This is a genomic window from Streptomyces sp. NPDC028289, assembly GCF_055565975.1.
Genome location: NZ_JBVHTI010000005.1, coordinates 213,909 through 271,579, shown reverse-complemented (window position 1 = coordinate 271,579; position 57,671 = coordinate 213,909). Strand labels below are relative to the sequence as shown.

The 57,671-nt window shown below is 69.0% G+C and carries 47 protein-coding genes and 1 tRNA gene (1 of these 48 only partly in view); 22 read left to right on the top strand and 26 right to left on the bottom strand.

What is annotated here, in order from left to right; translation table 11 throughout:
• Positions 1-82 precede the first annotated feature (82 nt).
• The 3 genes from ACZ4UV_RS26000 (at position 83) to ACZ4UV_RS25990 (ending at position 5,726) form a co-directional block, all read left to right on the top strand.
• Positions 83-532, top strand: a complete 450-nt coding sequence (locus tag ACZ4UV_RS26000) for a DoxX family protein (protein WP_390043933.1) — start codon at positions 83-85, stop codon at positions 530-532.
• Positions 533-722: 190 nt separating this feature from the next.
• Positions 723-1,226, top strand: coding sequence for a hypothetical protein (locus tag ACZ4UV_RS25995; protein ID WP_451023309.1), 504 nt, complete (start codon positions 723-725; stop codon positions 1,224-1,226).
• A 369-nt stretch (positions 1,227-1,595) separates the two neighbouring features.
• A complete protein-coding gene (locus ACZ4UV_RS25990) occupies positions 1,596-5,726 on the top strand; it encodes an nSTAND1 domain-containing NTPase (protein ID WP_467841018.1) in 4,131 nt (1,376 codons plus the stop codon).
• Between the two features lie 198 nt (positions 5,727-5,924).
• Here ACZ4UV_RS25990 and ACZ4UV_RS25985 read toward each other — a convergent pair whose 3' ends face one another.
• The 10 genes from ACZ4UV_RS25985 to dnaA all read right to left on the bottom strand — a co-directional run bounded on the left by ACZ4UV_RS25985 (position 5,925) and on the right by dnaA (position 19,393).
• The gene (locus ACZ4UV_RS25985; RefSeq protein ID WP_451022884.1) at positions 5,925-6,098 is read right to left on the bottom strand and encodes a hypothetical protein; all 174 of its coding nucleotides are present in this window, start codon (positions 6,096-6,098) and stop codon (positions 5,925-5,927) included.
• A gap of 420 nt (positions 6,099-6,518) precedes the next feature.
• Positions 6,519-6,595, bottom strand: a tRNA-Ile gene (locus ACZ4UV_RS25980).
• Between the two features lie 111 nt (positions 6,596-6,706).
• Positions 6,707-7,489: a DUF3566 domain-containing protein gene (locus ACZ4UV_RS25975; RefSeq protein ID WP_451022883.1), complete on the bottom strand. Its 783-nt coding sequence runs from the start codon at positions 7,487-7,489 to the stop codon at positions 6,707-6,709.
• Between the two features lie 19 nt (positions 7,490-7,508).
• Positions 7,509-10,103: a DNA gyrase subunit A gene (gyrA, locus tag ACZ4UV_RS25970; protein ID WP_390043923.1), complete on the bottom strand. Its 2,595-nt coding sequence runs from the start codon at positions 10,101-10,103 to the stop codon at positions 7,509-7,511.
• Between the two features lie 42 nt (positions 10,104-10,145).
• A complete protein-coding gene (gene gyrB, locus ACZ4UV_RS25965) occupies positions 10,146-12,215 on the bottom strand; it encodes a DNA topoisomerase (ATP-hydrolyzing) subunit B (RefSeq protein WP_390043921.1) in 2,070 nt (689 codons plus the stop codon).
• Positions 12,216-12,589: 374 nt separating this feature from the next.
• Positions 12,590-13,117 (bottom strand): DciA family protein, encoded by a 528-nt coding sequence (locus tag ACZ4UV_RS25960; protein WP_390043920.1) that lies wholly within the window; start codon positions 13,115-13,117, stop codon positions 12,590-12,592.
• A complete protein-coding gene (recF, locus tag ACZ4UV_RS25955; RefSeq protein ID WP_390043918.1) occupies positions 13,114-14,235 on the bottom strand; it encodes a DNA replication/repair protein RecF in 1,122 nt (373 codons plus the stop codon). The genes ACZ4UV_RS25960 and recF overlap by 4 nt, the downstream gene beginning before the upstream one ends.
• Positions 14,236-14,297: 62 nt before the next feature.
• On the bottom strand, positions 14,298-15,173 hold the full coding sequence (gene gnd / locus ACZ4UV_RS25950; RefSeq protein WP_467841013.1) for a phosphogluconate dehydrogenase (NAD(+)-dependent, decarboxylating): 876 nt from the start codon (positions 15,171-15,173) through the stop codon (positions 14,298-14,300).
• A 177-nt stretch (positions 15,174-15,350) separates the two neighbouring features.
• A complete protein-coding gene (gene dnaN / locus ACZ4UV_RS25945) occupies positions 15,351-16,481 on the bottom strand; it encodes a DNA polymerase III subunit beta (protein ID WP_467841010.1) in 1,131 nt (376 codons plus the stop codon).
• A 944-nt stretch (positions 16,482-17,425) separates the two neighbouring features.
• Positions 17,426-19,393, bottom strand: a complete 1,968-nt coding sequence (dnaA, locus tag ACZ4UV_RS25940) for a chromosomal replication initiator protein DnaA (protein WP_451016192.1) — start codon at positions 19,391-19,393, stop codon at positions 17,426-17,428.
• Positions 19,394-19,767: 374 nt separating this feature from the next.
• Between dnaA and rpmH the strand changes: the two genes are divergently transcribed.
• From rpmH to ACZ4UV_RS25895, 9 genes are all read left to right on the top strand, one after another.
• Positions 19,768-19,905 (top strand): 50S ribosomal protein L34, encoded by a 138-nt coding sequence (gene rpmH / locus ACZ4UV_RS25935; RefSeq protein WP_015659252.1) that lies wholly within the window; start codon positions 19,768-19,770, stop codon positions 19,903-19,905.
• 21 nt (positions 19,906-19,926) lie between these two features.
• On the top strand, positions 19,927-20,298 hold the full coding sequence (gene rnpA, locus ACZ4UV_RS25930) for a ribonuclease P protein component (RefSeq protein ID WP_294011405.1): 372 nt from the start codon (positions 19,927-19,929) through the stop codon (positions 20,296-20,298).
• Positions 20,295-20,660: a membrane protein insertion efficiency factor YidD gene (gene yidD / locus ACZ4UV_RS25925; protein ID WP_451016191.1), complete on the top strand. Its 366-nt coding sequence runs from the start codon at positions 20,295-20,297 to the stop codon at positions 20,658-20,660. Before rnpA ends, yidD begins: the two co-directional genes overlap by 4 nt.
• Before the next feature lie 3 nt (positions 20,661-20,663).
• On the top strand, positions 20,664-21,965 hold the full coding sequence (yidC, locus tag ACZ4UV_RS25920) for a membrane protein insertase YidC (protein WP_451016190.1): 1,302 nt from the start codon (positions 20,664-20,666) through the stop codon (positions 21,963-21,965).
• A 15-nt stretch (positions 21,966-21,980) separates the two neighbouring features.
• Positions 21,981-22,493, top strand: a complete 513-nt coding sequence (locus ACZ4UV_RS25915) for a Jag family protein (protein WP_294009301.1) — start codon at positions 21,981-21,983, stop codon at positions 22,491-22,493.
• A gap of 117 nt (positions 22,494-22,610) precedes the next feature.
• Positions 22,611-23,327, top strand: a complete 717-nt coding sequence (gene rsmG, locus ACZ4UV_RS25910) for a 16S rRNA (guanine(527)-N(7))-methyltransferase RsmG (RefSeq protein ID WP_390043908.1) — start codon at positions 22,611-22,613, stop codon at positions 23,325-23,327.
• Between the two features lie 298 nt (positions 23,328-23,625).
• Positions 23,626-24,699, top strand: coding sequence for a ParA family protein (locus tag ACZ4UV_RS25905; RefSeq protein WP_390043988.1), 1,074 nt, complete (start codon positions 23,626-23,628; stop codon positions 24,697-24,699).
• Entirely contained in the window at positions 24,696-25,814 is a 1,119-nt protein-coding gene (locus tag ACZ4UV_RS25900; protein ID WP_451016189.1) for a ParB/RepB/Spo0J family partition protein, read from the top strand. Before ACZ4UV_RS25905 ends, ACZ4UV_RS25900 begins: the two co-directional genes overlap by 4 nt.
• 334 nt (positions 25,815-26,148) lie before the next feature.
• Positions 26,149-26,766, top strand: a complete 618-nt coding sequence (locus tag ACZ4UV_RS25895; RefSeq protein ID WP_467841002.1) for a GNAT family N-acetyltransferase — start codon at positions 26,149-26,151, stop codon at positions 26,764-26,766.
• Positions 26,767-26,818: 52 nt separating this feature from the next.
• Here the strand turns inward: ACZ4UV_RS25895 and trxA are convergent, their stop codons facing one another.
• The 7 genes from trxA to ACZ4UV_RS25860 all read right to left on the bottom strand — a co-directional run bounded on the left by trxA (position 26,819) and on the right by ACZ4UV_RS25860 (position 36,676).
• Positions 26,819-27,151, bottom strand: coding sequence for a thioredoxin (gene trxA, locus ACZ4UV_RS25890; protein WP_089100462.1), 333 nt, complete (start codon positions 27,149-27,151; stop codon positions 26,819-26,821).
• Between the two features lie 45 nt (positions 27,152-27,196).
• A complete protein-coding gene (trxB, locus tag ACZ4UV_RS25885) occupies positions 27,197-28,165 on the bottom strand; it encodes a thioredoxin-disulfide reductase (protein ID WP_390043903.1) in 969 nt (322 codons plus the stop codon).
• A 195-nt stretch (positions 28,166-28,360) separates the two neighbouring features.
• Entirely contained in the window at positions 28,361-29,254 is an 894-nt protein-coding gene (locus ACZ4UV_RS25880) for an anti-sigma factor family protein (RefSeq protein ID WP_467840998.1), read from the bottom strand.
• The gene (gene sigM, locus ACZ4UV_RS25875; protein WP_451016187.1) at positions 29,251-29,976 is read right to left on the bottom strand and encodes an RNA polymerase sigma factor SigM; all 726 of its coding nucleotides are present in this window, start codon (positions 29,974-29,976) and stop codon (positions 29,251-29,253) included. Before sigM ends, ACZ4UV_RS25880 begins: the two co-directional genes overlap by 4 nt.
• Positions 29,977-30,011: 35 nt before the next feature.
• On the bottom strand, positions 30,012-31,736 hold the full coding sequence (locus tag ACZ4UV_RS25870) for a protein kinase family protein (protein WP_390043897.1): 1,725 nt from the start codon (positions 31,734-31,736) through the stop codon (positions 30,012-30,014).
• Positions 31,737-31,854: 118 nt separating this feature from the next.
• Complete coding sequence (gene murJ, locus ACZ4UV_RS25865; RefSeq protein ID WP_451016186.1) at positions 31,855-34,176, bottom strand: murein biosynthesis integral membrane protein MurJ; 2,322 nt, start codon at positions 34,174-34,176, stop codon at positions 31,855-31,857.
• Between the two features lie 46 nt (positions 34,177-34,222).
• Complete coding sequence (locus ACZ4UV_RS25860) at positions 34,223-36,676, bottom strand: DUF6049 family protein (RefSeq protein WP_451016185.1); 2,454 nt, start codon at positions 36,674-36,676, stop codon at positions 34,223-34,225.
• A gap of 288 nt (positions 36,677-36,964) precedes the next feature.
• On the opposite strand from ACZ4UV_RS25860, the gene ACZ4UV_RS25855 reads away from it, so the two are divergent.
• Positions 36,965-38,407 (top strand): CCA tRNA nucleotidyltransferase, encoded by a 1,443-nt coding sequence (locus ACZ4UV_RS25855; protein ID WP_451016184.1) that lies wholly within the window; start codon positions 36,965-36,967, stop codon positions 38,405-38,407.
• An 89-nt stretch (positions 38,408-38,496) separates the two neighbouring features.
• Here the strand turns inward: ACZ4UV_RS25855 and ACZ4UV_RS25850 are convergent, their stop codons facing one another.
• From ACZ4UV_RS25850 to ACZ4UV_RS25840, 3 genes are all read right to left on the bottom strand, one after another.
• The gene (locus tag ACZ4UV_RS25850) at positions 38,497-39,798 is read right to left on the bottom strand and encodes an MFS transporter (protein WP_451016183.1); all 1,302 of its coding nucleotides are present in this window, start codon (positions 39,796-39,798) and stop codon (positions 38,497-38,499) included.
• A 138-nt stretch (positions 39,799-39,936) separates the two neighbouring features.
• Complete coding sequence (locus tag ACZ4UV_RS25845) at positions 39,937-41,019, bottom strand: inositol-3-phosphate synthase (protein ID WP_351491805.1); 1,083 nt, start codon at positions 41,017-41,019, stop codon at positions 39,937-39,939.
• A gap of 43 nt (positions 41,020-41,062) precedes the next feature.
• Positions 41,063-41,746: a PadR family transcriptional regulator gene (locus tag ACZ4UV_RS25840; RefSeq protein WP_351491802.1), complete on the bottom strand. Its 684-nt coding sequence runs from the start codon at positions 41,744-41,746 to the stop codon at positions 41,063-41,065.
• A gap of 362 nt (positions 41,747-42,108) precedes the next feature.
• Here ACZ4UV_RS25840 and ACZ4UV_RS25835 point away from each other — a divergent pair, with 362 nt between their 5' ends.
• Together ACZ4UV_RS25835 and ACZ4UV_RS25830 are read left to right on the top strand one after the other, a co-directional pair.
• The gene (locus tag ACZ4UV_RS25835) at positions 42,109-44,754 is read left to right on the top strand and encodes a transglycosylase domain-containing protein (protein ID WP_467840989.1); all 2,646 of its coding nucleotides are present in this window, start codon (positions 42,109-42,111) and stop codon (positions 44,752-44,754) included.
• A 131-nt stretch (positions 44,755-44,885) separates the two neighbouring features.
• Positions 44,886-46,385 (top strand): glycosyltransferase family 87 protein, encoded by a 1,500-nt coding sequence (locus ACZ4UV_RS25830; protein ID WP_451016181.1) that lies wholly within the window; start codon positions 44,886-44,888, stop codon positions 46,383-46,385.
• Positions 46,386-46,527: 142 nt separating this feature from the next.
• Here ACZ4UV_RS25830 and ACZ4UV_RS25825 read toward each other — a convergent pair whose 3' ends face one another.
• The 3 genes from ACZ4UV_RS25825 to ACZ4UV_RS25815 all read right to left on the bottom strand — a co-directional run bounded on the left by ACZ4UV_RS25825 (position 46,528) and on the right by ACZ4UV_RS25815 (position 49,231).
• Entirely contained in the window at positions 46,528-47,559 is a 1,032-nt protein-coding gene (locus tag ACZ4UV_RS25825; RefSeq protein WP_351491796.1) for an alanine racemase, read from the bottom strand.
• An 84-nt stretch (positions 47,560-47,643) separates the two neighbouring features.
• Positions 47,644-48,765, bottom strand: coding sequence for a peptidoglycan bridge formation glycyltransferase FemX (femX, locus tag ACZ4UV_RS25820; RefSeq protein ID WP_351491794.1), 1,122 nt, complete (start codon positions 48,763-48,765; stop codon positions 47,644-47,646).
• Positions 48,766-48,928: 163 nt separating this feature from the next.
• A complete protein-coding gene (locus tag ACZ4UV_RS25815; protein ID WP_294009347.1) occupies positions 48,929-49,231 on the bottom strand; it encodes a hypothetical protein in 303 nt (100 codons plus the stop codon).
• Between the two features lie 262 nt (positions 49,232-49,493).
• Here ACZ4UV_RS25815 and rpsF point away from each other — a divergent pair, with 262 nt between their 5' ends.
• The 4 genes from rpsF to rplI all read left to right on the top strand — a co-directional run bounded on the left by rpsF (position 49,494) and on the right by rplI (position 51,199).
• Positions 49,494-49,784 carry a 30S ribosomal protein S6 gene (gene rpsF, locus ACZ4UV_RS25810; RefSeq protein ID WP_093500872.1) on the top strand — a complete coding sequence of 97 codons (291 nt, stop codon included), beginning with the start codon at positions 49,494-49,496 and terminating at the stop codon, positions 49,782-49,784.
• Between the two features lie 77 nt (positions 49,785-49,861).
• Entirely contained in the window at positions 49,862-50,449 is a 588-nt protein-coding gene (locus ACZ4UV_RS25805) for a single-stranded DNA-binding protein (protein WP_451016180.1), read from the top strand.
• A gap of 48 nt (positions 50,450-50,497) precedes the next feature.
• Positions 50,498-50,734, top strand: coding sequence for a 30S ribosomal protein S18 (gene rpsR / locus ACZ4UV_RS25800; protein ID WP_003949403.1), 237 nt, complete (start codon positions 50,498-50,500; stop codon positions 50,732-50,734).
• Between the two features lie 18 nt (positions 50,735-50,752).
• Positions 50,753-51,199, top strand: coding sequence for a 50S ribosomal protein L9 (gene rplI, locus ACZ4UV_RS25795; RefSeq protein ID WP_351491787.1), 447 nt, complete (start codon positions 50,753-50,755; stop codon positions 51,197-51,199).
• A gap of 167 nt (positions 51,200-51,366) precedes the next feature.
• Here the strand turns inward: rplI and ACZ4UV_RS25790 are convergent, their stop codons facing one another.
• Entirely contained in the window at positions 51,367-52,704 is a 1,338-nt protein-coding gene (locus ACZ4UV_RS25790; protein ID WP_467840981.1) for an MATE family efflux transporter, read from the bottom strand.
• A 459-nt stretch (positions 52,705-53,163) separates the two neighbouring features.
• Here ACZ4UV_RS25790 and dnaB point away from each other — a divergent pair, with 459 nt between their 5' ends.
• Both dnaB and ACZ4UV_RS25780 read left to right on the top strand, forming a co-directional pair.
• Positions 53,164-54,639: a replicative DNA helicase gene (gene dnaB, locus ACZ4UV_RS25785; RefSeq protein ID WP_467840978.1), complete on the top strand. Its 1,476-nt coding sequence runs from the start codon at positions 53,164-53,166 to the stop codon at positions 54,637-54,639.
• Between the two features lie 81 nt (positions 54,640-54,720).
• The gene (locus ACZ4UV_RS25780) at positions 54,721-56,106 is read left to right on the top strand and encodes a serine hydrolase domain-containing protein (protein WP_451016177.1); all 1,386 of its coding nucleotides are present in this window, start codon (positions 54,721-54,723) and stop codon (positions 56,104-56,106) included.
• A gap of 80 nt (positions 56,107-56,186) precedes the next feature.
• Here ACZ4UV_RS25780 and ACZ4UV_RS25775 read toward each other — a convergent pair whose 3' ends face one another.
• Both ACZ4UV_RS25775 and ACZ4UV_RS25770 read right to left on the bottom strand, forming a co-directional pair.
• Positions 56,187-56,639 (bottom strand): GNAT family N-acetyltransferase, encoded by a 453-nt coding sequence (locus ACZ4UV_RS25775; protein ID WP_390043874.1) that lies wholly within the window; start codon positions 56,637-56,639, stop codon positions 56,187-56,189.
• A 9-nt stretch (positions 56,640-56,648) separates the two neighbouring features.
• Complete coding sequence (locus tag ACZ4UV_RS25770) at positions 56,649-57,107, bottom strand: MarR family winged helix-turn-helix transcriptional regulator (protein ID WP_351491775.1); 459 nt, start codon at positions 57,105-57,107, stop codon at positions 56,649-56,651.
• A gap of 142 nt (positions 57,108-57,249) precedes the next feature.
• Here ACZ4UV_RS25770 and ACZ4UV_RS25765 point away from each other — a divergent pair, with 142 nt between their 5' ends.
• Positions 57,250-57,671, top strand: the 5' portion of a protein-coding gene (locus tag ACZ4UV_RS25765; RefSeq protein WP_390043872.1) for an MFS transporter. Its footprint extends 787 nt past the window's final position; 422 of the gene's 1,209 nt are visible here — the first part of the coding sequence; its start codon is at positions 57,250-57,252; the stop codon falls past the right edge of the window.

Here is a 57,671-nt window from a genome sequence, read left to right as displayed (position 1 = left end):
CCTTCCGCTGAACTGACGAACCGTCAGATAGATGGTTCGGGCAGTCGGACAGATGGTCATGGGGATCCAGGGAGGGTGCGGGATGCGATCAGCCTTGCTGAACGGTGCCGAGTGGTTCGCGGTGCTCCGCATCGGGCTCGGTCTGTGGTGGCTGGAGAGCTGGCGGCACAAGGACAAGAAGCAGTGGTTCGGCGGCGGAGGCATCCGGTGGGCGGCCGGTGTCGCGGAGAAGCACCGCTGGCCGGTGGTCCGGCGGGGCTTCGACACCGTCGTCGCACCGCGCCCCCGGCTGATGGCCTACGTCGTGGCCTACGCGGAGCTCGCCCTGGGCCTCGGACTGGTCGCCGGCTTCCTCACCCCGGTCGCGCTGGTGGCCGGGTTCCTGCTCAACCTGATCTACCTGGTCCTCATGATCCACGACTGGGCGGAACAGGGCCAGAACCTGATGATGGCCCTGATCTCCCTGGTCGGCCTGTTCGCGATCAGCTGGCAGAGCTGGTCGGTGGACTCGGCACTGGGTCTGTTCGGCTAGCCGGACGCCCTTCGGGGTCGGGCCCCATGGGAGCGCCCGCGACGAGGTGCCCTCTGATCGGCGGCGCAGCCGCCGTTCTGGGGGCGCGGGGAACTGCGCGACCAGCCACGACGAGCCCGCAGCGTCCCTCCGCCCCCATCACCCCATCACCCCATCACGGCATCACGGCACCCGCGGCGAGGAGGCACAGATGACGACCGACCCCTCGAAGTCCCCCTCCGGCTCTCCCCCGAAGTCCCCCTCCGATTCCCCTTCGGCCGACACCCTGAGAAAGCTGCACTCGGCCCGCGCCCGCAGCGCGTACGAGCGCGCGGTGGCCGCCTGCCGCGACGCGGGGATCACTCCGGACGCGGCGCAGACCGTCCCGACGAGTCCGGCGGGACGGGCCGCGAACGCGCTGCGGCTGTCGGCCCAGTCGCTCGCCGCGCTGGCCGGTACCGCCCCCGACCCGGCGGCGGACGCCCGCTGCGCCCGCAACGCCGCCGCCACCGCGGCCCTGGCCGCACAGGTGGCCGCCGCCCTGGACGACCGCACCGAGACGGCTTCCGCCCTGCGCGCGGCCCTCACCGCCTCCCAGGCGGCGGCGACGGCGGCCGGCGGTACGGCGGCGGGACGGGACTCGGCCCTGACCGCGAAGGCCGACGACACTGAGGAACGCGCGGTCGAGGCGGCTCGTACGGCGGGCTGGATGTGATCACGTACGGCGGGCGGGATGTGATCCCGTGCCGTTCGGCACCGGTCCCTCCCCACGTGGGGACCGGTGCCGAACGGCGCGGGAGGTGGAGGACCCCCGACTGAGACCGGAGGCCGGCTCAGTGGGCGGGAGCAGTTCGCGTCCGACGGCCACTCCGGCGGAGGACCACCAGTCGAAGGTGACCGAGAACGTGCGGTGCCTTGAGCTGTCTCTGGGAATGCTGAGCTGGTCGGCCGGTCGGGGCGACCCCCGATCACCGCGTTGCTGAGGCGAAATCCTGCCAGCCGAGGGGCCCGTATGAGGAGGGCAGGACGTCCGGTCCAGGGCTTCGCCGCAGGTCAGCCGTATAAAGTGGGTTTTCCGGTCCGGATGGCCAGCAGCGGGGGAAGTAAGGGGTGGAGATCCTTGGGTCCCGACGCAGGGGCACGCACAGCCTTCGCGGAACGTCTCGCGTTGCTGTACAGAGAGGCCGGTAATCCTCCGCTCAAGCGAGTCGCCGAGGCGGTCGACCGACTGCACCGCGTCGACGAGCGGGGTCGGCCCGTGCGGGTCTCCGCCCAGCGGATCAGCGACTGGCGGCGGGCGAAGAACGTTCCCGCACAGTTCGTCGCCCTCTCCGCCGTCCTGCAGGTCCTGATCCCGCAGGCCCGTCGCGCCCAGCCGACACCGGTGTCCGGCGGGCTCTACGACCTGGTCCAGTGGCAGAAGCTGTGGGAGCGGGCCGTGGCCGATCCGGTCGGCGAACTGCCCACACCGGAAACGGCCGAGGAGACGGAAAAGCCGCCGCCGGTCGACAGCGTCTGCCCCTACCGGGGTCTGGCCTCCTACCGCCGTGAGGACGCCCGCTGGTTCTTCGGACGGGAACGCAGTACCGACGCACTGGTCGCCCAGCTCCGTTCCGCGGAGTCGGGCGGCGGTCTGGTGATGCTGGTCGGCGCCTCGGGCGCGGGAAAGTCCTCGCTGCTGAACGCCGGCCTGGTCACCGCGGTCCAGAGCGGCGCCCTGGCCGACGACGAGGACCGCGACCGCCCGCGCCACATATTTCAGCTCGTCCCTGGCGCGGACCCCGTGAAGGAGCTGACCCGCCGCATACCCGAGCTGGCCGAGCCGGCAGACCTGGACGACCCGGACGCCGTACGGAAAGCGCTCACGGCCTGGGCCCGCCGGGAAACATCGGCCACGCGGACGGCGGCCGGGCGGACCACGCCCGAACCGACCGACGCCGTACCTGCCGTACCGACCGCAGCCGGATCAACCGTCGATGTTTCACGTGAAACACGACCGCCCTCGCGGCCCCATCCAGCCCGTCCGGTCGTGATCGTCGACCAGTTCGAGGAGACCTTCACCCTCTGCACCGACGAGGCGGACCGGCGCACCTTCGTCCAGCTCCTACACACGGCCAGCACCCCCGCCGCCCCCGGTGAACCGGCCCCCGCCCTGGTGGTCCTGGGTATCCGTGCCGACTTCTACGAGCAGTGCCTCGGATACCCGGAGCTGGCCGACGCGCTCCAGCACCGGCACATGGTGCTCGGCCCGCTGACCACCGCGGAACTGCGCGAGGCCGTGACTGCTCCCGCCAAGGCCGTGGGCCTGGAACTGGAGCCCGGGCTCGCCGAACTGATCGTCCGTGAGGTGAGCGCGGACGGCCCGCGCGGCGCCCATGACGCCGGCGTCCTCCCGCTCCTCTCCCACGCCCTGCTCGCCACCTGGCAGCGGCGCAAGGCGGGTCGGCTGACGCTGGCCGGCTACCGGGCGGCCGGCGGTATCCAGGGCGCTGTCGCGGCGACCGCCGAACGCGCCTGGTCGAGCCTGGACCCGGCCGCCCGCACCGCCGCCCGGCTGCTTTTGCTCCGGCTGGTACGGCTCGGCGAGGACACCCAGGCGACCCGCAGACGCGGCACCAGACGCCAGCTGGCCGCGGAATCCACCGACCCGGGCAAGACGGAGGAGTCGCTCGAAGCCCTGGTCCGGGCCCGGCTGGTGACCCTCGACGCCGACACCGTGGAGATCACCCACGAGGCGCTGCTGCACGCCTGGCCCCGGCTGCGCGAGTGGCTCGACGAGGACCGCAACGGCAATCTGCTGCGCCAGCGCCTGGAGGAGGACGGCCGGGCCTGGGAAGAGTCGTCCCAGGACTCCTCGCTTCTCTACCGGGGCTCACGCCTGGAACAGGCCCACACCTGGGCGAAGTCGGCCGGTGACACCTTCCTGACCCGCAGCGCGGTGGAGTTCCTGGCGGCCTCGGTACGGCTGCGCCGCCGTACCGTGTGGCTCAGCCGGGCCGCCGTGTCGGCGCTGGTCGTGCTCGCGCTGCTGGCGGCCGGCTCCGCCGTGATCGCCCGCCAGCAGCGGGACGACGCGGTGTTCGAGCAGGTGGTGGCGGAGGCCGACCGTTTCCAGTACTCCGACCCGTCGCTCTCCGCCCAGCTCGACCTGGTCGCCCACGACCTGCGCCAGGACGACGAGGGCGCCAACAACCGTCTGATCTCCATCGTCAACGCCCCACTGGCCACCCCGCTGCTCGGCCACACCGGCGCCGTCTACCTCACCACCTTCAGCCCCGACGGCAAGGTCCTGGCCACCGCCGCCTACGACCGCACGGTCCGGCTGTGGGACGTGAGCGACCCGACCCGGCCGAAGGCCCTGGGCAAGCCCCTGCTCGGCCACACGAGCTGGGTCTCCAGCGCGGTCTTCAGCCCGGACGGCAGGACCCTGGCCAGCGCCGGCGACGACGGCACCGTACGCCTGTGGGACGTCTCCGACCCGCGGCACCCGACCTCCCTGGGCTCACCGCTGGCCGGCCACGACGGCACCGTCTACCTGGTCGCCTTCAGCCCGGACGGCAAGACCCTGGCCGCCGCCGACGAGGACCACACCGTCCGCCTGTGGGACGTGCACGACCCGCGCCACCCCGGCTCGCTGGGCACCCTCACCGGCCACACCGAGGCCGTGCGCTCCATCGCATTCAGCCCCGACGGCCGCACCCTCGCGGCCGGCAGCGACGACAACTCGATCCTCCTGTACGACGTCTCCGACCCGCGCCGCCCCGAGCGCGTCGGCGCTCCGCTCACCGGACACACGGCGACCGTGCACTCGGTGGCCTTCAGCCCGGACGGCCGGACCCTCGCCAGCGGCAGCAAGGACGACACCGTACGGCTGTGGGACGTCAGCGACCGGGCCCACCCCAAGACCCTCGGCGCGCCGCTCACCGGCCACACCGGGCCTGTCTGGTCGGTGGCCTTCAGCCCCGACGGCTCCATGCTCGCCGCGGGCAGCGCGGACTCCACGGCCAGCCTGTGGAACGTCGACAACCCGGCCTTCCCCTCCCAGGTGGGCGAGCCGCTCGCGGGCAGCAGCGGCGAGATGTACGCCGTCGGCTGGAGCCCCGACGGGCACACCCTCGCCACCGGCAGCGGTGACGGCAAGGTGCGGCTGTGGTCGATCCCGGGCTCGGACATGATCGGCGCGGCGGGGGCGTTCAGCCCCGACGGCAGGGTCCTGGCCACCGGCGGCGGCGACAGCCGGATGCGGCTGTGGAACATCACGGATCCGGCCCGGCCCACCGCGCTCGGCGAGCCGTTCACGACCGGGTCACGGGACCTGCGCTCGATGGTGTTCACCCGGGACGGGCGCACCCTGATCATCCTGACCAGTGAGAACAACCTCAGCTGGGTGCAGCTGTGGAACGTGTCGGACCCCGCGCACCCCGCCCAGTACGGTGCGCCGGTCCGGCTGAACACCCGGTACGCGGGCTCCGAGGCGCTGACCCTGAGTCCCGACGGGCGGACCGTGGCCGCCGACTACGACGACCGCACGGTCCAGCTCCTGGACATCAGCGACCCGGCCCGTCCCCAGCGCCTCGGTGAGCCCCTCAAGGGCCACACCGGTTACGTCAACGCGCTCGTCTTCAGCCCGGACGGCCGCACCCTGGCCAGCGGCAGCGCGGACGGCACGGTCCGCCTCTGGAACGTCTCCGACCGGACCCGGGCCACGCCCCTCGGCGCCCCGCTGAAGGGCCACCTGGGCCCCATCAACACCCTCGCCTACAGCCCCGACGGCCGCACCCTGGCCAGCGGCAGCGACGACGACACGGTCCGCCTCTGGAACGTCTCCGATCCCGGCCACGCGACCCGTCTCGGCTCGGCCCTCACCGGCCACACCGAGGCGGTGGTCTCCCTGACCTTCAGCCGGGACGGCAGGACCCTGGCCAGCGGCGGCAACGACAACACGGTCCGCCTCTGGAACGTGTCGTCCCCGTCCTCGGCGCACCCCATCGGCCAGTCCATGAGCCCCAACGCCAAGACGGGCAACTTCCTCTCCTTCAGCCCGCGGAGCAACATGCTGGGCGTCTCCAGCGGCGCCGACACGGTCCGGCTGTGGAGCCTCGACGTCGACCAGGCGGTCAACCGCATCTGCGCGGTCACCCGCAACGTCCTGACACCCGCCAAGTGGCGCGAATACCTCCCCCGCCTCGCCTACAACCCGCCCTGCGAGGCCTGATCCGCCCCTGCCTCCGACCGCGTTTGAGTGATCCCGATCACAACTGCTCAAGACGGCTGAGAAGTTGACTCCCGCCGCACAGGCCACCTTGTTAGGCTGGCCGCAACCCGGTCGCTGGTGCATCCCCCGTCGCCAGCGACCGGGCCTTTTCATGCCCGCTCCCGGCCGAGCCCGCACCGCCGCGACCACCGTCCCGGCTCAGTCCCCGGCGTCGGTCCAACGAGCCCCGGCGAACACTCCGGTCCGGATCTGCAGCACCGCACCGAGCACGATGAACCCCAGGGCAACGCCGGAGACAACCAGCCCCACCCCGGACGAGACGCCGAGAACCCTGGCCCCGCCGTCCAGGACGAAGCCGCCCCCCATCGCCACCCGACCCCACCCATCCCTGCGCGACCGCGCGTGCGGCGCGGCTCCCCGACCGATCAAGGCCAGCACGCCCACGACCACGACAAAGCAGCCGGCTCCCAAGGTGACCCACCCAGACATGGCACCCCCTCCGCGGGAAGGCTACGCCCGCGGGCCTGGCGGTGCCGTAGAGCACCGCCGGTCGACAGTTCCGCTATGCCTGGCTGATCAGCACGCCGACAGCACACAGGGCGCACGCGAGCCCGATCAGACTCTTCTTCACGCCACGGCCGGCAGCCTGCCGCTGGAGTTCCCGCGTACCGAGCAGGGCCCCACAGAGCAGGAGAGCGCCGGCGACGACGCGTCTGACCACCTGCACGGGCGCCCTCTCGGCCGTAGATGCCGAAGACCCCCGGGGACCAGATGGCCCGGGGGTCTTCGTGCTGGTGGGGCTAACAGGATTTGAACCTGTGGCCTCATCCTTATCAGGGATGCGCTCTAACCAACTGAGCTATAGCCCCGCCGCGCTCTGCGGTGTATGTCCCGCGCGCTGACTCCTGAAGATTAGCGCACGACCGGGGCAGTCCCAAAATCGGTTGTCGGGGGACCGTCAGGAGAGGTTTGGACCGCGGTTACTCGTCCTCGGCCAAGGTCAGCTCGACGCCGCCGACGAAGCCCGCGGAGAGGTTGTAGATGAACGCGCCGAGGGTCGCCAGCGCCGTCGCGAGGACGACGTCGATGACCGCGATGATCGACGTGAACATCAGGACGTGCGGGAGGGACAGGAACGCCTGGAGGTCGAAGCCGTTCGACTCGTTCGAACCGGTCGCCTCCGAGATCGTGCCGCCGACCGTCGAGAACACGCCCATCGCGTCCAGGACCATCCACAGCACCGCCGCCGCCACGATGGAGCAGATGCCCAGCGCGATGGAGAGCAGGAAGCTGACCTTCATCACCGACCAGGGATCGGCCTTGGCGACCCGCAGCCGGGCCTTACGGGTGCGCGGCGCGGTGCGCGCTCCGGCGGCGCCCGTGCGCGGCCGTCGTACGCCCCCCGCGGGCGCCTGGGCGGCCTGCGCCGCCGGGTAGGCCTGCGGCGGGTGGTAGGGCGCGGCGGGCTGCTCGGCACGCCGCTCCCCGGGCAGCGGGGAAGCCCCCTGCTGCGGCTGTGCGGGCGCCGGCCGGTCGCCCGGCGCGGCCGGCCCTCGGGTGTCGGTCACAGTTCCCCCCTGCGATCCCTGTGCGTCGGACGCGGGCGCCTTCGCGGGCGCCTTGATCGCCTTCAGCTGGGTCGTGTGCGTGTCCGCCTGCTGCGGCGCACCGCCCCCGTCGGACGCGGCGGAGCCACGGCCGCCGCCGTCCGCATCCGTACCCGTCGAGGTACCGGCCGATCCGGCGCCCGTGGCTCCGCTCACGATGACTCACTCCTCGTGCCTACTCGGCCGAGGGCGCCTCACCCTCGTCCGTGCCGCTGGTCGCGACACCCTCGGCGGTCTCGTCCACGGCGTCCTCGCCGTCGACTTCCTCCGCCTCGCTGCCGGCCTCGGCGTTACGTGCGATACCCACGACGGCATCGCGCTTGCCCAGGTTGATCAGTTGGACGCCCATGGTGTCACGGCCCGTCTCCCTGACCCCGCTGACTCGCGTGCGAATCACACCGCCGGACAGGGTGATGGCGAGGATCTCGTCGTTCTCCTCGACGATCAGCGCGCCGACCAGTGAACCGCGGTCCTCCACGATCTTGGCGGCCTTGATACCGAGGCCGCCGCGGCCCTGGACGCGGTACTCGTCGACACGGGTCCGCTTCGCGTACCCCCCGTCGGTGGCAGTGAACACGAACGTACCGGGTCGAACAACATTCATCGACAGAAGTTCATCCCCCTCACGGAAACTCATGCCCTTGACACCGGAGGTGGCCCGGCCCATGGGTCGCAGAGTGTCGTCGGAGGCGGTGAACCTGATCGACTGTGCCTTCTTGCTGATCAGAAGCAGATCGTCCTCCGCCGAAACCAGTTCGGCACCGATCAGTTCGTCGTCGGAACCGTCCTCGCGCTCGCGCAGGTTGATCGCGATGACACCGCCGGAGCGGGGCGAATCGTAATCCTTCAGAGGCGTCTTCTTGACCAGACCGGCCTTGGTGGCGAGCACCAGGTACTCCGCCGCGTCGTAGTCCCGGATCGCGAGGATCTCGGCGATCGCCTCGTCCGGCTGGAAGGCCAGCAGGTTCGCCACGTGCTGCCCGCGCGCGTCCCGGCCGGCGTCGGGCAGCTCGTAGGCCTTCGCCCGGTACACCCGGCCCTTGTTCGTGAAGAACAGCAGCCAGTGGTGCGTGGTCGAGACGAAGAAGTGGTCGACGATGTCGTCTTCCTTCAGCTTCGTACCGCGCACGCCCTTGCCGCCGCGCTTCTGCGCCCGGTAGTCGTCCGTCTTGGTCCGCTTCACGTAGCCGCCGCGCGAGACGGTGACCACGATGTCCTCCTCGGCGATCAGGTCCTCGATGGACATGTCACCGTCGTAGGGCACCAGCATGGTCTTGCGGTCGTCGCCGTACTTCTCGACGATCGCGGCCAGCTCCTCGCTGACGATGCCGCGCTGGCGGACCGGCGAGGCCAGGATCGCGTTGTACTCGGTGATCTTCGCCTGGAGCTCGTCGTGCTCCTGGATGATCTTCTGGCGCTCCAGGGCGGCCAGTCGGCGCAGCTGCATCTCGAGGATGGCGTTGGCCTGGATCTCGTCGATCTCCAGGAGCTCCATCAGGCCCGTACGCGCGATCTCGACCGTGTCACTGGCCCGGATCAGCGCGATGACCTCGTCGATCGCGTCCAGCGCCTTCAGCAGACCGCGCAGGATGTGCGCCCGCTCCTCGGCCTTGCGCAGCCGGAAGCGCGTACGGCGGACGATGACCTCGATCTGGTGCGTCACCCAGTGCCGGATGAACGCGTCCAGGGAGAGGGTGCGCGGCACGCCGTCGACAAGGGCCAGCATGTTGGCGCCGAAGTTGGTCTGCAGGTCGGTGTGCTTGTACAGGTTGTTCAGGACGACCTTGGCGACCGCGTCCCGCTTCAGCACGATGACCAGGCGCTGGCCCGTCCGCGACGAGGTCTCGTCACGGACGTCCGCGATGCCGCCGACCTTGCCGTCCTTCACCAGGTCGGCGATCTTCTGCGCGAGGTTGTCGGGGTTCACCTGGTACGGCAGCTCCGTGACCACCAGGCACTGGCGGTTCTGGATCTCCTCGACCTCGACGACCGCCCGCATGGTGATCGAGCCGCGACCCGTGCGGTACGCCTCCTCGATGCCCTTGCGGCCGACGACCAGGGCGCCGGTCGGGAAGTCCGGGCCCTTGATCCGCTCGATCAGCGCGTCCAGGAGCTCCTCGTGCGAGGCCTCCGGGTTCTCCAGGCACCACTGGGCACCGGCGGCGACCTCGCGCAGGTTGTGCGGCGGGATGTTGGTCGCCATGCCGACCGCGATACCGGCGGAGCCGTTGATCAGCAGGTTCGGGAAGCGGGCGGGCAGGACGGTCGGCTCCTGGGAGCGGCCGTCGTAGTTGTCCGTGAAGTCGACGGTCTCCTCGTCGATGTCGCGGACCATCTCCATCGACAGCGGCGCCATCTTGCACTCGGTGTACCGCATGGCGGCCGCCGGGTCGTTGCCCGGGGAACCGAAGTTGCCGTTGGAGTCGACGAGCGGCATCCGCATCGACCAGGGCTGGGCCAGGCGGACCAGGGCGTCGTAGATGGAGGAGTCGCCGTGGGGGTGGTAGTTGCCCATGACGTCACCGACGACACGGGCGCACTTGTAGAAGCCGCGCTCGGGGCGGTAACCGCCGTCGTACATCGCGTACAGGACGCGTCGGTGGACGGGCTTGAGACCGTCCCGGACGTCGGGCAGCGCGCGGGACACGATGACGGACATCGCGTAGTCGAGGTACGAGCGCTGCATCTCCGTCTCGAGCCCGACGGGCTCGATGCGCAGGGTGTCGCCGCCTTCTGCCTCAGGCGTGACTGGGGTGTTCTCGTCGGCCATAGCTGGTGGGGATCCTTCCTGGTGCGGTCAGCTGAGACCGACTCAGATGTCGAGGAAGCGGACGTCCTTGGCGTTGCGCTGGATGAACTGGCGGCGGGCCTCGACGTCCTCGCCCATCAGGACCGAGAACAGGTCGTCGGCCTGGGCGGCGTCGTCGAGGGTGACCTGCCCGAGGACCCGGTGGTCGACGTCCATGGTGGTCACGCGCAGCTCCTCGGCGTTCATCTCGCCGAGACCCTTGAAGCGCTGGATCGAGTCCTCCTTGACCCGCTTGCCGCGCTGGCGGCCCAGCTCGAGGAGGGCGTCGCGCTCGCGGTCGGAGTAGGCGTACTCGACCTCGTCCCGGCCCCACTTGATCTTGTAGAGCGGGGGACGGGACAGGTACACGTGCCCCTGCTCCACCAGGTCGCGCATGAAGCGGAACAGGAAGGTCAGCAGCAGGGTGTTGATGTGCTGGCCGTCGACGTCGGCGTCCGCCATCAGGATGATCTTGTGATAGCGGAGCTTCTCGATGTCGAAGTCCTCGTGCACACCGGTGCCGAAGGCCGAGATCAGCGCCTGGATCTCCTGGTTCTGCAGGATCTTGTCGATCCGCGCCTTCTCGACGTTGAGGATCTTGCCGCGGATCGGGAGGATCGCCTGGTACTGCGGGTTGCGGCCGGACTTGGCCGAGCCGCCGGCGGAGTCACCCTCGACGATGAAGATCTCGCACTTGGTGGGGTCGTTCGACTGGCAGTCGGAGAGCTTGCCCGGCAGCGACGCGCTCTCCAGCAGGCCCTTGCGCCGAGTCAGGTCACGCGCCTTGCGGGCCGCCACGCGCGCGGTGGCCGCCTGGATGCCCTTGCGGATGATGTCCGCGGCCTCCACCGGGTTGCGGTCCAGCCAGTCGTTCAGGTGCTCGTAGACCGCCTTCTGCACGAAGGTCTTGGCCTCCGTGTTGCCCAGCTTGGTCTTCGTCTGACCCTCGAACTGCGGCTCGCTGAGCTTGACCGAGATGATCGCGGTCAGACCCTCACGGATGTCGTCACCGGTGAGGTTGTCGTCCTTCTCCCGGAGCAGCTTCTTGTCGCGCGCGTACTTGTTGATCAGCGAGGTGAGCGCCGCGCGGAAGCCCTCCTCGTGGGTGCCGCCCTCGTGCGTGTGGATGATGTTGGCGAACGAGTAGACGCCCTCGCTGTAGCCGCTGTTCCACTGCATGGCGACCTCGAGGGACAGGCTCTTGTCCTTGTCCTCGGCCTCCAGGTCGATGATCGTCGGGTGCACCACGTCTCCCTTGCGGGAGTTGAGGTACTTCACGAAGTCGACGATGCCGCCCTCGTAGTGGTACGTGACGGTCTTGACCTCGGCCTTCTCGTCCGCACCCGCCTCGTCCGCACCGGCGACGGCCTTCGCCGACTCGCGCTCGTCGGTGAGCCGGATCGTCAGGCCCTTGTTGAGGAACGCCATCTCCTGGAAGCGCCGCGACAGCGTCTCGAAGGAGTACTCGGTGGTCTCGAAGATGTCCGGGTCGGCCCAGAACGTCACCGAGGTGCCCGTCTCGCCGGTCTCCTCGTGCTTGGCCAGCGGAGCCGTGGGGACGCCCAGCTTGTAGTCCTGCGTCCAGCGGTGGCCGTCGGTCCTGATCTCGACGGACACCCTGCTCGACAGCGCGTTCACGACGGACACACCCACACCGTGCAGACCGCCGGAGACGGCGTAGCCGCCGCCGCCGAACTTGCCGCCCGCGTGCAGCACGGTCAGCACGACCTCGACGGCCGGCTTGCCCTCGGACGCCACGATGCCGACGGGGATGCCACGGCCGTTGTCGACGACGCGCACGCCACCGTCGGCCAGGACCGTCACGTCGATGGTGTCCGCGTAGCCGGCCAGGGCCTCGTCGACGGAGTTGTCCACAACCTCGTACACCAGGTGGTGCAGGCCGCGCTCACCGGTCGAGCCGATGTACATACCGGGTCGCTTGCGGACCGCGTCCAGCCCTTCGAGCACGGTGATGGCACTGGCGTCGTACGAAGCGGAGGCGGTGGCCTCACCGTGCGCGCCGGCGTCGGTGGACGGGATGTTCTCGTTGGGGTTGCCGGAATCGGCCACGAAGCGCCCTTTCTGGCACAGCACGAGCCAGGCTCGTCGGCGGGTTGCCGGAGCGGCTGCGGCATGTTGCGTTGGTAAGCCTTGATCAGCGTTGCTCAGCTTTTCCCGGACGGTCCCCACGGTCGGGGCGGGATTGTCTCCCAGTCTACCGGTAGCGCCGACAGTGATGGGGGTTTGCCGGTACCTGAGTCCGCATGTGCCGCCCTGAACCGGCCTCTGCCGACTCCCGATATACGGATGGGGGCTCCAAGAGGCTCACGGAGGCACTCAGCGCTTCCGGCTGTCAACCCTTGGCTACTCCGGCGTCAGGTCGCTATTCGCAACCGCGTGCGGTCGTACGACGATCAGCCGGGCCGACCGTGGAACGGCCCCGCACCCGGCTGCGATCGTGACGTAAGTCACCCGTAGGTGTCCCCGGGACCCGTGCTCCCAGGGGCCCGCAGCGGACCGTAGCGGCGGGCCGGACCGCCGGGATTGAGCACCTTGATCAGCCGTACGGTGCCGTGCCCCAGGTCCTCGTTCAGGCGGGCGACCAGCGCGGGCGCGAGGTGGCGCAGCTGGGTCGCCCAGGCCGTGGAGTCGCACTGGACGACCAGCACCCGCTCGTCCTCGTCGTACCGCTGCGGCACACAGTGCTTGGCCAGGTCCTCACCGACGATCTCCGGCCAGCGCCCCATCACCCCGCCCACCGCGGCCGGTGTCTCCCAGCCGCGTTCGGTGATCAGCCGGTTGATCGCGGAACCCAGCGCCATGGGGTCGCGGCCGTCCGCGCGCGCGCCGGAGCGCAGGCCACCGCGCCGCACCTGCTTCTTCTGCTGCGCCGCGTCGCCACGTGCGCGTGCCGCCTCCTTGGCCGCCCTGAGCGCCACGCGCGCGAGGTCGACACCGGAGGGTTCCTCCTTGGGTGCGGGTCCGTCGGTGCTCATGCCCGCTCCACCGTCCCGTCGGCCACCGCGTACCGCGTACCGGCCAGGATGTGCGGCACGTCGTCGTCCACGGCGGCGGTGACCAGCACCTGCTCACCGGGCGCGACCAGCTCCGCCAGCCGCTCCCGGCGCCGTGCGTCCAGCTCGGCGAACACGTCGTCGAGCACCAGCACCGGCTCGTTGCCCTCGGCCCGCAGCAGGTCGTACGAGGCGAGGCGCAGCGCCAGCGCGTACGACCAGGACTCGCCGTGCGAGGCGTACCCCTTGGCGGGCAGCTGCCCCAGCTTGAGGACCAGGTCGTCGCGGTGCGGGCCGACCAGCGTCACGCCCCGCTCGATCTCCTGCTTGCGGGCATCGGCCAGAGCCGCCATCAGCTGGCCGTACAGATCCTCGCGCGTGTGCGCCTCGCCGGGCGCCGACGGCTTGTACTCCAGCGCGACGGGACCACCGCCCGGCGCCAGCTGCTCGTACGCCTTGTCCGCGAGGGGCTGGATCGCGGCGACCAGGTCGACCCGCTGGGCGAGCAGCTCGGCGCCGGCCCGCGCCAGGTGCTGGTCCCACACGTCGAGCGTGGACAGGTCCATGGAGCGGCCGCCATGGCGCCGGGCGAGAGCGGCGGTCTTCAACAGGGTGTTCCGCTGCTTGAGCACCCGCTCGTAGTCGGACCGCACACCGGCCATCCGTGGCGAACGGGCCGTGATCAGCTCGTCCAGGAAACGCCGCCGCTCGCCGGGATCGCCCTTCACCAGCGCGAGGTCCTCGGGCGCGAACAGCACGGTCCGTACGATCCCCAGCACGTCCCGCGGCCTGACCTGCGAGGACCTGTTGATGCGGGCGCGGTTGGCCTTGCCGGGGTTCAGCTCCAGCTCGACCAGCTGCTGCCGGTCGCCCTGCCGGACCTGCGCCCGGATGATCGCCCGGTCGGCGCCCATGCGGACCAGGGGGGCGTCGGAGGCGACCCGGTGGCTGCCGAGGGTGGCGAGATAGCCGACGGCCTCGACGAGGTTGGTCTTGCCCTGGCCGTTGGGGCCGACGAAGGCGGTGACGCCCGGGTCGAGCGGGACCTCGACCCGGGCGTAGGAGCGGAAGTCGGCCAGCGACAGATGCGTGACGTGCATGGGTGTTTCGCCGACCTCCCCGTGACCTGCTGTTCGTCTCTGCTCGGTACTGCTTCTCGGTGCTACTTCGCCTCTACGGCGTGGCCGCCGAACTGGTTGCGCAGCGCGGCGATCATCTTCATCTGCGGCGAGTCGTCCTGCCGGGAGGCGAACCGCGCGAACAGCGAGGCGGTGATCGCGGGCAGCGGCACCGCGTTGTCTATGGCGGCCTCCACAGTCCACCGGCCCTCGCCGGAGTCCTGTGCAAAACCCTTCAGCCTGTCCAGGTGCTCGTCCTCGTCGAGGGCGTTCACCGCGAGGTCGAGCAGCCAGGAACGGATGACCGTCCCTTCCTGCCAGGAGCGGAAGACCTCGCGCACATCCGTGACGGAGTCGACCTTCTCCAGGAGCTCCCAGCCCTCAGCGTAGGCCTGCATCATCGCGTACTCGATGCCGTTGTGGACCATCTTCGCGAAGTGGCCCGCGCCGACCTTGCCGGCGTGCACCGAACCGAAGTCGCCCTCGGGCTTGAGCCCGTCGAAGACCGGCCGGACCTTCTCGACGTGCTCGGCGGCGCCGCCGTACATCAGCGCGTAGCCGTTCTCCAGGCCCCAGACGCCGCCGGAGACCCCGCAGTCGACGAAGCCGATGCCCTTGGCGGCCAGCTCCTCCGCGTGCCTCTCGTCGTCCGTCCAGCGGGAGTTGCCGCCGTCGACGACCACGTCACCGGGCTCCAGCAGCTCGGCCAGCTCGTCGATCGTGGACTGGGTCGGCGCCCCGGCCGGGACCATCACCCACACCACGCGCGGCCCGCTGAGCTTGCCCACAAGCTCTTCCAGGCTGTGGACATCGGCGAGGTCCGGGTTGCGGTCGTATCCGACGACGGTGTGGCCCGCGCGGCGGATCCGCTCGCGCATGTTGCCGCCCATCTTGCCGAGGCCGACGAGACCGAGCTCCATCAGTTGGTTCCTTAGGTTGCGGTGTGGCAGGAGAGGCACGTGCGTGCCCGCGTCCGAGCCTAATCCCGGCCCTTTGCGCACAGTTGTGGGCATAGCCGCTCACCTGGGGAAACCCACCCCGCGACGGTGCCGGATACCCACAGGGGGCGGCCGGCACCGTGCACAGCTGTGGACAACTCAGCCGCTGAGGCGCACCGGCATGATCAGGTACTTGTAGGCCTCGTCCGCCTCCGCGTCCAGCGCCGGCTTGCCGCTGAGCAGCGCCGGCTTGGTGGACGTCGTGAACGACAGCTGGGCGACCGGCGAGTCGATCGCGCTCAGGCCGTCGAGCAGGAAGGTCGGGTTGAAGGCGATCGAGATGTCGTCGCCCTCCAGCTGCGCGTCGACCCTTTCCACAGCCTGTGCGTCGTCGCTGGAACCGGCCTCCAGGATCAGCACTCCCTGCTCGAAGCTGAGCCGCACCGGCGTGTTCCGCTCGGCGACCAGGGCGACGCGCTTGACGGCCTCCACGAAGGGGGCGGTCTCGATCACGGCGACGGAGTTGAACTCGGTCGGGAACAGCGTGCGGTACTTCGGCAGGTCGCCTTCGAGCAGCCGCGTGGTGGTACGGCGGCCGGCACCCTCGAAACCGATGAGCCCCTCGCCCGCGCCCGAGCCGGAGAGCGCCAGGATGACGCTGTCGCCGCTCGTGAGCGCCTTGGCGGTGTCCAGGAGCGTCTTGGCGGGCACCAGGGCGACCGCGGAGGCCTCCGGGTTCTCCGGCTTCCACAGGAACTCGCGGACCGCGAAGCGGTAGCGGTCGGTGGAGGCGAGGGTGACCGTGTCGCCCTCGATCTCGATCCGCACACCGGTGAGCACCGGGAGGGTGTCGTCACGGCCGGCGGCGATGGCCACCTGGGAGACGGCGGAGGCGAAGACCTCGCCGGGGACCGTGCCCGTCGCGTTCGGCATCTGCGGCAGGGAGGGGTACTCCTCCACAGGCAGGGTGTGCAGCGTGAACCGGGAGGATCCACAGATCACCGTCGCCCGTACACCGTCTGTGGAAATCTCCACCGGCCGGTTGGGGAGCGCCCGGCAGATGTCGGCGAGCAGCCGGCCGGAGACCAGGACCGTGCCCTCTTCCTCGACCTCGGTCTCGACGCTCACCCGCGCGGAGACCTCGTAGTCGAAGCTGGACAGGCTCAGCTGGCCGTCCTCGGCCTTCAGGAGCAGGCCGGCGAGGACCGGCGCCGGCGGACGGGCCGGGAGGCTGCGTGCCGCCCAGGCCACTGCCTCCGCGAGTACGTCGCGTTCCACCCGGATCTTCACCGTAAGCCCGCCTCCTGCTGTTGCCGGGGCTTCTCGCCCTGCTGCGTCTTCGTCGTCTGTCCCGGTGTCGTCGGCCCCGGGGAGGGGAAGAACACCGGGGACCAGTCTGACGCACCGCACTGACAGCTGGTGCCTCTCGGGGTCAAGTCGTGACGAGGCGCGGTCAGAGGCCGGAGAGCGAGTTGTGCACAGGGCCCTCTTCGAAACGGATTCCCAGCTCTCTCTAGTTGTCAGTAGTAGTAGGGGCTGTGGATACCGTGGATAACCTCGTTTGCCCAGCTCAGGGGCGAGATTTTGTCCACCGCCCCTGTGGGTGGAGCCGGTGGACAACTGGGCGTCTCTGTGGAGAACAGAAAGTTCTGCACACACCGTGCACAGCCCGAGGGCAGTTCTCCCCAACGCCGTCCCCAGCTTTACCCACCTTTCCCACAGCCCAACCCGGCACCTTCGTGTGACGCCTTTCACTCGACTCGGTGAGGAGGCGCGTCGCGTTGCCGAACAGTGGACAGCGGTGTGGAGAAGCTGGGGATCGCTGGGGACAACCGCCCCTCAGCCTGTGGGGTACCGGTGGACAACTTCGTCCACAGTCTGTGGATCCCGTCTTCGTCCACAGACTGTGGAGATCCGTCGTCCACGATTCCACAGCCACCTGAGCTGCCCTGATGCCGTTTCAACCCCCAGCCTGTGGACGACGCTCGGGACAACTTCACAGTCCCCAGGGTGTGGACGCAAGAAAGTCGGCAAATCTGTGGAGGACGCCCGTAACCGGGCCGGTAATCGAACAGCGGACCTTGTTTGAACGCCCCCTGGGGGCGCGGGGAACTGCGCGACCAGCCCCCATGGACCGGCACCAGACCCCCTCCGAACCACCCCAGGACGCCAGAAGGGCGCCCCCGGATCTCTCCCAAGGGCGCCCTGAACGCCGTAGAACGTCGGACGGACCGCTACCCGTTCTTGATGCGGTTGGTCAGCTCGGTGACCTGGTTGTAGATCGACCGCCGCTCCGCCATCAACGCCCGGATCTTCCGGTCGGCGTGCATCACGGTCGTATGGTCCCGGTTCCCGAACTGCGCCCCGATCTTCGGCAGCGACAGATCCGTCAGCTCCCGGCACAGGTACATCGCGATCTGCCGCGCCGTGACCAGCTGCCGCCCGCGCGAGCTCCCGCACAGGTCCTCGACGGTGAGCCCGAAGTAGTCCGCGGTCGCCGCCATGATCGCCGTGGCACTGATCTCCGGCGTGGAGTCCTGTCCCCCGGGGATCAGATCCTTCAGCACGATCTCGGTCAGCCCGAGATCGACCGGCTGCCGGTTGAGCGACGCGAACGCCGTCACCCGGATCAGCGCGCCCTCCAGCTCACGGATGTTGCGCGAGATGCGGGAGGCGATGAACTCCAGCACCTCCGGCGGCGCGTTCAGCTGCTCCTGCACCGCCTTCTTGCGGAGGATCGCGATCCGCGTCTCCAGTTCCGGCGGCTGGACGTCGGTGATCAGACCCCACTCGAACCGGTTCCGCAGCCGGTCCTCCAGCGTGACCAGCTGCTTGGGCGGCCGGTCGCTGGAGAGCACGATCTGCTTGTTCGCGTTGTGGAGCGTGTTGAAGGTGTGGAAGAACTCCTCCTGCGTCGACTCCTTGTCCGCGAGGAACTGGATGTCGTCGACGAGCAGGATGTCCATCTCGCGGTAGCGCTTGCGGAAGCTGTCGCCCTTGCCGTCGCGGATGGAGTTGATGAACTCGTTGGTGAACTCCTCCGAGCTCACGTACCGCACCCGCGTGCCCGGGTAGAGGCTCCGCGCGTAGTGCCCGATCGCGTGCAGCAGGTGCGTCTTGCCGAGTCCCGACTCCCCGTAGATGAAGAGGGGGTTGTACGCCTTGGCGGGCGCCTCGGCGACGGCGACCGCGGCCGCGTGCGCGAAGCGGTTGGACGCGCCGATGACGAACGTGTCGAAGAGGTACTTGGGGTTCAGGCGGGCGGTCGGCTCACCGGGGCCGCCGGACGGCGCGGGCTTCGCGCCCAGCGGCCCGGGGCCGCCGGCGCTCGGCATGTTCGGCAGGTCCGGCCGTCCCGGACCGCCCCGGTGTCCCTGGCCCGGCCCGCCCGGGGACTCGGACAGCTCACGGCGCCCGGAGTCCCGGTCGTAGTCGGACCGGTCGTGGGGAGCAGGCCGGTCGTGCGTGGGCCGCTCGTAGTCGGAGCGGTCGTAGTCGGGCCGGTCGTAGTCGGGCCGGTCGTAGTCGGGGCGCGGCGGTTCGTACTCCGCGCGCTGCTGCTCGTACGACGGCCGGTCCAGCGGCTGCTGCGGGCGGTACTCCTGGGCGTACGAGTCCCCGTAACCGTCCGAGCGGTACGCGTCCTGGGACGGCGAGGCGTAGGGATCGCGCTCCGGGAAACCCAGCCGCGGCTGCTGCCAGCTGTACTCGTCCTGTCCGGGGCGCGGCCAGGCACCGGGCTCGGGGCGCTGGTACTCGGAGGGGTAGGCGGGGCGGGCCGTGGGCAGCTGGTCGCGGCCGCCCTGGTCCGGCAGCTGCTCGGCGCGGTGCCGGCCGTACCCTCCGTCGTACGGCGAGGACGGGTGCTCGGGCTCGTCGTAACGCTGCTTCTGTACGGGGGGCGCCGGCGGGGCCGGGGGCTCACCCGCGGACTCGTCCACGGTGATCGCGATCCGGATCGGGCGCCCGCACTCGCGGCTCAGGGTCTCGCTGACGATCGGTGCGAGACGGCCCTCCAGTACGTTCTTCGCGAATTCGTTCGGTACGGCGAGGAGAGCGGTGTCCGCGACCAGCGCGAGCGGCTGGCAGCGCCTGATCCAGTGTTCGTCCTTCGCCTCCACACCCTGACCGCGGCCCTCACCGAGGAGCTGCTCCAGTACTCGTGGCCACACTGCGGCAAGATCGGCAGGTACGTCAGCCACAGGGCACGCTCTCTCACAGGTCCCACGAACGTGTGGTTCGAGGACGGGTCGGGATGAAAATCAGGTCGGGCGGGGATAAAGGAACGAATCGGAGTTCAGCCACGGTAGTCAGCGTGGCGGCTGCGGTTCAAGTTGTTGTCCCCAGCCTGTGGATAGTGTCTCTCGGTCACTGCTGGTTTGACCGAATGGCGTAGCCCCGCGTACCGTAACCAGGTCGAGTTGTCGATGGCTGCTGCCGCCTGCCTCCGATGGGCACAGATCGCTGAAGGTGATCGGGAAGCGGTGCACTCGGGCGTGATGCGAGCTACTCGTGGGCGCACGGTGACAGCCAGGACGGCACCCGCCACCACCGATTTGATTTCTGGAGCCCCCGAGTGAGCAAGCGCACCTTCCAGCCGAACAACCGTCGTCGCGCGAAGACCCACGGCTTCCGTCTGCGGATGCGTACCCGTGCCGGCCGCGCGATTCTCGCGAACCGTCGTGCCAAGGGTCGCGCCAGCCTGTCCGCCTGATCCCGATCAGGTCATGACGTCGTGCTGCCCACCGAGAACCGGCTGAGGCGGCGCGAGGACTTCGCGACCGCGGTACGACGAGGGCGCCGGGCAGGCCGCCCGTCCCTCGTCGTCCACCTTCGAAGCGGTGCCACGGACCCGCACGCGCCTGGGGAGAGCGCTCCCCCGACGCGTGCGGGTTTCGTCGTGAGCAAGGCCGTGGGTGGTGCGGTTGTGCGCAACACAGTGAAGCGCAGACTGCGTCATCTGATGCGTGAGCGAGTCACCCTGTTTCCCCCCGGTAGCCTGGTAGTCGTACGAGCGCTGCCCGGAGCGGGCGACGCCGACCATGCACAGCTGGCCCGAGACCTGGATGCCGCCATCGAGCGGCTGCTGGGAGGGGGCGCGCGATGAAGTACCCGCTGCTGGCTCTGATCAAGCTCTACCAGTGGACGATCAGTCCGCTGCTGGGGCCGGTATGCAAGTACTACCCGTCGTGCTCCCACTACGGCTACACGGCCATCGACCGGCACGGTGCGATCAAGGGCACGGCACTCACGGCCTGGCGCATCCTGCGGTGCAATCCGTGGTCGCTCGGCGGTGTGGACCATGTTCCGCCGCGCAAGCGCCCGCGGTGGCACGAAATGCTGCGTGACGCCTGGCGTGCACGCAGGGGCGGGCCCTCCGCCGCCGAACCGGCCACCGAGGAGAAGGCTCCTTCCGAGCTTCCTTCGAGCCCGGCCGCAGAGACTTCGTCCCATGCCCAAGGAGCATGATTAGTGGACACGATTGCCAGCCTTTTCAGCTTCATCACGACACCCGTCTCATGGGTCATCGTCCAGTTCCACTCCGTGTACGGGAAGATCTTCGGTCCCGACACGGGCTGGGCCTGGGGCTTGTCCATCGTGTCCCTGGTGATCCTGATCCGCATCTGCCTGATCCCGCTCTTCGTGAAGCAGATCAAGGCGACCCGGGCCATGCAGACGCTCCAGCCCGAGATGAAGAAGATCCAGGAGCGCTACAAGAACGACAAGCAGCGTCAGTCCGAAGAGATGATGAAGCTGTACAAGGAGTCGGGTACCAACCCGCTCTCCTCGTGCCTTCCCATCCTGGCGCAGTCCCCGTTCTTCTTCGCCCTGTACCACGTGCTCAACGGCATCGCGACGGGCTCGACGATCGGCGTCATCAACGAGTCGCTGCTCGCCAGCGCCCGTAAGGCCCACATCTTCGGGGCCCCGCTCGCCGCGAAGTTCACGGACGGCTCCGCGAAGGTGGAGGCCCTCGGTGCCTCCCTCACGGACGTCCGGGTCGTCACCGCGGTCATGATCGTCCTGATGTCGGCGTCGCAGTTCTACACGCAGCGCCAGCTGATGACGAAGAACGTCGACACCACGGTGAAGACGCCGTTCATGCAGCAGCAGAAGATGCTGATGTACGTCTTCCCGGTCATGTTCGCCGTCTTCGGCATCAACTTCCCGGTCGGTGTCCTCGTCTACTGGCTGACCACCAACGTGTGGACCATGGGCCAGCAGATGTACGTCATCCGCAACAACCCGACCCCGGGTTCCAAGGCCCAGGCCGCCTACCTGGAGCGCCTCACCAAGCACGTCACGCACCACGGCAAGACCCGTCGGCGCAGCGAGAAGACCATCGTCAAGGCGATCGTCGCCAAGGGCCGGGACCGCAACGAGTTCGAGCGCTCGTTCGTCAACGCGCTGACCAAGGCGGGCCTCGTGGCCCAGGCCGACGGCACCGTGGTGAAGGGCGAGGCCCAGGCCGTCGCGCAGACCGAGGACGGCGTCACGGCCACCGGCGCCGCCAAGCGCCAGCAGCCCAAGCGTCAGACCAAGGCCCAGCGGCAGTCCGGCGCGGCGAAGGTGGCCGGCGACACCGCATCGGATTCCCCGGACTCGTCGGGTTCGGAGGGCAAGACGACCTCGCTGGAGAAGTCCGACGAGCCGCAGGATGCCAAGCCGGCCACCCAGCAGGCCCCGAAGGGCGGCTCCAACGGCCGCAGCAGGGCCCAGTCCGGTCAGCGCAAGGGCGGTCCGCAGCGCCCCAAGTCCCCGTCCAAGAAGTAAGAAGGAGCCCATCCCGTGACGGAAGGCACCACCTCCGCCGCTGCCGAGGGTGCAGACACCCTGACCCGCCTGGAGCAGGAGGGCGAGATCGCGGCGGACTATCTCGAAGGTCTGCTGGACATCGCCGACCTCGACGGTGACATCGACATGGATGTCGAGGCCGACCGTGCCTCCGTGTCGATCATCAGCGACTCGGGTGGCCGTGACCTGCAGAAGCTGGTCGGCCGCGACGGCGAGGTGCTGGAGGCGCTCCAGGAGCTGACCCGCCTGGCCGTGCACCGAGAGACCGGTGACCGCAGCCGGCTGATGCTCGACATCGCGGGCTACCGCGCCAAGAAGCGCGCCGAGCTCTCCGAGCTGGGCGCCAAGGCCGCCGCCGAGGTGAAGAGCACCGGCGAGCCCGTGAAGCTCAAGCCGATGACCCCGTTCGAGCGCAAGGTCGTGCACGACGCGGTCAAGTCCGCCGGGCTGCGCAGCGAGTCGGAGGGCGAGGAGCCGCAGCGGTTCGTCGTCGTGCTGCCCGCCTGAGCGGTCCCCCCGTTTCACCGGCCCCGTCTGTTGAGCAGGCGGGGCCGAACTTTGTCAGCCTGGTAGTTCTGGTGGCCGGTGCGCGGAGCGCCGGCGCGGTACGGAAGGACGGTCCCCGTGACGGAGGCTGCGGAGCTCCCCCCGGCGCCCGAACAGGCGCGGGAAGTGTTCGGCGAGCGCTTCGCCGATGCGGTCCGCTACGCGGAGCTGCTCGCCGAGGCAGGCGTGCAGCGTGGTCTGATCGGCCCACGGGAAGTGCCCCGCCTGTGGGAGCGGCACCTGCTGAACTGCGCGGTGCTCTCTGAGGCCGTCCCCGAAGGGGTGACGGTGTGCGACGTGGGTTCCGGAGCCGGCCTGCCGGGCATTCCGCTCGCGCTGGTCCGGGAGGACCTCAACATCACCCTGCTGGAGCCACTGCTACGGCGCACCAACTTCCTGACCGAGGTCGTCGAGCTGCTCGGCCTGGACCATGTGACCGTGGTGCGTGGCCGCGCCGAGGAGGTCATGGGCAAGCTGCCTCCGGTGCATGTGGTGACCGCCCGCGCCGTGGCCCCGCTGGACCGGCTGGCCACGTGGGGCATTCCGCTGCTGCGCCCCTACGGCGAGATGCTCGCCCTCAAGGGGGACACGGCGGAGGAGGAGCTGAAGGCCGCGGCCACCGCGCTGGCCAAGCTCGGCGCGGTGTCGACCTCCATCCTGCATGTGGGTGAGGGCGTGGTGGATCCGCTGTCGACCGTCGTCCGTGTGGAGGTCGGGGAGAGCCCGGGCGGCGTGCGCTTCGCGGCCAAGCGAGCGAAGGCGGCCCGTACGGGGAGGGCGCGTAGGCGCCGCTGATCCGTCCTGACGACCAGACGTACTCCACACAAGCTGCCAAACCTACGCATGACGGAGTGTCGCGGCTTTTCGGTACTGCGCGCTGTGCATCGTGTTTCACGTGAAACGTCGCTCACTGCTACACGGCATTATCGGCCGGGGCCGCGCCGCGGCCGAACCGCGCGACCGAAAGCCCCTCGGATCCCTCAGAGAGGGGGCCTCTGGTGACGCTCCGTCCTCCCTGCGGGGCGCGGAGTTGTCCACAGAGGTGGATTTCTCCACAGAACACCAGGCCTCACTGGTTCACGACCCCGAAGGCATGGGAGGCTCTGTTCATTGCGAGCCTGAAGTCGAGGAGAGTGAATCCTTGCGGTCCGACGCCAACATCGCGGGACCGATGACCGATCCGGTCCCCGGTCCCCGTACCGAATCGATGGGGGCGGATGTTTCACGTGAAACACCGCCTCCGATGGACGACACTCCCATCGGTCGTGCTGCCCAACTCGCGGTGGAGGCTCTGGGCCGCGCCGGCGAAGGACTGCCACGTCCGGAGCAGACCAGAGTCATCGTGGTCGCCAACCAGAAGGGCGGCGTGGGCAAGACGACGACCACCGTCAACCTTGCCGCGTCCCTGGCCCTGCACGGTGGTCGCGTTCTGGTGATCGACCTCGACCCGCAGGGCAATGCGTCCACTGCGCTGGGGATCGACCATCACGCCGAAGTTCCGTCCATCTACGACGTGTTGGTCGAGAGCAAGCCTCTGGCAGAGGTTGTCCAGCCGGTGGTGGACGTCGAAGGTCTCTTCTGTGCCCCCGCCACGATCGATCTCGCCGGTGCGGAGATCGAGCTGGTGTCCCTGGTGGCGCGGGAGAGCCGGCTGCAGCGGGCGATCCAGGCGTACGAGCAGCCGCTGGACTACATCCTCATCGACTGCCCACCCTCGCTCGGCCTGCTGACGGTCAACGCGCTCGTCGCGGGCGCCGAGGTGCTCATCCCGATCCAGTGCGAGTACTACGCGCTGGAGGGCCTGGGCCAGCTGCTGCGCAACGTCGACCTGGTCCGGGGGCACCTCAACCCCAACCTGCACGTGTCGACCATCCTGCTCACCATGTACGACGGCCGGACGCGCCTTGCCTCTCAGGTCGCGGACGAGGTGCGCAGCCATTTCGGCGACGAGGTGCTGCGGACGAGCATTCCCCGCTCGGTCCGTATCTCCGAGGCGCCGAGCTACGGGCAGACGGTACTGACCTACGATCCTGGATCGAGCGGTGCCCTCTCGTACCTTGAGGCGGCCCGAGAAATCGCGCTGAAGGGCATCGGGATCAGCTACGACCCGACGCAGGCCCATATCGGCGCTCAGACCAACCCGAGCATGGTGGAGGGGATCCAGTGAGCGAGCGACGGAGGGGGCTGGGTCGTGGTCTCGGTGCACTGATCCCAGCTGCCCCGACCGAGAAGACCCCGGCCCAGACGGCCGTGGGGGGAACGGTAGTTCCGTCCCCCGCCGCGGCTCCGGTGCTGACGACCGACCGTGGCGTCGCCGCGGCCAAGGTGACGACGCTGCCGGCTGTTTCACATGAAACCGAGGAGCCCTCGGTGTTCGGGGCCGGAGGAGCCGCGGAGACGCCCGCCCCTCCGATGGGCGCCCACTTCGCGGAGATCCCCCTCGACGACATCGCGCCGAACCCGCGTCAGCCACGTGAGGTCTTCGACGAGGACGCTCTGCAGGAACTGGTCACCTCCATCCAGGAAGTGGGCCTCCTCCAGCCCGTCGTCGTACGGCAGCTGGGTCCCTCCCGCTATGAGCTCATCATGGGCGAGCGGCGCTGGCGGGCCTGCCGTGAGGCCGGCCTGGAGGCGATCCCGGCGATCGTCCGGGCGACGGACGACGAGAAGCTCCTTCTGGACGCGCTGCTGGAGAACCTCCACCGTGCCCAGCTGAACCCGCTGGAAGAGGCCGCCGCCTACGACCAGCTGTTGAAGGACTTCAACTGCACGCACGACCAGCTGGCCGACCGCATCGGTCGCTCCCGCCCGCAGGTCTCCAACACCCTGCGGCTGCTGAAGCTCTCCCCGGCCGTCCAGCGCCGGGTGGCCGCCGGAGTTCTGTCGGCCGGGCACGCGCGGGCGCTGCTCTCCGTCGACGACTCGGAGGAGCAGGACCGGCTGGCCCACCGGATCGTCGCCGAGGGACTGTCGGTACGGGCCGTCGAGGAGATCGTGACCCTCATGGGCTCGCGGCCCCAGACGACGACACGTGCCAAGGGACCGCGGGCCGGCGCCCGGGTCTCCCCAGCGCTGAGTGACCTCGCGACCCGGCTCTCGGACCGCTTCGAGACGCGGGTGAAGGTCGACCTGGGTCAGAAGAAGGGCAAGATCACTGTCGAGTTCGCCTCGATGGAAGACCTTGAGCGGATCCTCGGCACCCTTGCACCCGGCGAGGGACCGGTCCTCCACCAGGGCCTTCACGACGGTGACTCCTCGGCCTCCGAGGAGCTGGAGGACTGATCGTCCCGGCTGTTTGCCGCCTGGTCGGTGTTCTGTCGCCCAGAGAGTGGATCGTGTCCGGTGTGTACCGGAACACGGTCCGCTCTTTGCTTTCAGGCGGTATCGACGGAAACGCTGTGTGGATACGATGCGTTCGGTATGGCGCATCCACCTGGCAGCTGGCAGTACCTCTGAGAGAGGCGTGGGCCATGCGATCGATGAGCCGCACCGGACTGGTGAGCGCGGGTCTGGGACTGGGCGCGACCGTCGGATTCTTCGGCAGTCTGCTCAGGGAACGCAGCGCTCTGTCAGCCGCTCGCGACGCCGCGGGCGAAGGAAGCGAGGAACAGCCTTCATGGGGCGCCGGCTCGTACCGCTCACGCTGGACAACCTTGAGGACCTTCCCCAGCGCTGTCGCTCGTGTGTCTTCTGGGAACTGGACCCCGTCAGCAGCGAAGCAGCGGTGAGAGCGGGTACGGCCGCGCTGGAGAAGGAATCCTGGATCTCCGCCGTCCTGCTCGACTGGGGATCGTGCGGCCGAGTCGTCTATGTCGACGACGTACCGGTGGGCTTTGTGCTCTACGCTCCGCCCGCCTACGTCCCGCGGTCCACGGCGTTCCCCACGAGCCCGGTGTCACCGGACGCCGTCCAGCTCATGACCGGCTTCATCATGCCCGGCTATCAGGGGCAGGGGCTCGGACGTGTGATGGTGCAAACGGTCGCCAAGGATCTGCTGCGGCGGGGCTTCAAGGCGATCGAGGCGTTCGGGGACGCCCGCTACAAGGAATCCGCCTGTCTGCTCCCTGCCGAGCATCTGCTGGCGGTGGGCTTCAAGACGGTCCGGCAGCACCCCTCGCACCCCCGGCTGCGGCTGGAGCTGCGGACGACGCTCTCCTGGAAAGAGGACGTGGAGCTGGCGCTCGACCGGCTTCTGGGGGCTGTACAGAAGGAACCGGCGCTACGGCCGCTCTAAAGCGAATGGGCCAACCCCTGAGGGTTGGCCCATTCGTGTTTCACGTGAAACATCACTCGGCGATGAAGTCCTCGAGGTCGCGGACAAGCGCCGCCTTCGGCTTGGCGCCGACGATGGTCTTGGCGACCTCGCCACCCTGGTACACGTTCAGGGTCGGGATCGACATGACGCCGTACTTGGCGGCCGTGTTCGGGTTCTCGTCGATGTTCAGCTTGACGATCTCGATCTTCTCGCCGTGCTCGGCGGCAATCGCCTCGAGCGACGGGGCGATCTGGCGGCACGGACCGCACCACTCGGCCCAGAAGTCCACCAGGACGGGCTTGTCGCTCTTGAGGACGACCTCTTCGAAGTCGGCGTCGGTCACATGCTTCAGGGTGCCGGCCACGGCGGGCTCCTTTACTTGATGGTGCGGTGGGGCGGAAGGGGATGGTCAGACGGTGGTCTTCTCGGGCTCGGCCTTCTCCTCGTCCGCGAGGGCGGCGAGGAAACGCTCGGCGTCGAGAGCGGCGGAGCAGCCGGTACCGGCCGCAGTGATGGCCTGGCGGTAGGTGTGGTCGACCACGTCACCGGCGGCGAACACACCCGTCAGGTTGGTGTGCGTCGAGGGAGATGCCACCTTCAGGTAGCCCTCCTCGTCCAGGTCCAGCTGGCCCTTGAAGAGCTCGGTGCGCGGGTCGTGGCCGATCGCGATGAACAGACCGGTGACCGGCAGGTCGGAGAGCTCACCGGTCTTGACGTTGCGCAGCTTCAGACCGGCCAGCTTCTGCTCGCCCTGGACCTCGGCGATCTCGCTGTCCCAGGCGAACTTGATCTTCGGGTCGGCGAAGGCACGCTCCTGCATCGCCTTGGAGGCGCGCAGGGTGTCCCGGCGGTGGACGATCGTCACGGACTTGGCGAACCGGGAGAGGAAGGTGGCCTCCTCCATCGCGGTGTCGCCACCGCCGATCACGGCGATGTCCTGGTCCTTGAAGAAGAACCCGTCACAGGTGGCGCACCAGGAGACGCCGCGTCCGGAGAGGGCGTCCTCGTTCGGCAGACCGAGCTTGCGGTGCTGGGAGCCGGTGGTGACGATGACGGCCTTCGCCTTGTGGACCGTGCCGGCGGTGTCGGTGACGGTCTTGATCTCACCGGTCAGGTCGACGGAGACGACGTCGTCCGGAATCAGCTCGGCGCCGAAGCGCTCGGCCTGCGCCCGCATGTTGTCCATGAGCTCGGGGCCCATGATGCCGTCGCGGAAGCCCGGGAAGTTCTCCACCTCGGTGGTGTTCATGAGGGCACCGCCCGCGGTGACGGCCCCCTCGAACACCAGGGGCTTCAGCGACGCGCGCGCGGTGTAGAGCGCCGCCGTGTAGCCGGCGGGCCCGGAGCCGATGATGATCACGTTACGGACGTCGCTCACGGCTTGATTCCTCGTCTCTGGTCTACGTCAATTCGACCGGTGGGAGCTTCTGTCAGAAGCTCTCACCCCACCCAACGGATCCTAAGGGGCGCGCATTCCCGGTGTGTCCGGGCACACGGGCATCCCACACCGTACGGATTTCCACGCTGGGGCGAGACGATGCGTACCCCTTCTGAGGCTGTCCCCGGGGGACGCTCAGGGATGGGCCAGAGACTCCGTCAGGAGGACCTTGCCGGGGGAAGCCGACCCCTTGCTGTCACAGGACGCGTCGACGATGTATGCCGTCACCCGGGAGGTATCGGAGGAGTCGGGGAGCACGACGAGGTAGGCGTCATGGCCCTCGTAGGTCCCTTTTTTCGCGCCGAGGACAAGGTCGGTCTGGCTGATGCCCTGGCGCACGCACACAGGCACCTGTGTCGTGGGCTGCAGCTTGATCGTCGGGCTTGGCGTCGAGTTCGGTTGGCCGCTGGGCTGGGACTCGACGCTGAAGGGCTTCTGGGAGCCCCGCTGCGTGCTCGGCTTCGTGCCGAGGAGATCCTTCACCTGGCCTGGAAGGGTGCTCTTGGAGAAGGTTCCGGCGGAGTTCGTCGGCTTGCTCTGAGCCGTCGGGGTCCCGTCGCCGCCAAGAGACTGCAGGAAGAAGGAACCGGCGCCGAGAACGGCGGCGGTGAAGACCGTCCCGAGGACGACCGTGCGGCGGCGTCGGCCGCGGTTATGTCCGCGGTCCTTGCGGCCGGGACCGGCGGAGGCACTTGGCCGTCCGGCAGGGCGGTCCCCGGGGGGCGGCGTCTCGCGGGGAGATGTTTCACGTGAAACATGAGCCACAGGCGCCGTCGCGTTCAGCAGAGCCTCGGCGGCGAGGGCGGCGTCGATCCGGCCCGCGACATCGGCCGGCATGCGCGGGGGGCCCGGCAGTGTGCCCAGCAGACCCCGGATCTCCTCCAGCGAGGTGTGGACGTCGGTGCAGAGTCCGCACCCGTCCAGGTGCTGTCGTACTTCCTCCGTCCGGGCGGGTGGGAGCAGACCCTCGGTGAGGTCGGAGATCTCCGCGACGTCCGGGTGCTCGGTCGTGTCTGTCGTCGAAGTCACGCTCGACCACCTCCGCCCTTCACTGCGGCTGAATCACTCGGCCCGGTGTCCTGCGGGCCCCCGTCCTGATGCCCCGCTGCGGGTGGGACGGATGTCCCCTCCGCCCGGTTCCGTGCCTGGGCCGGGTCGTTTTCGTCACCGGTGTTTTCCGGCCGTAGATGGGTGATCAGCGGCAGGAGTCTGGCCCTGCCGCGAGCGCACCGGCTCTTCACCGTCCCGGTGGGCACATCGAGGATCCGGGCCGCCTCGGCGACCGGGTAGCCCTGCATGTCGACCAGGACGAGGGCGGCCCGCTGGTCGTGGGGCAGGGTGCCGAGGGCTTCCAGGAGCTGGCGGTGCAGATCGTTCCGCTCGGCCGGAGCGGAGGCCGATTCATGCGGCTCCAGCAGCTGCTCCAGCCGCTCGGTGTCGTCGACCGGGGCGGTCTTGCGGGAGGCCGCTTTGCGCGCGCGGTCGAGGCAGGCGTTGACCGTGATCCGGTGCAGCCACGTTGTGACGGCCGACTGGCCACGGAAGGTGTGGGCGGCCCTGTAGGCGGATACGAGGGCGTCCTGGACGGCGTCAGCGGCCTCCTCGCGGTCCCCCAGGGTCCGCAGGGCGACCGCCCAGAGCCGGTCCCGGTGCCGGCGCACGATCTCACCGAAGGCATCGGGGTCGCCTTCCACATGGCGGGCGAGTAGCTCCTGGTCGCTCGCTCCGCCGTATCCGGCGCCTTCCGCCATCTGCCCCCTCCGCCTTCGGTGCTGCCGGTGAGACGTCAGCCTGTGAACTTCACCTCGGTGACGGCCTGCTTGTAGCCGGCTTGTGCGTACGCGTCGGGATCCGCGCCCGAATTCGGCACGGCGGTGATCCACACGAGCACGAACTGGCTCTTCACCTTCTTGCTGACCTTCACCGTGGCGGTGTTCCCGGTGGTGGTGACGCTGCCGATCTGCGTCATCGAGCTGATCGATCCCGGGCTCAGCGAGTCGGCGGCGTACAGCGCGACCGTTGTGTGATCGCCAGAGTAGCGAAGGGAGATGGTTCCCGTGGCGAGTTCCTTGGCGGACCCCAGGTCGTAGACGATTCCCACGCCCGGCTTGTACGGAGCGAGCTCCGGTCCGCTCACGAAGGTGTTCGTCCTCCAGTAGGTCGAGGTGCTGCCGTCGTACGTCTTCTTGACGTCGTTCGGATGCTGGGCCTCGCCCTCGGCGACGTACTCCTGGGCGTTCTGGATCTTTATCGTGGCGGCGGGCGCGGGGCTGGCGGTGTTCTTGTCGCCGTCGTCCGTCGTCTGGGTGTTGGTGGTGTCGCCGCCGGACTTGTCGCTCTGGTCCATCAGGGCGTCCGCGAGCTGCCAGCTGCCCAGGCCCAGGGCGGCGATGAGGAGGGCCGAGACGGCCCACTTCAGCGCCTTGCCGGTGCGGCTCTGGAGCGGTGGCGGCGGGGCCTGGAGCGGCTGTGTCACGCCGGGCGGCGTGGGACGGCCGTAGGTGCCCTGCTGGTACGTGGTGCGCTGGTACTCGGGCGGTGCCGTGAACGCCGGCTCCGGCGGACGGATGCGGGGCATCTCGCCGATCGCCTTGACCAGCTCCTCCGGCGTGGTGCACGCGGACTCGTGGCGGGAAGCGGTGGCGCCGTCGTTGACCAGAGCCCGCATGGCGAGCTCGGACAGGCCGCGGTGGACGCCGGCACGCACCTGGTCGGGTGCGATCAGACCGATGTCCTTGGGCAGCCCGGCCAGACCGTAGGCGTCGCTCTCGTAGGGCCAGCGCTGGGTCAGCGCCGCGTACAGCAGGGCGCCGATCGCCTCGGTGTCGGTGCGCTGCGGGGTGTCGGAACTGATACCGCGCAGCGCCGCGTTCACCGCGAGGCCGCGGATGCGCCACTGCCCCGTGGAGGTGCGCAGCACGGCGTTCGGGTTCAGGCGGAGATGGGCCAGCCCCTCGCGGTGCGCGGCCGCCATGGCGGAGGCGATCTGACTGACCATCTGGTAGGCGTCGTGCGGCTCCAGCGGTCCGGCGGCCAGCAGTGCGGTCAGCTCCGTGGCGTCCGGCAGCCACTCGTGGACGACATAGACGAGGTCGTTCTCCTCGACGGCGTCCAGGACCTGCACGAAGCGCGGGTCCCCGAGCAGCGCGGCGGAGCGGGCGGCGGCCAGCACCGCACGGGTCCGCGGATGGTCGGCCGGCAGGATGTGGACGCCGACGGCACGGCGAAGTTTCTCGTCGACCGCACGCCAACTGCTGAATCCGTCCAGACGGGTGACGCACTCCTCAAGACGGTAGCGTCTGGCGAGCTTGTGCCCGCTGTGCAGTTCAGGGGGTGCGGCCTGCTTCTCAGCACCCGCGGCCATGCCGTTTCCCTGTGCTTCGTCGCTGTCCGTGTCCCGCTCCGGGTTCTTGGCCACCCCGTCGGCCGTGGACTGGTCCGCCTTGGCGGTCAGCGGCTCGTCACCGCTGTTGTCTGCCACGTCGACGGCAGCCGTGCTCCGTTCCGCCACCGTCGTTCCTGCCTCCCCATCCGTTGCACGCTGTACGACGCCGAAACCAATTGTGCCCACAGTCCCCCGCTATGCACGACACGCGGCGGCGAACGATGGTTGTGCGCTTACCCCCGCCTCAACGACCCAGACGCCCGCGCACCATACCCACGAGGGAGTTGAGCTCCTCGATGCGCATGCGGCGCGCGGCGACGTAGAAGACGCCGAGCAGGACCGCCCCGCCGGCCACCAGCGCGGCGAAGGAACCGATCACGCCCTGCCCCAGAGTGTGGCCGATGCCGTAGCAGGCCGCACCACTGAGCAGCGCGGCCGGTACGGAGGCGATGCAGAGCCTGGCGTAGGTGCGGGTGACCCGGGAGCCGTCCAGGTCGCCGCCGAGCCGCTTGCGCAGCCGCCGCCAGGCCACCCCGACGCCGATCGCGTAGGCCAGGCCGTAGGAGGCCGCCATGCCGGCCACCGCCCAGCGGGCCGGGAGCAGCAGGTAACAGGCGACCGAGGCGCCCGCGTTGACCGCCGCGACGATGACCGTGTTGTAGAAGGGGGTGCGGGTGTCTTCGTAGGCGTAGAAGGCGCGCAGGACGACGTACTGCACCGAGTAGGGGATCAGGCCGAGGGCGAAGGCCATCAGCATGAACCCCATGTTGGTGGCTTCGCTGACGCCCGAGGAACCGAAGATCAGGGTGCACATCGGGATGCCGAGGGCCAGGAAGCCAAAGGAGATGGGGACGATCGCGACGGCGGTCGTCCTGAGGCCCTGGGAGATGTCGTCGCGGACGGCGCCCGTGTCGTTCTCGGCGGCCGAGCGGGAGATCCGCGGCAGCAGGGCGGCCATCAGGGAGACCGTGATGATGGCCTGCGGCAGGCCCCAGATCAGCTGGGCGTTGGCGTAGGCGGCGAAGCCGGTGCCGTCGACCGGGGAGCTCTTGCCGGCCGAGGTGGACAGCTGGGAGACGACGAGCGCGCCCGCCTGGTTGGCGAGGACGAACAGCACGGTCCACTTGGCGAGGGTTGCGGCCTTGCCGAGGCCGTGGCCCCGCCAGTCGAAGCGCAGCCGCAGCCGGAACCCGGTCTCGCGTAGGTAGGGGATCATCGCCAGGGCCTGGACCACGAGCCCGAGCAGCACGCCGAGGCCGAGCAGTCGCTGGCCCTCCGGCGGAATGGTCGTGACCTTCATGCCGGAGTGCGCGGCGGTGCCGTAGACCCAGATGAACAGGCCGAGGGTGACGATGATGACGATGTTGTTGAGGACAGGGGTCCACATCATCGCGCCGAACTTGCCGCGGGCGTTGAGGATCTGACCCATCACCACGTGGATGCCCATGAAGAAGATCGAGGGCAGGAAGTAGCGGACGAAGGTGATGCCGACCTCGTTGGCCGCCGGGTCGCTGGCGACCGAGTCGGACAGCAGCCGGATGAGGAAGGGCGCGGCCGCGATGGTGGCCGCGGTGAGCAGGCCCAGCGCCACCATGACGAGGGTCAGCAGACGGTTGGCGAAGGCCTCGCCGCCGTCGTCGTCCTCCTTCATGGCCCGCACCAGCTGCGGCACGAAGACGGAGTTGAGGCCGCCGCCGACGGTGAGGATGTAGATCATCGTCGGCAGCTGGTAGGCGACCTGGAAGGTGTCGCCGAGGAGGCCGACGCCCAGCGCGGAGACGATCAGCGCGGAGCGGACGAAGCCGGTGAGGCGGGAGACCATCGTCCCTGCCGCCATCACGGCGCTCGACTTGAGCAGCCCCGCGGCCTTGCCGCCCTTCTTCGCCGCGACGGGGGCCGGGGCCGCGGCGGGAACGGCACCGAGGTTCAGGGTCTGGTCGACCGCGGCCGTCGGGGCAGCCGGTGGCGTCGGTGCCTGGTACGGCGGCACCTGTGCGGGCCCTCCCGGGGCGGCCGCCGGACCCGGAACCGCCGGGGGCTCCGACGGCAGCCGGCCGCCGCCCTGCTGCGGATCCCGGTAGCCGCTCTGCTGCTGTTCGCGGTAGCCGTTCTGCTGCTGGTCGCGGAAGAGATGAGCGAAGGCGTCCGGCTCGTGGTGCTCCTCACCGGAGTGCGAGACCAGGTCGTCCACGCCCACGAACTGGGTCGTGCGCGGGTTGTCGCCGTACGGCAGGTACTGGCTCGGCCTGTCCGGCTCCGGCGCCGGGGTCTGGGCCCACACGTGCGGGTCGGGGGCGTAGGGCGACTGGGCGGGCTGCCCGTACAGCGGCTGCTGCGGGTAGCTGCCCGGCGCAGGCGGGGGGTGCGCGGCACGGTCGTAGAGTGCCTCGGCGACAGGGTCCTGGGCGGAGAGGTCGCGTGCCCGGTAGGGGTCCTGGTCGTAGGCGTCCTGGAGGTACATGTCAGCCGCGTGCTGCGGCGGGACCTGGCCGGGCTCCGGCGGCGGCTCGGGGTAGCCCGAACCGGCCGCGCCCTGGCCGCTTTCACCGTCGTACGGCGCGTTCATGGTTACCCCTACCTCATCGTCCCGGGCCCACCGGCCACGACATCGCTCAACGGTCCACTCTCTCACCCGTCTCGGACGGGTCGGCGCTTTCCGGTGCGGTGTCCGGTGTCGGGTCACTCGGCTGCTCCGGGTCGTCTTCCCCGGACCGGGCGACGGACTCCTCGTGGAGACGATCCCCACGGGCAGCGGGGTTCCCCGGTCCGTCGGCGTCCTTGGTGTCCTCCGGGTTCTCGGCCTCCGGGACGTCGGCGGCCTCCGAGGTGCCAGGGGTCTCCGGGGCGTCGGGAGCGTCCGGGGTGTCCTCGCCCGTCTCGTCGGGGCCGTCGCCCTCCTCGGCCCGGCGGGCGGCCGCCCGCTTGCGCTGGGTGTACATACGGAAGCCGGCGAGCACCAGCAGCAGCACGCCGCCGCCGATGACCAGCATCACCGTCGGCGTGACCTCGGTGACCTTCACGTCGAACCTGACGGGCGCGCCGTACTCCTGGCCGTCCTCGGTGTACAGCTGGGCGGTGACCTCGACCCGGCCGTTGGCGTTGGCCGAGGTGGAGAACTTCACGGACTGGCTGTGGCCGCCGGAGACCTCGACGGGCTGCTCGTAGTAGGGCTTGCCGCCGATCTCCAGTCGGGTCGGCATGGTCGAGGTGAGCCGCAGCACCAGGTGGTCGACGCCCTGGACCAGGTTGTTCTGGACGGTCACCGGGATGGTGGCGCTGCGGCCGGAGAGCTTGGTCTCGGACTTGTCGATCAGCTTGACCTGACCGGTGAGGTCGTCGAGCCAGGACTCCACGCTCGTGCGGAAGCTGTCCGCCGCGCTGCCGCGGCCCCGCCACGACGTGGACATCTCGCGGTTTATGGCCCGCCCGAAGGGGGTCACCACCCGGGACTCGTCGGTGAGGATCACCTGGAAGTTGTCGAGCTTGTCCTGGGTGCGGGCGATCTGCTCGAAGGCCGTCCGGGGCAGCTCCTGCTTGCGCAGTGCGGAGGGGTACGCGGACGACGAGGGGATCTTCGTGGTCGCGCCGGGGTCGGGCTTGGCCTTGGCGGCCGCCGCGAGTTCCTGCGACTGCGACCAGTTGCTGTCCTGCAGCGCGGTGATCGCCGTTGCCATCGCCTGGGCCTGGCTTGCCGTCGGCATCCGTTGCGGGGCGACGACGATGCTGCGCTGCTTGCCGGTCTGGGTGTTCAGCGCGAGGCTCTGGGCGAGGAACTGCTGCACGGCGAGCGTGGCCGAGTCGGCGTTCGTCAGATCGCCCTCGAACGCCGTGGACAGCCGCGCGTCGGCGACCACCGCCGTCGTGCCGCCGCCGATCGGGCGCGCCGCCGAGGGCGTGTAGGTGAGCCCGCCGGTCTCCTGGAGGCTGTCGCTGCGGGCGATCACCTTGTCGGCACCCGCCGAGGTGGCGACCTTGATGATCGAGGGGTCAACGGCGCCGTCCACGGGCCACGCGAAGTCGGTGCTCGGTGTGACATGGAGCACGGTCTTCACGGTGATGGTGGCGACGTCGGTGGCGTCCTTGAGGTGGCTCAGCGAGCCGGTCACGCTGGTGCCGTTGTGGGCGAGGGAGGCCAGGTCCGGGTCCGCGAAGGGGAGGGCCACCACCTCCTTGTCCGCCACCGCCTCCTGGAGGTCGGCCAGGAACTGCTTGGCCACCGCCTGGTGGGTGCCGGCCGTGGTGGTGTCGCCGGCGCCCTGGATCCGGTAGTTGCGCGTCATCGCGTCCACGGAGGCCAGCAGATCCGGGTCGATCACCCAGGTGACATCGAGATCCTTGCCGAGCGCCAGCATCTGGGCCAGCCGGCCGCCGGGCGCGATCTCCTTGGCGAGGTCGTCGTTCTGGAAGACGGGCGTCTGCAGTTCGCCGGCGCCCGTCTTCGCCGTCACGTGGACGGTGGAGATCAGCGGCCAGAGATACGTCGTCTTCGTCTTCGTGTCGGCCTCGGAGGACTGCCACGGCAGGAACGTCCGCTGGATGCCGAGAACCTGGTCCCACTGCTGCGCGGAGGTCTTACCGGACAGCGAGACGCCGAACTGGTACACGCCGTCCTGGCCGAGGTCCAGCTTGTCGACCGGCACGGAGATGCTGAAGTGCTCGGCGACGCCCGACGGGAGCGAGTCGAAGTCCTCGGTGTACTTGCCGCCGACCTCGGTGCCCAGGCCCGACTGGAGGTCCTCGGAGTGCCGGGCGGCCGTGTCGATCTCGGAGCGGGTGCTGAGCAGGGAGCCCACCCGCAGGTCCACGTGCGCGTCCGTGACGGCCTGCTTGCCGTTGTTGGTCACCGTGCCGGAGACCGTCAGCGTGTCCCCGTCGTTGGGGGCGCTGGGGCTCAGCGAGTCCAGGGCGACGGACACGGTGTCCGAGCCGGCCGCCTGCGCCGGCACCGCCGCGGGCAGCTGCATCAGTCCGGCCAGCAGGGGCGCACCCGCGAGCAGTGCCCCGGTGCGCCGCAGCCAGCGGCGGGCAGGTGAGGGCGTCCCCTGGAAGTCTGCCGCCTCGGCCACGCGCTCGTCCGTCCCTCGTCGTCGTCAGTGGTCGTCGGAATGTGCGTCCACGCATGGTAACGAGGTGTGCTGAACGGAAGTGCCGCGGTCTGCCTCACAAGATCGGGAAAGCGGATCGGCGTGTCCCCTATATCCAGTATCGTCGGGAGGCTCTGTTAAGCGGCGAAAACTGTGCTTGTGCGGGTACGGAGTGAGATGTCCCACCCCCTGCGCAGAGGGGCTCTCCATGGGGCGCTGCCGGAATACGGAGGCGCTTCGGACCGTCTGGGGCACGTACTCTGTTCTGTTGTGCCGAACGCCAATGAAGACACTCCCACTGTCCTGAGCCAGGCGCAGCAGCGCGCGGTGAGCGAACTGCTGCGGGTGGCGCCCGTCGCCGACGACCTCGCCCGCCGATTCCAGGAGGCCGGGTTCTCCCTTGCCCTGGTCGGCGGCTCGGTTCGGGACGCGCTGCTGGGCCGGCTCGGCAACGACCTGGACTTCACGACCGACGCTCGCCCCGAGGACGTATTGAAGATCGTCCGGCCCTGGGCGGACGCCGTCTGGGAGGTCGGGATCGCCTTCGGCACGGTGGGTGCGCAGAAGCAGGGCTACCAGATCGAGGTCACCACCTACCGTTCCGAGGCCTACGACCGCACCTCGCGCAAGCCCGAGGTGTCGTACGGGGACTCCATCGAGGAGGACCTCGTCCGTCGCGACTTCTCGGTCAACGCGATGGCGGTGGCGCTGCCGGAGAAGGACTTCATCGACCCTCACGGCGGTCTCGAAGATCTCGCACTGCGTGTGCTGCGTACCCCGGGGACGCCCGAGGACTCCTTCTCGGACGACCCATTGCGGATGATGCGGGCCGCCCGCTTCGCCGCGCAGCTCGACTTCGAGGTGGCTTCCGAGGTCGTCGCGGCGATGAAGGACATGGCCGGCCGCCTGGAGATCGTCTCGGCCGAGCGGGTCCGGGACGAGCTGAACAAGCTGATCCTCTCGGCTCACCCCCGCAAGGGGCTGACCCTGCTCGTCGACACCGGCCTCGCCGAGCATGTCCTGCCCGAGCTGCCCGCTCTGCGTCTGGAGAGTGACGAGCACCACCGGCACAAGGACGTCTACGACCACACGCTGATCGTCCTGGAACAGGCCATGGCGCTGGAGGACAACGGTCCCGACCTCACCCTCCGGCTCGCCGCTCTGCTGCACGACATCGGCAAGCCGCGCACCCGCCGCTTCGAGGACGACGGCAGGGTCTCGTTCCACCACCACGAGGTGGTCGGAGCGAAGATGACCAAGAAGCGCATGACGGCGTTGAAGTACTCCAACGAACTGGTGAAGGACGTCTCGCAGCTGGTCGAACTCCACCTGCGCTTCCACGGCTACGGCACCGGGGAGTGGACGGACTCGGCGGTCCGCCGCTACGTCCGTGATGCGGGCCCGCTGCTGGACCGTCTGCACAAGCTCACCCGGTCCGACTGCACCACTCGCAACAAGCGCAGGGCCGCGGCGCTCTCCCGTGCCTACGACGGCTTGGAGCAGCGCATCGCCGAACTCCAGGAGAAGGAGGAGCTCGATGCGATCCGCCCGGACCTCGACGGCAACCAGATCATGGAGATCCTGGGTATCCGCCCCGGCCCGGAGGTCGGCAAGGCCTACAAGCACATGCTGGAGCTTCGGCTGGAGAACGGGCCGATGGGGCACGACGCAGCGGTGACCGCACTCAAGGAGTGGTGGGCCGAGCAGGGCTGAGAGCGCACAGCGGGGTCATGTTTCACGTGAAACATGACCCCGCTGTGACGCAACGAGGGGCGATGTTTCACGTGAAACATCGCCCCTCTTCACTCTTCACTGCGGGGTGCGTGATCCTGCTGCGGTCGGCGGTCCTGCTCGAAGCGGGCCATTGCCGCAGCAACCACTGCGTAGACGAGGGCGACCGTGATGATCAGGGGCGCGGAGCGGCCGTCCGGTGGAAGCATCAGCGCGGCTACTGCGGCGGCCCCGACAAAGGCGACGTTGAAGAGGACGTCGTAGACGGAGAAGATCCGACCGCGGAAGCCGTCGTCGACGGACGATTGCACGAGGGTGTCCGTGGCGATCTTCGCGCCCTGGGTGATGAGTCCGAGGACGAAGGCGGCGACGAGCATGGGGACGGTCGTGAACGGGAGGCCCAGGGCGGGCTCCAGCACGGCGGCCGACGCGGCGCATACGACGATCCAGCGGCCGGGGCCGAGGCGCCCCGCGGCCCATGGCGTCACCACGGCGGCGGCGAAGAAGCCCGCGCCGGAGATGCCCAGGGCCAGCCCCAGCAACCCGAGTCCGTCGTCCGGGTCGGAGGAGAGGGCGTACCGGCACAGCATCAGAACCAGGACGAGCAGTGCGCCGTAGCAGAAGCGCATCGCCGTCATGCCGGCCAGTGCCCAGGCCGCCTCACGACGGCGCGGTGCGGCGAGATGCCGAATCGCCTCCAGCAGGTCCCGTGCCGTGGTGATCACGGCCGTTCTCAGGTTCGGCTGGGCCGTGTGCCGGTCCGGGCCGAGGAGGTCGGGAGCCATGGACAGGGAGGCGAGGGCCGCGCCCAGGTACAGCGTGGCGCCCAGCGACACCACCGCCGCATCGGAATCCGAGGCCACCAGCCGCACGGCGAAGGCGAGGCCGCCGCCGGCGGTCGCGGCGAGGGTGCCGGCGGTCGGGGAGAGGGAGTTGGCGATCACCAGCCGGTCGGTGTCGACCACTCGTGGCAGCGCGGCCGACAGGCCGGAGAGGACGAAGCGGTTGACGGCCGTGACGCACAGGGCGGACGCGTAGAAGAGCCAGTCGGGGACTTCGCTGACCATGAGGACGGCGGTGGCCGCGGCCAGCAGTGCGCGCAGCAGATTGCCGTAGAGGAAGATCTGGCGGCGGCGCCAGCGATCCAGCAGGACGCCGGCGAAGGGGCCCACGAGGGAGTACGGGAGGAGCAGGACGGCCATGGCCGAGGCGATCGCGGCAGGCGAGGTCTGCTTCTCCGGGGAGAAGACGACGTAGGCGGCGAGGGCGACCTGGTAGACGCCGTCGGCCCCCTGGGAGAGCAGGCGTATGACGAGTAGACGGCGGAAGTTCCGCAGGCGCAGCAGGACACGCAGGTCGCGGACGACGGGCATGGGGCACAGCCTCACATATGGGGCCGTGCACAGGGGAAGGGTCCCCGGATCGGATGACCCGGGGACCCTCTGAGCCCTGGCAGGAGCGATTTTTACGAGCTTGAGCTGTGGAGCTTCAGTGCCCGGCGGGGTGCCGGGTCAGCGCTCGACGTCGCCGCGGATGAACTTCTCCACGTTCTCGCGGGCCTCGTCGTCGAAGTACTGGACCGGCGGGGACTTCATGAAGTAGCTGGACGCCGAGAGGATCGGGCCGCCGATGCCGCGGTCCTTGGCGATCTTCGCGGCGCGCAGGGCGTCGATGATGACACCGGCGGAGTTCGGGGAGTCCCAGACCTCGAGCTTGTACTCCAGGTTCAGCGGGACGTCACCGAAGGCGCGGCCCTCCAGGCGGACGTACGCCCACTTGCGGTCGTCGAGCCAGGCGACGTAGTCGGACGGGCCGATGTGGACGTTCTTCTCGCCGAGGTCCCGGTCGGGGATCTGGGAGGTGACGGCCTGCGTCTTGGAGATCTTCTTGGACTCCAGGCGCTCGCGCTCCAGCATGTTCTTGAAGTCCATGTTGCCGCCGACGTTCAGCTGCATCGTGCGGTCCAGGATGACGCCCCGGTCCTCGAAGAGCTTCGCCATGACGCGGTGCGTGATCGTGGCGCCGACCTGAGACTTGATGTCGTCACCGACGATCGGCACACCGGCCTCGGTGAACTTGTCCGCCCACTCCTTGGTGCCGGCGATGAAGACCGGGAGGGCGTTGACGAAGGCGACCTTGGCGTCGATGGCGCACTGGGCGTAGAACTTCGCCGCGTCCTCGGAACCGACGGGCAGGTAGCAGACGAGGACGTCGACCTGCTTGTCCTTGAGGATCTGGACGACGTCGACCGGCTCGGCCTCGGACTCCTCGATGGTCTGGCGGTAGTACTTGCCGAGACCGTCGAGGGTGTGGCCGCGCTGCACGGTGACACCGGTGTTGGGCACGTCGCAGATCTTGATGGTGTTGTTCTCGGAGGCGCCGATGGCGTCCGCCAGGTCAAGGCCGACCTTCTTGGCGTCCACGTCGAACGCGGCGACGAACTCCACGTCCTTGACGTGGTAGTCGCCGAACTGCACGTGCATCAGGCCGGGGACCTTGGACGCCGGGTCGGCGTCCTTGTAGTACTCGACGCCCTGCACCAGCGATGCGGCGCAGTTGCCCACACCGACGATGGCTACGCGAACCGAACCCATTCCGGTTGCTCCCTGTGTGTACGAGTGAGGCCCTGAACGGGTCTCACGTGGCGGTGTCGTCGGACGCATCCGGCCGGAGGGAATCCCCGGACCGGGGCAGGGCGCCCGGCGCTCCATTGGTGGTGTTCTGCTGAGCGGACCCCCCGGAGGCGGAACCCTTCAGGTCCCGCCCGGCCCGCTCGCTCTCGATGAGCTCGTTCAGCCAGCGCACTTCGCGCTCCACGGACTCCATCCCGTGGCGCTGGAGCTCAAGCGTGTAGTCGTCGAGGCGCTCCCGGGTGCGCGCCAGCGAGGCGCGCATCTTCTCGAGGCGCTCCTCCAGCCGGCTGCGGCGGCCCTCCAGTACGCGCATCCGCACATCGCGGGAGGTCTGCCCGAAGAAGGCGAACCGCGCAGCGAAGTGCTCGTCCTCGTACGCGTCGGGGCCGGTCTGCGACAGGAGCTCCTCGAAGTGCTCCTTACCTTCCGCCGTCAACCGGTAGACGATCTTGGCACGGCGGCCGGCGAGCGGCGCGGCGAGTGCGTCCTCGGCGGTACTTCCCGGTTCCTCGATCAACCAGCCGTTGGCGACCAGCGTCTTGAGGCAGGGGTAGAGCGTTCCGTAGCTGAACGCACGGAACACGCCGAGTGATGTGTTGAGCCGTTTCCGCAGCTCATAGCCGTGCATCGGGGACTCGCGGAGCAGGCCGAGGACGGCGAACTCAAGGATGCCGGAGCGCCGGCTCATGGTCGCCTCCTCTCGTCCGCGGCTCGCTTATCTCGCTCTGATGTATCGACTCGATACATCACGACGATAGATCGGCTTTCCCCGTGCGACAAGAGGAACGACGGTGAACGGGATCACATCACCGATTCGTTGGAGGCAACTTGCCTGATTTGGGGTGAACTTCGAAGCTCGGCGGGTTTTGCTGGTGCGTAGTCTGTGCGGCATGCACACCACCGGGAACCATGTGACGCCTGGGGGGCGTCCACGTCCTCGGTGCCGTACGGGTGAATGCAGGACCGACCACATCCGTATTTCGGGGGGACCGGAAATCAGCCGCCGTTCCAGGCGCCCACGGGTGCGCCTGCCCGAGGAGTAATCGTTCGATGAGCGAGCACCGTCGCAAACCGCCGCCGCCGCAGGGAGGCGGACGTGCCGCGGCCCGACGCGGCCAGTCCGGACCGTCCTCCGGCCGCCGCGCGGCACCGCGAGGCGCCACCGGGTCTCTTTCCGACTCCTATGGGTCCAGTTCCTATGGGTCGGACGCGGACTCGGGAGGTGAGGAGCGTCCGTACGGTGGCCGTGCCGAGGCACGCCGGGCGGCACAGAGAAGTACGGGAAACAGCCGTCGCAGAGCGGCCGACAACGGAGGCCGTGGTCCGGGTGGTCCTGCCGGGCCCGGGCGCGGCAGAGGCTGGGCGTCGACGGCGCCCGGCAAGAAGCGTCTGATCGACTATCCCAGGGCGAACAGATTCGGCTGGCGCAGGTGGGTTCCCTCCTGGAAGCTCGTCTCGGGGCTGTGCATCACCTTCTTCGGCAGCCTGGTGGCGCTGGTCGGCGTCGGGTACGCCATGGTCGGCGTCCCGGACGAGAACCAGGCGGCCAAGTCCCAGAACAACGTCTACTACTGGGCCGACGGCAAGCAGATGGTGGCGACGGGCACCGGCATCAACCGGCAGAACGTCACCATCGACCAGATCCCCGAGGCCATGCAGTACGCGGTGATCTCAGCGGAGAACAAGAGCTTCTACACGGACCCGGGCGTCGACTTCAAGGGCATCGCCCGTGCCCTCGTCAACATGGCGCAGGGTGGTGAGACGCAGGGTGGTTCGACGATCACCCAGCAGTTCGTCAAGAACACCTACCTCAGCCAGGACCAGACGATCACCCGCAAGTTCAAGGAGATGTTCATCTCCATCAAGGTGGGCACCAAGTTCACCAAGCCGGAGATCCTCCAGGGCTACCTGAACACCTCGTACTTCGGCCGTGGCGCGTACGGCATCCAGGCCGCCGCCCAGACCTACTACGGAGTGGACGCCAAGGACCTCACCCCGAGCCAGTGTGCGGTCCTGGCGTCTCTGCTCAAGGGCGCGACGTACTACGACCCCGCGGGCAACCCGGACATCGACCCCGCAGCGACCAAGGAAGCCAACTACAAGCGCTCGCACGACCGCTGGGCCTGGATCCTCGAAGAGATGCACAAGGACCAGCACCTCACCGACGCCGAATACCAGACGGCCGTCAAGAAGTACCCGCTGCCCCAGGGCCGCAAGGCGGTCAAGGGCATGACCGGGCAGATCAGCTACCTCGCCGACACGGCCAAGAAGTACGTCCTCGCGCACTCCAACATCACGGAGGCGCAGTTCGACCAGGGCGGCTTCCAGATCTACACGACCTTCGACAAGGACAAGGTCAACGCGCTGACCGCGGCCGTGGAGAAGGTCCAGAAGGCGCGTCTGGACCCGAAGAACCGGGACAAGGACAAGTACGTCCAGTTCGGTGCCGCGTCGGTGGTGCCCGACGACGGTGCGATCGTCGCCCTGTACGGCGGTGCCGGCTACGAGAACAACCACTTCACCAACAACGCCGACACCTCAGGTGTCCCCGTCGGTTCGACGTGGAAGCCGTTCGTGCTGGCAGCGGCCATGCAGGACGGGACGTACAAGACCGACGGCGTCGGGGTGTCGCCGCTGAGCAAGTACAACGGCGACGACAACCTCAAGGTGCGCAGGCCGGACGGTACGTACTACCTGAACAAGGACAACTCGATCTTCCGTCAGCGGAACGAGAGTGCGTACCCCTGGGGCTACATCACCCTGCGCAAGGCGATGGAGCAGTCGATCAACACACCGTTCGTGCAACTCGGCGTGGACGTCGGGATGACGAAGGTACGGGACATGGCCCAGGCGTCCGGGATCCTGCCGGACAGCATGTCGCAGGACCTGAACCCCTCGTTCGCCATCGGTACGTCCACTCCCAGTGCCATCCGCATGGCGGATGCGTACGCGACCTTCGCGGCGTCCGGCGAACACGTGGACCCGTACTCCGTGACCGCGGTCAAGCAGGACGGGCAGGAGCTGAGCGGCTTCGGCAAGCCGAAGACGACCAGGGCCATGGAGGAGAACGTCGCGAACAACGTCACGGACGTCCTGCAGAACGTCATCCAGAACGGTACGGGTACCAACGCCAAGGCCCTGGGGCGTACGGCGGCGGGCAAGACCGGTACCACCGACAGCAACAAGTCGGCCTGGTTCGTCGGCTACACCAAGCAGCTGTCGACCTCGGTGGCGATGTTCCGTGAGAACCCGAAGGACGCCGAGCTGCTCTCCATGAACGGCACCGCCGGCGTGGCGTCCATCCACGGTGGTGACATCCCGACCTCGGTGTGGACCGAGTACATGAAGGCCGCGCTGAAGGGCAAGAACGACCTGGGCTTCCCCGAGGCGACCAAGATCGGTGAGGTCGCCGATGAGGCCGGGGCTCCTTCCCCGACGCCGTCTCCCAGCATCACGCCGAGCGAGACGCCCAGCGAGACGCCGAGTGCCACCCCGAGCGAGACGGTCACCTCCCCGTCGCCCACGGTGACGGAGACCTGCCAGTTCGCCTGGAACTGCTCGACCGACGGCGGTAACACCGGCGGCAGCACGTCGGGCACGACGTCCTCGCCGTCAGCCACGGAGACGACCGGCGATGGCAACACCAGAGGCAATGCCAACGGCGGAGGAAACCTCTTCGGTGGATCAACCGGCTAGCCGCGCGGTCTGACCGGCTGGTGACCATTTCGCCCGCCGAGGTCTGTTTCACGTGAAACATGGGCCGCCGCACCCGGCGAGGTGCGGCGGCCCTCGGCGTATTCCTAGAGAGGTACGGCAGGATGGGCCCCATGCCCAGTGCAGAGACGACGCCCGCGGGCGTGCGTGAGCCGGAGCCGGTGCGGCCGACCAGGGATGACGAGGTCGCCGCCGCCGGGAGTGAGCTGATCGGCGGCCCCATCGGGCGGCGTGCCCTGCTCGGCACGTCCTGGTGGACGCCGCTACGGGTGGTCGTCATCGTGGCGGTCGGGATGTTCGCCCTCGGCATGGTGCAGAAGATGCCCTGCTACGACAGTGGCTGGTTCTTCGGCGCGAGTTCCCAGTACACCCACGCCTGCTACTCGGACATTCCGCACCTCTACCAGGGGCGCGGTTTCGCCGACGGTCTGGTGCCGTACTTCGACAAGCTCCCGGGCGACATGGACTACCTCGAATACCCGGTGCTCACCGGTGTGTTCATGGAGGTGGCCGCATGGCTCACGCCGGGCAGCGGCAGCATCATGCTCCAGGAGCAGGTGTACTGGTTCGTCAACGCCGGAATGCTCATGCTGTGCGCCGCGGTCATCGCGGTGTGCGTGGTCCGTACGCACCGCAGGCGCCCCTGGGACGGCCTGCTGGTCGCCCTGGCACCCGCCTTCGCCCTGACCGCCACCATCAACTGGGACCTCCTGGCGGTCGCTCTGACGGCCGCGGCGATGCTGATGTGGTCCCGGAGCCGTCCCCTCGCCTTCGGTGTCCTTCTGGGGCTTGCCACGGCCGCCAAGCTGTACCCCGTCTTCCTGCTGGGGCCGTTGTTCCTCCTGTGCTGGCGCGCCGGCAAATGGCGGGAGTTCTTCGTTGCCACGGGCGGTGCGGTGGTCGCCTGGCTCGTCGTGAACCTGCCGGTGATGATCTTCGCCTTCGACGGCTGGTCGAAGTTCTACACGTTCAGCCAGGAGCGGGGCGTCGACTTCGGTTCCTTCTGGCTGATCTGGGCGCAGAACACGACCACCCCACCCAGCACCGACTTCGTGAACACCGCGGCCACGGTCCTGGTGCTGCTCTGCTTCCTGGGCATCGCGGCCCTGGCCCTCACCGCTCCGCGTCGGCCGCGCTTCGCCCAGCTGGCCTTCCTGGTGGTGGCGGCCTTCATCCTCACCAACAAGGTCTACTCCCCGCAGTACGTGCTGTGGCTGGTGCCGCTGGCCGTCCTCGCCCGGCCCAAGTGGCGGGACTTCCTGATCTGGCAGGCGTGCGAGGTGGCGTACTTCCTGGGCATCTGGATGTACCTCGCCTACACGACCAGCGGAGACGCCCACAAGGGCCTGCCGACCGACGGCTACCACTGGGCCATCGCCGTGCACCTGTTGGGCACGCTCTACCTGTGCGGCATGGTCGTGCGCGACATCCTCATGCCCGAGCGGGACTTGGTGCGCCGCAGCGGGGAGGACGATCCCTCCGGCGGGGTGCTGGACGGTACGGAGGACGCCTTCGTGCTCGGCGCGGCGGCCCGTCCCCCGCGCCACGCGGCCCACTTCGAGGGGCCGCAGGTGGAATGGGGAACCCGATCCTCGGAGGACGGTTCGCTCTGAAGGTGGTTCGCTCTGAGGGTGGTTCGCTCTGAGCGAACAGCTCAGCTCCTGAACGGAAAAAGGGCCGTACACGGACTCCGTGTGCGGCCCTTTGCCTGTTCCGCGGACGGTCAGGCGGTGCGCTTCTCCGTCCTGGGGCCGGTCAGCGGTCCACGATCCGGTCGAACTGGGTCGTGGTGTGCCGCAGATGGGCCACCAGCTCCTCGCCGACCTTCGGCTCCGGGGCGTCCGAGGGCACGAAGAGGATCGACACCTGCATGTGGGGCGGCTCCGCGAACCAGCGCTGCTTGCCGCCCCAGACGAACGGAGAAAGGTTCCGGTTCACCGTGGCCAGGCCGGCCCGTGCGACGCCCTTGGCGCGCGGCATGACGCCGTGCAGGGCCTTCGGGGCCTCCAGGCCCACCCCGTGCGATGTACCGCCCGCCACGACCACCAGGAAGCCGTCCGAGGCCGCCTTCTGCTGCCGGTAGCCGAACCGGTCGCCCTTGGCGACGCGGGAGACGTCCAGGACCGCCCCGCGGTACTCGGTGGCGTCGTGGTCCCCCAGCCACAACCGGGTGCCGATCCGGGCCCGGAACCGGGTCTGCGGGAACTGCTGCTGCAGCCGGGCGAGTTCGTCGGCCTTGAGGTGGCTGACGAACATCGTGTGCAGCGGCAGCCGGGCCGCGCGCAGCCGGTCCATCCAGCCGATGACCTCCTCGACGGCGTCCGAGCCGTCGGTGCGGTCCAGCGGCAGGTGGATGGCGAAGCCCTCCAGCCGGACGTTCTCTATGGCGGAGTGCAGCTGCGGCAGATCCTGCTCGCTGATGCCGTGCCGCTTCATCGTGGACATCACCTCGATGACCACGCGGGCGCCCACCAGGCCGTACACGCCGTCGATGGACGACACCGAGCGGATGACCCGGTCGGGCAGCGGCACCGGTTCCTCGCCGCGCCGGTACGGGGTCAGCACCAGCAGGTCGCCGCCGAACCAGTCCTTGATGCGCGCGGCTTCGTACGTCGTACCGACGGCGAGGATGTCCGAGCCCAGCCGCGTGGCCTCCTCGGCCAGGCGCTCGTGCCCGAAGCCGTAGCCGTTGCCCTTGCAGACCGGGACGAGGCCCGGGAACTGCTCCTGCACGTGCTTGTGGTGCGCCCGCCAGCGCGCGGTGTCGACGTAGAGCGTGAGCGCCATGGCCGGACCTGGAACCTTTCTGGGTGGCTGGGGAGTGCCAGAGGACTGCGGTGTGTCAGGGCTATAGAAGCACGGAGCGTGACGTCAGCGGCGCGACATGTAGATGTCGAGCGCCTTGTGGAGCAGCTTGTTCAGCGGGAAGTCCCACTCGCCGAGGTACTCGGCGGCCTGGCCACCGGTGCCCACCTTGAACTGGATCAGGCCGAAGAGGTGGTCCGTCTCGTCCAGCGAGTCCGAGATGCCGCGCAGGTCGTAGACGGTGGCGCCGAGCGCGTAGGCGTCGCGCAGCATCCGCCACTGCATGGCGTTCGAGGGCCGCACCTCACGGCCGATGTTGTCGGACGCGCCGTAGGAGTACCAGACGTGCCCGCCGACGATCAGCATGGTCGCCGCGGACAGGTTGACCCCGTTGTGCCGGGCGAAGTACAGCCGCATCCGGTTGGGGTCCTCGGTGTTGAGGGCCGTCCACATGCGCTGGAAGTACGACAGCGGGCGCGGCCGGAAGTGGTCGCGCACGGCCGTGATCTCGTACAGCCGCTGCCACTCCGCCAGGTCCTGGTAGCCGCCCTGGACGACCTCGACGCCAGCCTTCTCGGCCTTCTTGATGTTGCGCCGCCACAGCTGGTTGAAGTTCCTGTGGACCTCTTCCAGGGAACGGTTCGCCAGCGGCACCTGGAAGACATAGCGCGGCTGCACGTCACCGAAGCCGGCGCCGCCGTCCTCGCCCTGCTGCCAGCCCATCCGGCGCAGCTTGTCGGCCACTTCGAAGGCGCGCGGCTCGATGAAGTCGGCCTCGATGTCGCGCAGTCGCTTCACGTCCGGGTTCTGGATGCCCTGCTTGATGGAGTTGGACTCCCAGCGCCGGATGATCACCGGCGGGCCCATCTTCACCGAGAACGCGCCCTGCTGCTTGAGGTGGGCGAGCATCGGCTGGAGCCACTCGTCGAGATTCGGCGCGAACCAGTTGATGACCGGGCCCTCGGGGAGGTAGGCGAGGTAGCGCTTGATCTTGGGCAGCTGGCGGTACAGCACCAAGCCCGCACCGACCATCTCGCCGGTGCGCTCGTCGAACCAGCCGAGGTTCTCCGAACGCCACTCCGCCTTGACATCGGCCCAGGCCGGGACCTGCATGTGGCTAGCCGCCGGCAGGCTCTGGATGTACGCCAGATGCTGTTCGCGGCTGATGGTCCTCAGGGTCAGGCTCATGTCGGGGCGCTCCTCGGGCTGGTGTGTCCCCATGGGTACAGGGGCTCCGGCTCTCGCGCCGAAGCCTACTGCGCCTCGCCCGCGGCCCGACTGGCCGTACGGCACCTACGCCCCGGCTCCTGTCCGGCCGGGGCGTTCCAGGGTTGTGTCAGGGGTGCAGGACTCAGCCGAACAGGCCGCCGTGCGCCATGCCGATGAAGAAGCCGATGCCCGAGGCACCGAGACCCAGGATCAGGCCGAAACGCTCTCGCGTGGTGATCGAGACCCACTGCCCGTACAGACCGGTGCAGAGGCCGATCAGGCCGGTCCAGGAGCTGAGCAGGTGAAGGCTGTGGAAGAACGACGTGATGAAGGCGATGAGCCCGAGCGCCAGCGTCACTGCCATCAGCGAGTCCTGGAGCGGATGGGTCTTGCCGTCGGTGGCGAACAGAGATCCGGCGGTGTTGGGTCGCAATGCCTGTGCCATGGGCACCTCCTGCGGAAGGCGGCGCATCGTAGCGCCGTACACACCCGATGTGTACAGATTGAGGGCCCCGGCCGCCGGATTTCAACCGGAAGCGCGTGTGCGGGTAGTCTGTAGCGTCTGCACCGGTGTCTGCCCAGGCCCTGGCCGGGATCCCAGCGGGAACCCCCGAATGTCAGTGGCTGCCGATACCGTTGCGTACGCATCACAACCCTCCTGCCACGGAACGACCGTGGCCGCTGAGTCCAAAGGAGGTGGGTTCCACATGCGTCACTACGAGGTGATGGTCATCCTCGACCCCGATCTGGAGGAGCGCGCTGTCGCCCCCCTGATCGAGAACTTCCTCTCCGTCGTCCGTGAGGGCAACGGAAAGGTCGAGAAGGTCGACACCTGGGGCCGTCGTCGTCTCTCGTACGAGATCAAGAAGAAGCCCGAGGGCATCTACTCGGTCATCGACCTGCAGGCCGAGCCTGTGGTCGTCAAGGAGCTCGACCGCCAGATGAACCTGAACGAGTCGGTCCTCCGGACCAAGGTCCTCCGCCCCGAGACCCACTGAGCTCTCCGCTCAGCCGATCTCGGGATTTCGAGTAGCAGCACAAGCAGCCAGCAGCAAACCCGCCGAGAGGTTCCCCCATGGCAGGCGAGACCGTCATCACGGTCGTCGGCAATCTTGTCGATGACCCCGAGCTGCGCTTCACCCCCTCCGGTGCGGCGGTCGCGAAGTTCCGTGTCGCGTCCACCCCCCGCACCTTCGACCGTCAGACCAACGAGTGGAAGGACGGCGAGAGCCTGTTCCTGACCTGCTCGGTCTGGCGTCAGGCGGCGGAGAACGTCGCGGAGTCGCTCCAGCGAGGCATGCGCGTCATCGTGCAGGGCCGCCTGAAGCAGCGGTCCTACGAGGACCGTGAGGGTGTCAAGCGCACGGTCTACGAGCTGGACGTCGAGGAAGTCGGCGCCAGCCTGCGGAGCGCCACGGCCAAGGTCACCAAGACCGCCGGTGGCGGCGGCCGCGGCGGCCAGGGTGGTTACGGCGGTGGTGGCGGCCAGGGTGGCGGCGGCTGGGGCGGTGGCCCCGGCGGCGGCAACCAGGGCGGCGCCCCCAACGACGACCCCTGGGCTTCCGGCGCTCCCGCCGGTGGTGGCAACCAGGGCGGTGGCGGCTGGGGCGGCGGCTCCGGCTCCGGCGGCGGTGGCGGCTACTCGGACGAGCCCCCCTTCTAAGGGGTAAGGGCTCGTATCCCCACTTCTTGATCACACAGGAGAAACACCATGGCGAAGCCGCCTGTGCGCAAGCCTAAGAAGAAGGTCTGCGCTTTCTGCAAGGACAAGGTCACGTACGTGGACTACAAGGACACGAACATGCTGCGGAAGTTCATTTCCGACCGCGGCAAGATCCGTGCCCGCCGCGTGACCGGCAACTGCACGCAGCACCAGCGTGACGTCGCCACGGCCGTCAAGAACAGCCGTGAGATGGCGCTGCTGCCCTACACCTCCACCGCGCGCTAAGGGAAGGGTGACCGACCAATGAAGATCATCCTTACCCACGAGGTCTCTGGCCTCGGCGCCGCCGGCGACGTCGTCGACGTCAAGGACGGCTACGCACGCAACTACCTGATCCCGCGGAAGTTCGCGATCCGCTGGACCAAGGGTGGCGAGAAGGACGTCGAGCAGATCCGTCGTGCTCGCAAGATCCACGAGATCCAGACCATCGAGCAGGCCAACCAGGTGAAGGCCCAGCTCGAGGGCGTCAAGGTCCGCCTGGCCGTCCGTGCCGGCGACGCCGGCCGTCTCTTCGGTTCCGTCACCCAGGCCGACATCGCTTCGGCGATCAAGGCTGCCGGTGGCCCCGAGGTCGACAAGCGCCGCATCGAGGTCGGTTCGGCGATCAAGACGCTGGGCGCCCACGAGACGTCCGTGCGTCTGCACCCCGAGGTTGCCGCCAAGGTCAACATCGAGGTCGTCGCGGCCTGACGCTGCGCTCGGCTTGAGCAGTAGCAGCAGTAGCTGAAAGGGGCCGCACCCGTGAAGGGTGCGGCCCCTTTTGCCTTCGCCGAGGACGGTGTGGAGCCGCGGGGTGTTTCACGTGAAACGTGACAGCCCGCGATGTTTCACGTGAAACCGTCGGCAGTGCGTAAAGGTCAGCGCGTCGCGCCGGTCACGATCCATCGCCCGGAGCGTGCCCGCAGCCAGAGGGTGAGCATCCGTACTGTCATCATCAGCGTCATGGCTCCCCAGAGCGCCGTGAGCCCGCCGCCCAGGGCGGGGACGAGCAGCGCCACCGGAGTGAAGACCGCGAGTGTGATGACCATGGCCCCGGCGAGATAGGGCCCGTCTCCCGCACCCATCAGTACGCCGTCGAGGACGAAGACCACGCCGGAGATCGGCTGGGAGAGCGCCACGATGAGCAGCGCGGGCAGCGCGGTGTGCTTCACGGCGGGGTCGCCGGTGAACAACGGGAGGAAGAGCGGCCGGGCGGTGATCACGAGCAGGCCCAGGACGACTCCGGTGGCGATGCCCCATTGCACCATGCGCCGAGAGGCTTCGCGGGCGCCGGCGGCGTCATCCGCCCCGAGATAGCGGCCGATGACGGCCTGCCCGGCGATGGCGATCGCGTCCAGGGCGAAGGCCAGCAGGCTCCACAGGGACAGCACGATCTGGTGGGCTGCGATGTCGGCATCGCCCAGCCGGGCCGCCACGGCGGTGGCGATCATCAGGATGGCCCGCAGTGAGATCGTCCGGACGAGCAGGGGTACGCCGGCCTGTGCCGAGGCACGTATCCCGGCGGCGTCGGGGCGCAGCGACGCTCCGTGTCTGCGGGCACCGCGTACGACGACGGTCAGATAGACGGCCGCCATCCCGCACTGGGCGATGACGGTGCCCCAGGCGGAGCCGGCGATGCCCAGTCCGGCACCGTAGACGAGCACCGCGTTGAGCCCGGCGTTGACGATGAACCCCGCTACGGCGACGTACAGCGGCGTCCGGGTGTTCTGGAGGCCGCGCAGGACGCCGGTGGCGGCGAGCACGACCAGCATGGCCGGGATACCGAGGGAGGAGATCCTCAGGTAGGCGGTCGCGTAGGGAGCGGCGGTGGCTGAGGCGCCGAAGACGTCGACGACGCCGGGGGCGAAGGGGACGACGACGGCGATGACCGCGGCACCGAGCAGCAGTGCCAGCCAGATGCCGTCCATGCCCTGGCGGACGGCCGCCTGGAGATCGCCGGAGCCCACCCGGCGGGCGACGGCGGACGTGGTGGCGTAGGCGAGGAAGACAAAGATGCTCACCGCGGTGGTGAGGAGGGCCGAGGCGATTCCGAGACCGGCGAGTTGTGCGGTGCCGAGGTGGCCGACGATCGCGCTGTCGGCCATGACGAAAAGCGGCTCGGCGACGAGTGCGCCGAAGGCCGGGACAGCCAGTGCGATGATCTCTCGGTCGTGCCCCTGTCGGGTGGCCTCGGAGGTCGCGGGAGCCTGTGACATGGGCGCTAATCTAATCGTCCACAGGTAAGTGATGCAAATGCATAGTGACCCTTACCTGGGGTTGTGTCGTCCGCGCCGTCGCGCGTTGTTCGAAGCGATCTTGGTCCGACTGGGAAAGTTTTTCTTCTGCACAGCCGGTGGATGGTAAATGTGCAGGTCAGAGGTTGTTGTGGACAGGGATCGAGGGCTTGTTCACAGGGCTGTCCACCGCGTCGTGCACAGGTTTTGGCGGGTTCTCCACAGCATACGGGCGGTCGTCCACATGGCCTGTGGATAACCAGATTGGCTGACGGTGCCTGCGGGCCTAACGTGGTCCGGCACCCGCTCCTTGTCGCGGCCTCGGAAACCTCATAAAACCGACGCGTCCAGAACCGGAATGGGGCGTCCTGGTTGTCAGTGCCGTGCCGTACAAAAGAGGGCATGGCGAGGTCCGCGGTGCGGACGGGAGGAGGTGGCTCGGTGAGCATTTCCGAGCCCTTGGACGATCCGTGGGCCGACGCCGGTCCGGGTGATCGTCTGCCCGCCTCCCGCCGGCGGGAGGACGGCGGTCCCCGCCGGGACGACCGGCACGACCGGGGCCGGGACAGCGGGGACTGGGACGGCGGGGGCGCCACCTTCGAGCGGGTTCCCCCGCAGGACCTGGACGCCGAGCAGTCCGTGCTCGGCGGCATGCTGCTCTCCAAGGACGCCATCGCCGACGTCGTCGAGATCCTCAAGGGCCACGACTTCTACAAACCCGCGCACGAGACGATCTACCAGGCGATCCTCGACGTCTACGCGAAGGGCGAGCCGGCCGACCCCATCACCATCGCCGCCGAGCTCACCAAACGCGGCGAGATCAACAAGGTCGGCGGCGCCTCCTATCTGCACACCCTCGTCCAGACGGTGCCGACGGCGGCGAACGCCGAGTACTACGCGGAGATCGTCCACGAGCGGGCGGTGCTGCGCCGCCTGGTCGAGGCGGGTACCCGCATCACACAGATGGGATACGCGGCCGACGGCGACATCGACGAGATCGTCAACAGCGCCCAGGCCGAGATCTACGCCGTCACCGAGCAGCGGACCAGCGAGGACTACCTGCCGCTCGGCGACATCATGGAGGGCGCCCTCGACGAGATCGAGGCGATCGGCTCCCGCACCGGCGAGATGACCGGCGTGCCCACCGGCTTCACCGACCTGGACTCGCTCACCAACGGCCTTCACCCCGGCCAGATGATCGTCATCGCCGCGCGTCCCGCCATGGGTAAGTCCACCCTCGCGCTGGACTTCGCGCGGGCCGCGTCGATCAAGCACAACCTGCCCAGCGTCATCTTCTCCCTTGAAATGGGCCGCAACGAGATCGCGATGCGTCTGCTGTCCGCCGAGGCCCGGGTCGCCCTGCACCACATGCGTTCCGGCACGATGACCGACGAGGACTGGACCCGGCTGGCCCGCCGGATGCCCGACGTCTCGGCCGCGCCGCTCTACATCGACGACTCCCCGAACCTGTCGATGATGGAGATCCGCGCCAAGTGCCGTCGGCTGAAGCAGCGCAACGACATCAAGCTCGTGATCATCGACTATCTCCAGCTGATGCAGTCCGGCGGCAAGCGGTCCGAGAGCCGTCAGCAGGAGGTGTCGGACATGTCGCGAAACCTCAAGCTGCTGGCCAAGGAGCTGGAGGTTCCGGTGATCGCGCTCTCACAGCTCAACCGTGGTCCCGAGCAGCGCACGGACAAGAAGCCGATGGTCTCCGACCTGCGTGAGTCCGGCTCCATCGAGCAGGACGCCGATATGGTGATCCTGCTCCACCGCGAGGACGCCTACGAGAAGGAGTCGCCGCGCGCGGGCGAGGCGGACATCATCGTCGGCAAGCACCGAAACGGCCCGACGGCGACGATCACCGTGGCCTTCCAGGGCCACTACTCCCGCTTCGTGGACATGGCACAGACCTGATCCGAGCCGGGACAGCACCGACGTGATCCGAGCCGGCGAAATGGACTCGACGCCGGTCCGCCCACCAGGTGGACTGGGCGCATGACGACATTCCAGGAAGAGTTGCTCCCCGCCACCCGGCGGGCGCTGCTGCATCGGATCGCCGTGGCTCAGTCCGAAGGCCGGGCGCCGTCACTGGTGGCGGCGGTCGTGCGCGGCGGGCGGGCCGTCTGGCACGGGGCGCGGACCTCGGTGGACGGGCACGGGCCGGACGAGAACGTGCAGTACCGGATCGGCTCGATCACCAAGACCTTCACTGCCGTTCTGGTGCTCAGGCTTCGTGACGAGGGGCTGCTCGACCTCGGCGACCCGTTGGAGAAACATCTGCCGGGTACCGGCGCGGGGGAGGCGACCATCGCCGAACTCCTCGCGCACACCGCAGGGTTGGCGGCCGAGTCCCCGGCACCCTGGTGGGAGCGCACGCCGGGCTCGCTGCGGCCGGAGCTCAGCGACGTCCTCGGTGAGCAGCCCCTCCTGCATCCCGTCGGCCGGCGCCACCACTACTCCAACCCCGGCTACACCCTGCTCGGCGCGCTGGTCGAGGAACTCCGCGGTGCTCCCTGGGAGGAGGTGCTGCGGCGGGAGGTGCTCGAGCCGCTGGGCCTCCACCGCACGACCGCCCAGCCACATGCGCCGCACGCGGGTGGCTGGGCGGTGCACCCCTGGGCCGACGCCCTGCTCCCGGAGCCCCTGGAGGATCTCGGGCGGATGGCACCGGCCGGGCAGCTCTGGTCGACCACCGGCGACCTGGCCCGCTTCGCGGCGTTCCTGGCGGCCGGGGACGACCGAGTACTGAGCGCCGAGTCGGTGCGGGAGATGCGCACTCCGGCGGCCCCCGCCGAGGCCGCCGACGTGATGGACGGCGCCACCTACGGCCTCGGCCTGCAGATCCAGCGCCGTGACGGGAGGTTGTTCGTCGGGCACTCGGGCTCGCTACCCGGCTTCCTGGCCAACCTCACCATCAGCGTGGACGATGACGTGGCGGCCGTGGTGCTGGCGAACTGCACCTCCGGCCCCCTGCTGTCCGCCACCGGTGCCGACCTCGTCCGTATCGTCGCGGAGGCCGAGCCGCGCATCCCCGAGCCATGGCGCCCGCTGCCCCAGGTCGAGCCGTCCGTCCTGGAGTTGGCAGGCCCTTGGTACTGGGGAACACATGCCTTCGCGCTGCGGGTGGCGGCCGACGGGCTGGTCTCGCTGGGGCCGCTGACCGGCGTCGGCCGCCGAGCCCGTTTCCGCTCCAACCGCGACGGCACCTGGACCGGCCTGGAGGGCTATTACGCCGGAGAGCTGCTACGGCCCGTACGGCGCACGGACGGTGGCGTGAGCCACCTGGACGTCGGATCGTTCGTGTTCACACGTCAGCCGTACGACGAGACGGCTCCCGTGCCCGGAGGGGTGGATCCCGAGGGATGGCGGGGGATCGGTTAGCGGACGGGAAGGCGGGGGCGGTGTTTCACGTGAAACACCGCCCCCGCCCGCATGCTCCGCTCGGCTGTAAGCCGCTGGGGTCAGATCTCGAGCTTGAAGCCTGTGTGCGAGGCGGTGAAACCGAGCCGCTCGTAGAAGCGATGAGCGTCGACCCGTGATGTGTCCGAGGTCAGCTGGACCAACTGGCAGCCTTGGCGGCGGGATTCGTCGATAGCCCACTCGATGAACCGGGTGCCCAGACCGCTGCCGCGCTCGTCGGCGTGGATACGCACACCTTCGATGATCGACCGGGTGGCACCGCGCCTCGACAGCCCGGGAATGACCGTGAGTTGGAGTGTGCCGACGACGCGGCCTTCACGGACGGCCACTACCAGATGCTGGTTGGGATCGGCGCTGAGCCGTTCCAGGGCGCTCAGATAGGGCGCCAGGTCGTCCGGTGTCTCCCGCCGGGCGCCCAGCGGGTCGTCGGCGAGCATGCCGACGATGGCCGGGACGTCGTCGGCGACCGCGGTACGTATGTCAAGGTCTCCCATATCCGCAGCCTATGCGGGCACGTGCAGTGACTCCACGGCCCGGACCAGGGGAGCCAGATCTGCGTTCCTGGCGGCTTCGTCGAGGGATTCGCGCAGCGCCGTGTCGTTGGTGGGGCGAGCCTCTTCCAGCAGGCGTAGGCCCGCCTCGGTGACGTTGGTGTAGATGCCGCGACGGTCGGTCGGGCAGAGGTAGCGCTCCAGGAGGCCGCGGTCCTCCAGGCGTGTGACCAGCCGGGTGGTGGCGCTCTGGCTGAGTACGACCGCGTCGGCCACCTGCTTCATCTGCAGATGGCCCCCTTCGCCGTCGTGCTGCCGGCTGAGCACGTCGAGTAGGGAGTACTCGCGGACGCTCAGGTCGTGCTTGGCCTGTAGGGCGCGCTCGATGTGCGCCTCGATCCTGCCGTGGAGCAGGGAGAGGGCGCACCAGCCCTGGGCGAGGGCGGTGAGCGCGGGGTCCGTCGCTGTCATGGGCGTTTTCCTCCGTCCCGAAGCTGCTGAACCCAGGATAGAGCAGGCCTGCAATATCCCTCGCTTGCATATAGCCCGCGTCTGCAATTATTGTGAACGCACGCAAAGCGCACCTGCAATCGTCTGGGAAGGTCGTACCTCCATGCCTCTCGCGCTTCTGGCCCTCGCGATCGGGGCCTTCGGAATCGGAACGACCGAATTCGGGATCATGGGCTTGCTGCCCGAGGTCGCGGGTGACTTCGGGGTCTCCATCCCGACCGCCGGCCTGCTCGTCACCGGTTACGCGCTCGGCGTGGTCATCGGCGCCCCGCTGATGACAGTGCTGGGCACGAAGGTTCCCCGCAAGCGGATGCTGATGCTGCTGATGGGCTTCTTCATCGCCGGTAACCTGCTCACCGCCGTGGCCCCCGTCTTCGCCGTCATGCTGATCGGCCGGGTGGTCGCCTCCCTCGCACACGGCGCCTTCTTCGGCATCGGCTCGGTCGTGGCGGCCGAGCTGGTCGCCCCGAGCAAGAAGGCAGGGGCCATCGCGATGATGTTCACCGGCCTCACGGTCGCCAACGT

Coding starts and splice junctions, on each gene's coding strand:
- ACZ4UV_RS25995 (WP_451023309.1), top strand. CDS start 723: ATGACGACCGACCCCTCGAAGTCCCCCTCCGGCTCTCCCCCGAAGTCC.
- recF (WP_390043918.1), bottom strand. CDS start 14,235: ATGCACGTCACGCATCTGTCGCTGGCCGACTTCCGCTCCTACGCCCGG.
- ACZ4UV_RS25845 (WP_351491805.1), bottom strand. CDS start 41,019: ATGGGTTCGGTTCGCGTAGCCATCGTCGGTGTGGGCAACTGCGCCGCA.
- ACZ4UV_RS25815 (WP_294009347.1), bottom strand. CDS start 49,231: ATGGCACAGGCATTGCGACCCAACACCGCCGGATCTCTGTTCGCCACC.
- gyrA (WP_390043923.1), bottom strand. CDS start 10,103: ATGGCCGACGAGAACACCCCAGTCACGCCTGAGGCAGAAGGCGGCGAC.
- ACZ4UV_RS25905 (WP_390043988.1), top strand. CDS start 23,626: ATGGGAGGCTCTGTTCATTGCGAGCCTGAAGTCGAGGAGAGTGAATCC.
- ACZ4UV_RS25895 (WP_467841002.1), top strand. CDS start 26,149: ATGGGGCGCCGGCTCGTACCGCTCACGCTGGACAACCTTGAGGACCTT.
- ACZ4UV_RS25835 (WP_467840989.1), top strand. CDS start 42,109: ATGAGCGAGCACCGTCGCAAACCGCCGCCGCCGCAGGGAGGCGGACGT.
- femX (WP_351491794.1), bottom strand. CDS start 48,765: ATGAGCCTGACCCTGAGGACCATCAGCCGCGAACAGCATCTGGCGTAC.
- ACZ4UV_RS25770 (WP_351491775.1), bottom strand. CDS start 57,107: ATGACAGCGACGGACCCCGCGCTCACCGCCCTCGCCCAGGGCTGGTGC.
- ACZ4UV_RS25775 (WP_390043874.1), bottom strand. CDS start 56,639: ATGGGAGACCTTGACATACGTACCGCGGTCGCCGACGACGTCCCGGCC.
- ACZ4UV_RS25840 (WP_351491802.1), bottom strand. CDS start 41,746: ATGAGCCGGCGCTCCGGCATCCTTGAGTTCGCCGTCCTCGGCCTGCTC.
- ACZ4UV_RS25990 (WP_467841018.1), top strand. CDS start 1,596: ATGGCCAGCAGCGGGGGAAGTAAGGGGTGGAGATCCTTGGGTCCCGAC.
- yidD (WP_451016191.1), top strand. CDS start 20,295: ATGAAGTACCCGCTGCTGGCTCTGATCAAGCTCTACCAGTGGACGATC.
- ACZ4UV_RS26000 (WP_390043933.1), top strand. CDS start 83: ATGCGATCAGCCTTGCTGAACGGTGCCGAGTGGTTCGCGGTGCTCCGC.
- ACZ4UV_RS25850 (WP_451016183.1), bottom strand. CDS start 39,798: ATGCCCGTCGTCCGCGACCTGCGTGTCCTGCTGCGCCTGCGGAACTTC.
- murJ (WP_451016186.1), bottom strand. CDS start 34,176: ATGAACGCGCCGTACGACGGTGAAAGCGGCCAGGGCGCGGCCGGTTCG.
- rplI (WP_351491787.1), top strand. CDS start 50,753: ATGAAGATCATCCTTACCCACGAGGTCTCTGGCCTCGGCGCCGCCGGC.
- ACZ4UV_RS25805 (WP_451016180.1), top strand. CDS start 49,862: ATGGCAGGCGAGACCGTCATCACGGTCGTCGGCAATCTTGTCGATGAC.
- sigM (WP_451016187.1), bottom strand. CDS start 29,976: ATGGCGGAAGGCGCCGGATACGGCGGAGCGAGCGACCAGGAGCTACTC.
- ACZ4UV_RS25780 (WP_451016177.1), top strand. CDS start 54,721: ATGACGACATTCCAGGAAGAGTTGCTCCCCGCCACCCGGCGGGCGCTG.
- ACZ4UV_RS25830 (WP_451016181.1), top strand. CDS start 44,886: ATGCCCAGTGCAGAGACGACGCCCGCGGGCGTGCGTGAGCCGGAGCCG.
- rpsF (WP_093500872.1), top strand. CDS start 49,494: ATGCGTCACTACGAGGTGATGGTCATCCTCGACCCCGATCTGGAGGAG.
- ACZ4UV_RS25790 (WP_467840981.1), bottom strand. CDS start 52,704: ATGTCACAGGCTCCCGCGACCTCCGAGGCCACCCGACAGGGGCACGAC.
- rpsR (WP_003949403.1), top strand. CDS start 50,498: ATGGCGAAGCCGCCTGTGCGCAAGCCTAAGAAGAAGGTCTGCGCTTTC.
- ACZ4UV_RS25960 (WP_390043920.1), bottom strand. CDS start 13,117: ATGAGCACCGACGGACCCGCACCCAAGGAGGAACCCTCCGGTGTCGAC.
- ACZ4UV_RS25825 (WP_351491796.1), bottom strand. CDS start 47,559: ATGGCGCTCACGCTCTACGTCGACACCGCGCGCTGGCGGGCGCACCAC.
- gnd (WP_467841013.1), bottom strand. CDS start 15,173: ATGGAGCTCGGTCTCGTCGGCCTCGGCAAGATGGGCGGCAACATGCGC.